Source organism: Microbispora sp. GKU 823, assembly GCF_002027145.1.
Lineage (GTDB): Bacteria > Actinomycetota > Actinomycetes > Streptosporangiales > Streptosporangiaceae > Microbispora > Microbispora siamensis.
Map to the genome: position 1 here is coordinate 1 of NZ_MWJN01000032.1, position 56444 is coordinate 56444.

The 56444-nt window shown below is 71.3% G+C and carries 51 protein-coding genes and 3 pseudogenes (1 of these 54 running past the window's edge); 28 read left to right on the forward strand and 26 right to left on the reverse strand.

What is annotated here, in order from left to right; translation table 11 throughout:
* The 4 genes from B1L11_RS18510 to B1L11_RS18525 form a co-directional block, all read left to right on the forward strand.
* Positions 1 to 427 (forward strand): CdaR family transcriptional regulator (locus tag B1L11_RS18510; RefSeq protein WP_179155209.1); only part of this gene is annotated, 427 nt, incomplete at its 5' end.
* A gap of 77 nt (positions 428 to 504) precedes the next feature.
* The gene (locus B1L11_RS18515) at positions 505 to 1842 is read left to right on the forward strand and encodes an MFS transporter (protein ID WP_079315651.1); all 1338 of its coding nucleotides are present in this window, start codon (positions 505 to 507) and stop codon (positions 1840 to 1842) included.
* A complete protein-coding gene (locus B1L11_RS18520; protein WP_179155210.1) occupies positions 1842 to 3176 on the forward strand; it encodes a 3-hydroxybutyrate oligomer hydrolase family protein in 1335 nt (444 codons plus the stop codon). Before B1L11_RS18515 ends, B1L11_RS18520 begins: the two co-directional genes overlap by 1 nt.
* Positions 3173 to 4192, forward strand: coding sequence for an alpha/beta fold hydrolase (locus B1L11_RS18525; RefSeq protein ID WP_079315652.1), 1020 nt, complete (start codon positions 3173 to 3175; stop codon positions 4190 to 4192). The genes B1L11_RS18520 and B1L11_RS18525 overlap by 4 nt, the downstream gene beginning before the upstream one ends.
* 12 nt (positions 4193 to 4204) lie before the next feature.
* On the opposite strand, the gene B1L11_RS18530 is transcribed toward B1L11_RS18525, so the two are convergent.
* Both B1L11_RS18530 and B1L11_RS18535 read right to left on the reverse strand, forming a co-directional pair.
* Positions 4205 to 6154, reverse strand: coding sequence for a glycosyltransferase family 2 protein (locus B1L11_RS18530; protein WP_079315653.1), 1950 nt, complete (start codon positions 6152 to 6154; stop codon positions 4205 to 4207).
* Positions 6155 to 6247: 93 nt separating this feature from the next.
* Positions 6248 to 6940, reverse strand: a complete 693-nt coding sequence (locus tag B1L11_RS18535; RefSeq protein WP_256862671.1) for a transglycosylase SLT domain-containing protein — start codon at positions 6938 to 6940, stop codon at positions 6248 to 6250.
* A gap of 270 nt (positions 6941 to 7210) precedes the next feature.
* Here B1L11_RS18535 and B1L11_RS18540 point away from each other — a divergent pair, with 270 nt between their 5' ends.
* The 3 genes from B1L11_RS18540 to B1L11_RS18550 are packed head-to-tail and all read left to right on the forward strand — an operon-like array spanning position 7211 to position 9878.
* Entirely contained in the window at positions 7211 to 7885 is a 675-nt protein-coding gene (locus B1L11_RS18540) for a response regulator transcription factor (protein WP_079315655.1), read from the forward strand.
* Positions 7882 to 9327 (forward strand): cell wall metabolism sensor histidine kinase WalK, encoded by a 1446-nt coding sequence (locus tag B1L11_RS18545; protein ID WP_079315656.1) that lies wholly within the window; start codon positions 7882 to 7884, stop codon positions 9325 to 9327. The genes B1L11_RS18540 and B1L11_RS18545 overlap by 4 nt, the downstream gene beginning before the upstream one ends.
* Positions 9324 to 9878 carry a hypothetical protein gene (locus B1L11_RS18550; protein ID WP_079315657.1) on the forward strand — a complete coding sequence of 185 codons (555 nt, stop codon included), beginning with the start codon at positions 9324 to 9326 and terminating at the stop codon, positions 9876 to 9878. Before B1L11_RS18545 ends, B1L11_RS18550 begins: the two co-directional genes overlap by 4 nt.
* A gap of 4 nt (positions 9879 to 9882) precedes the next feature.
* Here B1L11_RS18550 and B1L11_RS18555 read toward each other — a convergent pair whose 3' ends face one another.
* The 7 genes from B1L11_RS18555 to B1L11_RS18585 form a co-directional block, all read right to left on the reverse strand.
* The gene (locus B1L11_RS18555; RefSeq protein ID WP_079315658.1) at positions 9883 to 11193 is read right to left on the reverse strand and encodes a PhoH family protein; all 1311 of its coding nucleotides are present in this window, start codon (positions 11191 to 11193) and stop codon (positions 9883 to 9885) included.
* Between the two features lie 246 nt (positions 11194 to 11439).
* Positions 11440 to 12201, reverse strand: coding sequence for an isoprenyl transferase (locus B1L11_RS18560; RefSeq protein WP_079315659.1), 762 nt, complete (start codon positions 12199 to 12201; stop codon positions 11440 to 11442).
* 265 nt (positions 12202 to 12466) lie between these two features.
* On the reverse strand, positions 12467 to 12724 hold the full coding sequence (locus B1L11_RS46925) for a hypothetical protein (protein WP_218671184.1): 258 nt from the start codon (positions 12722 to 12724) through the stop codon (positions 12467 to 12469).
* Entirely contained in the window at positions 12717 to 13460 is a 744-nt protein-coding gene (locus tag B1L11_RS18570) for a DUF692 domain-containing protein (RefSeq protein ID WP_256862672.1), read from the reverse strand. The genes B1L11_RS46925 and B1L11_RS18570 overlap by 8 nt, the downstream gene beginning before the upstream one ends.
* The gene (locus B1L11_RS51165; protein WP_079315661.1) at positions 13433 to 14626 is read right to left on the reverse strand and encodes a TIGR04222 domain-containing membrane protein; all 1194 of its coding nucleotides are present in this window, start codon (positions 14624 to 14626) and stop codon (positions 13433 to 13435) included. Before B1L11_RS51165 ends, B1L11_RS18570 begins: the two co-directional genes overlap by 28 nt.
* Positions 14627 to 14764: 138 nt before the next feature.
* Positions 14765 to 16561 carry a phosphoenolpyruvate carboxykinase (GTP) gene (locus B1L11_RS18580; RefSeq protein WP_079315662.1) on the reverse strand — a complete coding sequence of 599 codons (1797 nt, stop codon included), beginning with the start codon at positions 16559 to 16561 and terminating at the stop codon, positions 14765 to 14767.
* A 280-nt stretch (positions 16562 to 16841) separates the two neighbouring features.
* A complete protein-coding gene (locus B1L11_RS18585; protein WP_079315663.1) occupies positions 16842 to 17360 on the reverse strand; it encodes a hypothetical protein in 519 nt (172 codons plus the stop codon).
* Between the two features lie 108 nt (positions 17361 to 17468).
* On the opposite strand from B1L11_RS18585, the gene B1L11_RS18590 reads away from it, so the two are divergent.
* Positions 17469 to 18101: a TetR family transcriptional regulator gene (locus tag B1L11_RS18590; RefSeq protein ID WP_079315664.1), complete on the forward strand. Its 633-nt coding sequence runs from the start codon at positions 17469 to 17471 to the stop codon at positions 18099 to 18101.
* On the opposite strand, the gene B1L11_RS18595 is transcribed toward B1L11_RS18590, so the two are convergent.
* Complete coding sequence (locus B1L11_RS18595; RefSeq protein ID WP_218671185.1) at positions 18098 to 19078, reverse strand: NADP-dependent oxidoreductase; 981 nt, start codon at positions 19076 to 19078, stop codon at positions 18098 to 18100. The genes B1L11_RS18590 and B1L11_RS18595 overlap by 4 nt on opposite strands.
* Before the next feature lie 88 nt (positions 19079 to 19166).
* On the opposite strand from B1L11_RS18595, the gene B1L11_RS18600 reads away from it, so the two are divergent.
* Positions 19167 to 19763, forward strand: coding sequence for a TetR/AcrR family transcriptional regulator (locus B1L11_RS18600; RefSeq protein ID WP_079315665.1), 597 nt, complete (start codon positions 19167 to 19169; stop codon positions 19761 to 19763).
* Here the strand turns inward: B1L11_RS18600 and B1L11_RS18605 are convergent.
* The 3 genes from B1L11_RS18605 to B1L11_RS18615 all read right to left on the reverse strand — a co-directional run bounded on the left by B1L11_RS18605 (position 19732) and on the right by B1L11_RS18615 (position 22155).
* Positions 19732 to 20988: a C40 family peptidase gene (locus B1L11_RS18605; protein WP_256862673.1), complete on the reverse strand. Its 1257-nt coding sequence runs from the start codon at positions 20986 to 20988 to the stop codon at positions 19732 to 19734. The genes B1L11_RS18600 and B1L11_RS18605 overlap by 32 nt on opposite strands.
* Positions 20989 to 21153: 165 nt before the next feature.
* Complete coding sequence (gene greA, locus B1L11_RS18610; RefSeq protein WP_079315666.1) at positions 21154 to 21654, reverse strand: transcription elongation factor GreA; 501 nt, start codon at positions 21652 to 21654, stop codon at positions 21154 to 21156.
* 75 nt (positions 21655 to 21729) lie between these two features.
* Entirely contained in the window at positions 21730 to 22155 is a 426-nt protein-coding gene (locus B1L11_RS18615) for a DUF4307 domain-containing protein (protein WP_079315711.1), read from the reverse strand.
* 151 nt (positions 22156 to 22306) lie between these two features.
* On the opposite strand from B1L11_RS18615, the gene mca reads away from it, so the two are divergent.
* Genes mca through B1L11_RS18625 form a run of 3 tightly spaced genes read left to right on the forward strand, consistent with a single transcriptional unit; the run spans position 22307 to position 23679 of the window.
* The gene (gene mca, locus B1L11_RS18620; RefSeq protein ID WP_079315667.1) at positions 22307 to 23188 is read left to right on the forward strand and encodes a mycothiol conjugate amidase Mca; all 882 of its coding nucleotides are present in this window, start codon (positions 22307 to 22309) and stop codon (positions 23186 to 23188) included.
* Positions 23189 to 23197: 9 nt separating this feature from the next.
* Positions 23198 to 23365 (forward strand): hypothetical protein, encoded by a 168-nt coding sequence (locus B1L11_RS46930; RefSeq protein WP_179155211.1) that lies wholly within the window; start codon positions 23198 to 23200, stop codon positions 23363 to 23365.
* Positions 23362 to 23679 (forward strand): GNAT family N-acetyltransferase, encoded by a 318-nt coding sequence (locus B1L11_RS18625; RefSeq protein ID WP_079315668.1) that lies wholly within the window; start codon positions 23362 to 23364, stop codon positions 23677 to 23679. The genes B1L11_RS46930 and B1L11_RS18625 overlap by 4 nt, the downstream gene beginning before the upstream one ends.
* Before the next feature lie 31 nt (positions 23680 to 23710).
* Here B1L11_RS18625 and B1L11_RS18630 read toward each other — a convergent pair whose 3' ends face one another.
* Complete coding sequence (locus B1L11_RS18630; protein ID WP_179155212.1) at positions 23711 to 24820, reverse strand: hypothetical protein; 1110 nt, start codon at positions 24818 to 24820, stop codon at positions 23711 to 23713.
* A 65-nt stretch (positions 24821 to 24885) separates the two neighbouring features.
* On the reverse strand, positions 24886 to 25905 hold the full coding sequence (locus tag B1L11_RS18635; protein WP_079315670.1) for a helix-turn-helix domain-containing protein: 1020 nt from the start codon (positions 25903 to 25905) through the stop codon (positions 24886 to 24888).
* A gap of 103 nt (positions 25906 to 26008) precedes the next feature.
* On the opposite strand from B1L11_RS18635, the gene B1L11_RS51170 reads away from it, so the two are divergent.
* The 3 genes and pseudogenes from B1L11_RS51170 (at position 26009) to B1L11_RS18645 (ending at position 29159) form a co-directional block, all read left to right on the forward strand.
* Positions 26009 to 26269: an NAD(P)H-binding protein gene (locus B1L11_RS51170; protein ID WP_256862674.1), complete on the forward strand. Its 261-nt coding sequence runs from the start codon at positions 26009 to 26011 to the stop codon at positions 26267 to 26269.
* Positions 26266 to 27036, forward strand: a complete 771-nt coding sequence (locus B1L11_RS18640; protein ID WP_256862675.1) for a saccharopine dehydrogenase — start codon at positions 26266 to 26268, stop codon at positions 27034 to 27036. Before B1L11_RS51170 ends, B1L11_RS18640 begins: the two co-directional genes overlap by 4 nt.
* 126 nt (positions 27037 to 27162) lie before the next feature.
* A pseudogene (locus B1L11_RS18645) lies at positions 27163 to 29159 on the forward strand (thioredoxin domain-containing protein).
* On the opposite strand, the gene B1L11_RS18650 reads toward B1L11_RS18645, so the two are convergent.
* Both B1L11_RS18650 and B1L11_RS18655 read right to left on the reverse strand, forming a co-directional pair.
* Entirely contained in the window at positions 29084 to 31864 is a 2781-nt protein-coding gene (locus tag B1L11_RS18650; RefSeq protein WP_256862676.1) for a transglycosylase domain-containing protein, read from the reverse strand. The pseudogene B1L11_RS18645 and the gene B1L11_RS18650 overlap by 76 nt on opposite strands.
* A gap of 161 nt (positions 31865 to 32025) precedes the next feature.
* The gene (locus tag B1L11_RS18655; RefSeq protein ID WP_079315671.1) at positions 32026 to 32493 is read right to left on the reverse strand and encodes an Lrp/AsnC family transcriptional regulator; all 468 of its coding nucleotides are present in this window, start codon (positions 32491 to 32493) and stop codon (positions 32026 to 32028) included.
* A 96-nt stretch (positions 32494 to 32589) separates the two neighbouring features.
* Here B1L11_RS18655 and hppD point away from each other — a divergent pair, with 96 nt between their 5' ends.
* From hppD to B1L11_RS18670, 3 genes are all read left to right on the forward strand, one after another.
* Entirely contained in the window at positions 32590 to 33693 is a 1104-nt protein-coding gene (gene hppD, locus B1L11_RS18660; RefSeq protein WP_079315672.1) for a 4-hydroxyphenylpyruvate dioxygenase, read from the forward strand.
* A 57-nt stretch (positions 33694 to 33750) separates the two neighbouring features.
* The gene (locus tag B1L11_RS18665; RefSeq protein ID WP_079315673.1) at positions 33751 to 34257 is read left to right on the forward strand and encodes an RDD family protein; all 507 of its coding nucleotides are present in this window, start codon (positions 33751 to 33753) and stop codon (positions 34255 to 34257) included.
* Between the two features lie 162 nt (positions 34258 to 34419).
* Positions 34420 to 35892 (forward strand): M1 family metallopeptidase, encoded by a 1473-nt coding sequence (locus B1L11_RS18670; protein WP_256862677.1) that lies wholly within the window; start codon positions 34420 to 34422, stop codon positions 35890 to 35892.
* 48 nt (positions 35893 to 35940) lie between these two features.
* Here the strand turns inward: B1L11_RS18670 and ilvA are convergent, their stop codons facing one another.
* The 3 genes from ilvA to B1L11_RS18685 are packed head-to-tail and all read right to left on the reverse strand — an operon-like array spanning position 35941 to position 39432.
* On the reverse strand, positions 35941 to 37155 hold the full coding sequence (gene ilvA, locus B1L11_RS18675) for a threonine ammonia-lyase (protein ID WP_143737364.1): 1215 nt from the start codon (positions 37153 to 37155) through the stop codon (positions 35941 to 35943).
* 37 nt (positions 37156 to 37192) lie between these two features.
* On the reverse strand, positions 37193 to 38209 hold the full coding sequence (locus B1L11_RS18680; protein WP_079315676.1) for an ROK family protein: 1017 nt from the start codon (positions 38207 to 38209) through the stop codon (positions 37193 to 37195).
* Positions 38206 to 39432: an FIST N-terminal domain-containing protein gene (locus tag B1L11_RS18685; protein ID WP_079315677.1), complete on the reverse strand. Its 1227-nt coding sequence runs from the start codon at positions 39430 to 39432 to the stop codon at positions 38206 to 38208. The genes B1L11_RS18680 and B1L11_RS18685 overlap by 4 nt, the downstream gene beginning before the upstream one ends.
* Positions 39433 to 39593: 161 nt before the next feature.
* Between B1L11_RS18685 and B1L11_RS18690 the strand changes: the two are divergent.
* From B1L11_RS18690 to B1L11_RS18705, 5 genes and pseudogenes are all read left to right on the forward strand, one after another.
* Positions 39594 to 41002, forward strand: a pseudogene (locus B1L11_RS18690) (sigma 54-interacting transcriptional regulator).
* A pseudogene (locus B1L11_RS18695) lies at positions 40999 to 42941 on the forward strand (VWA domain-containing protein). Before B1L11_RS18690 ends, B1L11_RS18695 begins: the two co-directional pseudogenes overlap by 4 nt.
* Positions 42942 to 43342: 401 nt before the next feature.
* On the forward strand, positions 43343 to 43774 hold the full coding sequence (locus B1L11_RS18700; protein WP_079315678.1) for a hypothetical protein: 432 nt from the start codon (positions 43343 to 43345) through the stop codon (positions 43772 to 43774).
* A 72-nt stretch (positions 43775 to 43846) separates the two neighbouring features.
* Positions 43847 to 44053, forward strand: coding sequence for a hypothetical protein (locus B1L11_RS51175; protein WP_256862678.1), 207 nt, complete (start codon positions 43847 to 43849; stop codon positions 44051 to 44053).
* The gene (locus B1L11_RS18705; protein ID WP_256862679.1) at positions 44020 to 45063 is read left to right on the forward strand and encodes an MFS transporter; all 1044 of its coding nucleotides are present in this window, start codon (positions 44020 to 44022) and stop codon (positions 45061 to 45063) included. Before B1L11_RS51175 ends, B1L11_RS18705 begins: the two co-directional genes overlap by 34 nt.
* Before the next feature lie 31 nt (positions 45064 to 45094).
* Here the strand turns inward: B1L11_RS18705 and B1L11_RS18710 are convergent, their stop codons facing one another.
* Together B1L11_RS18710 and B1L11_RS18715 are read right to left on the reverse strand one after the other, a co-directional pair.
* Complete coding sequence (locus B1L11_RS18710) at positions 45095 to 46234, reverse strand: cystathionine gamma-synthase (RefSeq protein ID WP_079315680.1); 1140 nt, start codon at positions 46232 to 46234, stop codon at positions 45095 to 45097.
* A 59-nt stretch (positions 46235 to 46293) separates the two neighbouring features.
* Positions 46294 to 47226, reverse strand: a complete 933-nt coding sequence (locus B1L11_RS18715; RefSeq protein WP_079315681.1) for an SDR family oxidoreductase — start codon at positions 47224 to 47226, stop codon at positions 46294 to 46296.
* Positions 47227 to 47347: 121 nt separating this feature from the next.
* On the opposite strand from B1L11_RS18715, the gene B1L11_RS18720 reads away from it, so the two are divergent.
* Entirely contained in the window at positions 47348 to 47938 is a 591-nt protein-coding gene (locus B1L11_RS18720; RefSeq protein WP_079315682.1) for a TetR/AcrR family transcriptional regulator, read from the forward strand.
* 76 nt (positions 47939 to 48014) lie between these two features.
* Here the strand turns inward: B1L11_RS18720 and B1L11_RS18725 are convergent, their stop codons facing one another.
* Positions 48015 to 49385, reverse strand: coding sequence for a cystathionine beta-synthase (locus tag B1L11_RS18725; RefSeq protein ID WP_079315712.1), 1371 nt, complete (start codon positions 49383 to 49385; stop codon positions 48015 to 48017).
* 227 nt (positions 49386 to 49612) lie between these two features.
* On the opposite strand from B1L11_RS18725, the gene B1L11_RS18730 reads away from it, so the two are divergent.
* The 3 genes from B1L11_RS18730 to B1L11_RS18740 all read left to right on the forward strand — a co-directional run bounded on the left by B1L11_RS18730 (position 49613) and on the right by B1L11_RS18740 (position 53251).
* Complete coding sequence (locus B1L11_RS18730) at positions 49613 to 50479, forward strand: SGNH/GDSL hydrolase family protein (protein ID WP_306291675.1); 867 nt, start codon at positions 49613 to 49615, stop codon at positions 50477 to 50479.
* Between the two features lie 47 nt (positions 50480 to 50526).
* Entirely contained in the window at positions 50527 to 51894 is a 1368-nt protein-coding gene (locus B1L11_RS18735) for a PQQ-binding-like beta-propeller repeat protein (RefSeq protein ID WP_079315683.1), read from the forward strand.
* A gap of 139 nt (positions 51895 to 52033) precedes the next feature.
* A complete protein-coding gene (locus B1L11_RS18740; protein WP_079315684.1) occupies positions 52034 to 53251 on the forward strand; it encodes an acetyl-CoA C-acetyltransferase in 1218 nt (405 codons plus the stop codon).
* A 50-nt stretch (positions 53252 to 53301) separates the two neighbouring features.
* On the opposite strand, the gene B1L11_RS18745 is transcribed toward B1L11_RS18740, so the two are convergent.
* The 3 genes from B1L11_RS18745 to B1L11_RS18755 all read right to left on the reverse strand — a co-directional run bounded on the left by B1L11_RS18745 (position 53302) and on the right by B1L11_RS18755 (position 55079).
* Positions 53302 to 53712, reverse strand: coding sequence for a PPOX class F420-dependent oxidoreductase (locus B1L11_RS18745; RefSeq protein WP_079315685.1), 411 nt, complete (start codon positions 53710 to 53712; stop codon positions 53302 to 53304).
* A 175-nt stretch (positions 53713 to 53887) separates the two neighbouring features.
* Positions 53888 to 54106, reverse strand: coding sequence for a DUF4287 domain-containing protein (locus B1L11_RS18750; protein WP_079315686.1), 219 nt, complete (start codon positions 54104 to 54106; stop codon positions 53888 to 53890).
* Positions 54107 to 54293: 187 nt separating this feature from the next.
* Complete coding sequence (locus tag B1L11_RS18755) at positions 54294 to 55079, reverse strand: Bax inhibitor-1/YccA family protein (RefSeq protein WP_079315687.1); 786 nt, start codon at positions 55077 to 55079, stop codon at positions 54294 to 54296.
* 404 nt (positions 55080 to 55483) lie between these two features.
* On the opposite strand from B1L11_RS18755, the gene B1L11_RS18760 reads away from it, so the two are divergent.
* Positions 55484 to 56444, forward strand: the 5' portion of a protein-coding gene (locus tag B1L11_RS18760) for an ATP-binding protein (protein WP_079315688.1). It continues 527 nt past the right edge of the window; 961 of the gene's 1488 nt are visible here — the first part of the coding sequence; the start codon lies at positions 55484 to 55486; its stop codon lies beyond the right edge, outside the window.

Sequence of the window (56444 nt, forward strand, 5' to 3'; positions counted from 1 at the left end):
GCCGGCCTCCGGGCCGGTGACGGCGGTGGCGTCCGCCTATCAGGAGGCCCGGCGCTGCGCCGGGGCGCTGGTGGCGCTGGGCCGTACGGGCGACGGCGCGAGCGCCGAGGAGCTGGGCTTCGTCGGCCTGCTGGTGGGCGAGCGGCGCGAGGTGTCCGGCTTCCTGTCCGGCGCGCTCGGGCCGGTGCTCGACTACGACGCGCGCCGGGGAACCGCCCTGGTCAAGACGCTGAACGCCTATTTCGGCACGGGCGGCTCGCTGTCGCGTACGGCCGAGGCCCTGCACATCCACGTCAACACGGTGACCCAGCGGCTCGACCGGGTGGGGCAGTTGCTCGGCGAGGACTGGCAGGAGCCCGAGCGCGCCCTGGAGATCCAGCTCGCCCTGCGGCTGCACCGGCTGCGCACCCACATGCCGGACGCCTGAGGTGTGTGGCGGGACCCCATAGGAGTGACCTCGGTCACTGCATACCGTGTGCGGAACCCCCCATCGGAGGAGTTCCCATGGCAAACACCCCACCTGCCCGGATCGGAAAGGTCGTCGGGGCCAGCCTGATCGGCACCACCATCGAGTGGTACGACTTCTTCCTGTACGGCTCGGCCGCCGCACTGGTCTTCAACAAGCTGTTCTTCCCCACCGAGGACGAGCTGACCGGCACCCTGCTGGCGTTCCTCACCTACGCCGTCGGCTTCGTCGCCCGGCCCCTCGGCGGCCTGGTCTTCGGTCACTACGGCGACCGGCTCGGCCGCAAGCGACTGCTCGTCATCAGCCTGCTCCTGATGGGCGGGTCGACGTTCCTGATCGGCTGCCTGCCGACGTACGCCGCCCTCGGCGCCGGCGCGCCCCTGCTGCTGACCGCGCTCCGCCTGGTGCAGGGCTTCGCCCTCGGCGGCGAGTGGGGCGGCGCGGTGCTGCTGGTCTCCGAGCACGGCGACCCCCGCAACCGCGGTTTCTGGGCGTCCTGGCCGCAGGCCGGCGCTCCCGGCGGCAACCTGATCGCCACCGGTGTGCTGGCGCTGCTGGCCGCGGTGCAGCCCGACGACGCCTTCCTCGCCTGGGGCTGGCGGGTCGCGTTCCTGCTGTCCGGCGTGCTCGTGCTGATCGGCCTGTGGATCAGGCTGACGGTCGCCGAGTCGCCGGTGTTCCAGGAGGCGCTGGAGCGGCAGGAGCCCGCGCCCAAGGCCCCCATCCTCGGCGTGCTGCGCCACCACTGGCGGGACGTGCTGGTGGCGATGGGCGCCCGGATGGCCGAGAACGTCTCCTACTACGTGATCACCGCGTTCGTCCTCGTGTACGGCACCACGGCGGCGGGCCTGCCCAAGGGCACCGTGCTCAACGCGGTGCTGATCGGCTCGGCGTTCCACTTCGTCACGATCCCGCTGTGGGGCGCGCTGTCGGACCGGATCGGCCGCAGGCCGGTCTATCTTCTCGGCGCCGTCGGCGTCGGCCTGTGGGCCTTCGCGTTCTTCCCGCTGATCGACACCAAGAACTTCGCCCTGGTCACCGTGGCCGTGACGGTCGGCCTGCTGCTGCACGGCGCGATGTACGGCCCGCAGGCGGCGTTCTTCTCCGAGCTGTTCGCCACCCGGATGCGTTACTCGGGCGTCTCGATCGGCTACCAGCTCGCCTCGATCGCGGCCGGCGGCGTGGCCCCGCTGATCGCGGTCGCCCTGCTCGACGCGTACGGATCGAGCGTGCCGGTCTCCGTCTACGTCGTGGCGGCGGCGATCCTCACGATCATCGCGGTGATCGCCTCAAGGGAGACCCGCGACCGCGACCTGTCCGCCATCGAACCGACCTCGGGCGCCGCCAAGACCGCCGCGATCGTGAAGGAGGCCTGATGCGCCCCGGTTCCGTCATGCTGGCCGCACTGGCGCTGGCCCTCCCCCTGGCCGCCGCCATCCCGTCCGAGGCCGCGGCCTGCCCGAACGTGATCGTGCCGGGCGCGCAGAAGCAGGTGATCGCCTGCCTCGACGATCTCACCACGAAGGGCACGCTGGCCTCCGGCCACACCGACCAGTCGGACTGGTCGGGCCTCAACTCCCCCGGCGCCGTCAACCCCAGCGGCGTGCCCGGCGTGCAGATCGACGGCTACTTCCCCGACACCTCCACCGGCAACACCAACCACGGTTGGAACCACGACGCGCAGTTCGTGATCCGGCTGCCGGAGCGGTGGAACGGCGGCCTGGTCGTCGCCGGGTCGCCCGGCAACCGGGAGACCTACGCCAACGACTTCACGATCTCCGACTGGGCGCTGGCCAAGGGCTACGCGTACGCCGCGACCGACAAGGGCAACACCGGCGTCCAGTTCTACCGCGACGGCGTACGGCCCGGCGACGCGGTGGCCGAGTGGAACCGCCGGGTGAGCGAGCTCGCGGTCGCCGCCAAGGCCGTCGTCCGGCAGCGGTACGGCAGGCCGGCCCGCACGACGATCGCGGCCGGCCAGTCCAACGGCGGCTACCTGGTCCGCTGGCAGATCGAGAACCGTCCCGACCTGTTCGACGGCGGCGTCGACTGGGAGGGCACACTCTTCACGGCCGACGGGCCCAACCTGCTGACGTTCCTGCCGCCCGCGCTGCGCGCGTACGCGAAGGGCGACACGGCCGGGGTCGCGGCGGCGGGCTTCGCGCCCGAGTCCGACTTCCTGTGGCCGTTCCACTACCAGTACTACTGGGACTTCACCCAGCGTGTCTTCCGTGAGGAGTTCGACCCCACCTACGACGGCGACGCCGAGGCGGGCACGCCGTTCTGCGCCTCCGGCACGCCCGGCTGCGACACCGACTACGACTACGCCTCGAGGCCCGCGGCGGTGAAGCAGGCGGTCGCGCGGGTGAGCGTCACCGGAAAGATCAAGCGGCCGCTCATCGTCGTCCACGGCACCCTGGACGCGCTGCTGCCGATCCGCGAGGATTCGGACGTCTACGCCAAGATGATCGCCGACCGGCACCGCGACCGGCTGCTGCGCTACTACCGCATCGAGGACGGCACCCACGTCGACAGCCTCTATCCGGCCTTCCCCGACCGGCTGCGGCCCCTGCTGCCGTGCTTCCGCAGCGCGTTCACCGCGCTGGAGGCGTGGATCGGCACGGGCACGCCGCCGCCCCCGAGCGCGACCCTGCCTCGCCCGGCCACGGGCGACCTCGAGAACACCTGCACACTGGGAGCAACACCATGACCCTGCCCATATCCGCCGAGCGTGTCAGCACTCCCCGGCTGACCCTCAACGTCCTGTCGGTGCCCGGCTCGTCGGGCGACCCGGTGTTGTTCGTGCACGGCAACGTCTCCTCCAGCGCGTTCTGGCACTCGACGATGACCGCGATCGCGGCCGAGGGGTTCCGTCCGTACGCGCTCGACCTGCGCGGCTTCGGCGACTCCGACCCCGAGCCGGTGGACGCGAGCCGGGGCGTGCGCGACTACTCCGACGACGTCCTGGCGCTGCTCGACCGGATCGGGCCGGCGCACCTCGTGGGCTGGAGCCTCGGCGGCGGGGTCGTCATGCAGGCCATGCGCGACCGGCCCACGGCGGTGCTGAGCGCGACGCTGGTCAACCCCGTCTCGCCGTACGGCTTCGGTGGCACCACGGGCCCGGACGGCGTGCTGACCAGCCCCGACGGCGTGGGCTCCGGCGGCGGTGCGGCCAACCCCGAGTTCGTGGCGGCGCTCCAGGCGGGCGACCGGTCGGCCGACTCCCCCGTCTCGCCCCGGAACGTGCTGCGCGCCACGTACGTCGCCGCGGGGACGGACCTGGGCGAGGAGGAGGACGCGTTCGTGGAGTCGATGCTGTCCACCCGGATCGGCGACGACCACTACCCGGGCGACTCCCTGCCCTCGGACGCCTGGCCGGGCGTGGCCCCCGGCAAGCGGGGCGTGCTCAACACGATCGCGCCGACGAACTTCCGCATCGACGACCTGCACGAGATCGACCCGAAGCCGCCCATCCTGTGGATCAGGGGCGACCAGGACGTGATCGTCTCGGACACCTCGCTGTTCGACCTCGCGCACCTGGGGGCGATCGGCGCCGTGCCCGGCTGGGACGGCACGCCCGCGCAGCCCATGGTCACCCAGACGCGGGCCGCGCTGGACCGCTACGGCGCCTACCGGGAGGTGGTCGTCGAGGGCGCGGGCCACGGTCCGCACCTCGACAGGCCGGCGGAGTTCCGCACGGCCCTGCTCGCGCACCTGCGCGGATAGTCGGCGGAACAGTTATCGGCGGTCACGCAGGACGCGGACGGCGAGGCGCCGCAGCAGTGAGGGGGCCTGCGGCGAAGCCCCGGCGGGCAGGACGGACACCTGCCCGCCACGGCGCACCGTCAGCCCGAACAGCAGGTCCACGTCCTTCTGGTCGACCCGCAGCGCGGGCCGCCAGGACCCCGGGCCGAGGCAGTCGTCCCCGCCGATCCGGCTCACCGGCACCCGCGCGACGAGCTGCCCGGCCACCCGGCCGGGTATCCCCGGCTCGACCAGCGCGGGCACGATCATGCTGCGCCCGCGCCCGTCCTGCTCGCGCAGCACCAGCTCGGCCGGCGGCCCGCCGCTCGGCGGCACGTACGGCACGGGGACGACGACGAAGACGTGCCCGTCCTGCCGGGCCACGGTGGCCCGGGACGAGACCAGCGCGATCGACTCGGGGAACGACTTCGGCTCCACGCAGACGCCCAGCTCGCCGCGCTCCGACCAGCAGGGCACGACGAGCCGCCTGGGCTCGCCGGCGAGCGCGCCCGCGCAGCTCATCGGCAGGGCGGGGCGGGCCACACGGGTGCGGCCCGCCTGGACGCCCCGCATACGCACGTGGACCTCCCACAGCCCGGCGGGCAGCGGCCGCCCGAGGGCCGCCTCCCCGGCGTCGAGGCGAGCCTGGCCGGTCACCCACACGCGCACCTGGTCGCCGCGCGTCTGGTCCCCGAGGCCCGCACGGCCCACCGAGCAGGTGACCGGCAGGGAGTGGACCACCCCGGTCTCCATGTGGCGGACGCAGACCTCGACGCGGGCCCTGCGCACCGCGTCGGTCACGTCGGCGCCCTCGTCGTCGAGCAGGCCGTCGAGCAGGCCCTCGACTCCGGGGGGCGGGGTCCACAGCAGCCGGTCGCCCCGCTGCCGCAGCCACAGCGGAGCGCCCCCGGCCCGCAGGATCTCCACGCTCAGGTCGAGCAGCAGCACGCCCTGGTCCCAGCGCAAATCCCGCAGCTCCGCGCTGAGCCTGGCGCCCCTGGACGCCTCGGCGAGCGCGACCAGCGCGTCGAGGCGGTCCTGGCGCAGCAGCGCCGTACGGGCGCGCAGGTGCGCGGGCAGGTGGACGTCGAGCGCGGCGGGAAAGCGGTCGAGGGTGAAGCGGCGCAGGAAGGAGAACAGGACCATCCGCTCGTCGGGCTCCGCGGCGAGGAACCGCGCGCCCGCCAGACGGCGCAGCCCGAGCGTCCGATACCAGTGGGCCTGGATGCGCTCCCGCTGCGCGCCCGGCTCGGTGTAGGCGTCCACCACATCGAAGATCGCGTTGAGGCCGTCGAAGAGCGCCTCGGCGTCCGGCCCCTCCTCCTGGTGCGGGCCCAGGTGGCAGCAGATCTCATCGGCCAGCACGGCGATCACCTTCGCGGCGAGGTACGCCCTGGTCACGAAGGTCTGCTCCGACAGCGGCCGGTCGGCGAAGCGGAGCTGGCAGGTCTCCAGGAAGTCGCGGCTGAACAGCTTGTGCGCCGTCGGCAGCGCGAGGAGGTGGTCGCGCAGCACGTCGGCCCGGTCCCGGTCGCGGGCGAAGGCGGCCGGCGGCGGCCCCTGGTCGGCGAGCCTGCCGATCAGCACGTCGGCGTCGGTCTCCACGGCCCTGTCGTACATCCGCTCCAGGGCGTGCGGCTCGAGCCTGTCGTACTGGCCGAGCAGGTAGACGTACTCGCCGCGGGCAACCGACAGGCCGACGTTGCGCCCGCGCGCGGGCGAGCCGCTGTGGTCGAGGTGCAGGACCCGCACGTTGTCGCGCTGCTCGGCGATCGCGTCGAGCCGCCTGCGGGTCCCGTCCGTCGACCCGTCGTCCGCGAAGACGACCTCGTACTCGTCCGGCGGCAGCGACTGCTCCAGCACCGAGCGCACACACGCGCCGAAGGCGTCGTTCGACAGCCCGGGGTTGGACACGGGCATAACCACGCTGACCTTCACACCCATGAGGCCAAGGGTGCAGTGCGACCCCCGCCGTACGCGCGGGCTTGCCGAAAGGTCGAGAAACCCTGACCAGAGTTTCGCGGACCAGTGCCGCGACTAGTACCAACCGGTGGACTGGGAGTGCCCCCAGGCGCCGCAGGGCGTCTTGTAGCGGCCGGCGATGTAGCCGAGACCCCACTTGATCTGGGTGGCGGGGTTGGTCTGCCAGTCGGAGCCCGCGCTGGCCATCTTGCTGCCGGGAAGCGCCTGGGGGATTCCGTAGGCGCCGCTGTAGCGGTTCATGGCCCGCTCATTCCAGTGGCTCTCCTTGTCCCACAGCTTCTCCAGGCAGCCCCACTCGCCGCCCCAGCCGCGCGCCTCGGCCATCTGCTTGCCGAGGGCCTTGTTGCTGCCGGGGTCCGGGGTGGAGCCGGGCGGGAAGTCGGCCGGGGTGAAGCCGCCGCCGCCGGGGGCCTTCTGGACGATCTCGACCGGGTCGAGCCCCTTCTTCCGGTCCTCGCGGGTGCTTTGCAGCCTGTCCTTGCGCAGCGCCTGGACCGCCTGCTCCTTGAGGATGTCGGACTCGGGGTCGGGCGCGTTCGGATCGAGAGCGAGGAAGCTGTCCGGGCCCAGCACCTGCTTGGGAGCGTTGTTGTGCTCCATCGAGGTACGGATCACGAAGGTCGCCCCGCCGGCCACCACGACCACGCTGACGCCGAGGATCACGATCCGCTTGGCGGTCAGCCAGCCGGAGCCGGAGCGTTCGTCTCCTCCCCGCCGGGAGCGGGGGGCGCGGGGGCGATCCTTCAACTGCTGACCAGAGCTCACGGCTTATGAGCTTGCCCTGTGGTGGGGGGTGCTCCGCAACCGAATCGTGGTACCTGTTTGGTGACGTCTTGACCCGACCGCCGATCACATGGACTTTCCCCAATAATGTGATTTTGCTCACACTTTGCGCCACAGGGAGAGGCATGGGTGCCCGGCACCAGCCTGCTCCCGCTTCTTGACAACGGCGTCCGGACCAGGTCACAAGGTCGTGACAAATAGGGGAATTGGTGGGGTCCGCACCATAATGACCGGGTGGCAGGCATCCTCCTGGTCGAAGACGACCCCTCGGTCCGTGCCGGACTCGAGCTCGCGCTCACCCGGCAGGGCCACTCGGTGACCGCGTACGCCACCGGCGAGGAGGCCCTCGACCACGTACGCTCCCGGCGCCCCGAGATCGCGATCCTGGACGTCATGCTGCCCGGCATCGACGGGGTCGAGGTGTGCCGCCGCATCCGCAGGCTCGACCCGCTGCCGATCATCCTGCTCACGGCCAGGGGCGACGACCTCGACGTGGTGGTGGGGCTGGAGGCCGGTGCGGACGACTACGTCGTCAAGCCGGTCGAGCCGCGGGTGCTCGACGCCCGCATCCGCGCCATCCTGCGCCGCCTGGAGTCGGCCTCGCCCGACCGGCTCACCTTCGGCGACCTCGTGATCGACCGCGGAGCCCTCAAGGTGAGCCTCGCGGGCAAGGAGATCCACCTCACCCCGACCGAGCTGCGCCTGCTGCTCGAACTGGTCCGCCATCCCGGCCAGGTGCTCAACCGCCGCTACCTCCTGCGCGCCGTCTGGGACCACACCCATGTGGCGGACTCACGGCTGGTCGACGCGTGCGTGCAGCGCATCCGGGCCAAGATCGAGCCGGTGCCCGCCGATCCCGTCTACATCCACACCGTGCGCGGCTTCGGGTACCGCTTCAGCCCGCCATGACCTGGGTGCCCACCGGGTTGCGGGCCCGGCTGGTGATCACCTTCCTGCTGGTGGCGGTCACCGCGTCCGCCATGGTGGCGGGCCTGGGATACCAGATCGTCCGCCGGGGGCTCCTGGAGCGCGCGGAGCGGGGCGCGGTCGCCGACGTCCGCGAGACGCTGTCCAGGATCACGCTGCCGATCGGCGCGAGCGACGTGGTCTGGCCGAGCGACACCACCGTCACCGAGGAGGACCTCGGCGGGGTGGTGCAGGCGCTCGAGGCCCCGGAGCGGACCGTCATCGTCACCTACGGCGACCACCGGCGCTCCAACACCGGGGCCGGCTTCACCATGAGCGACGTGCCCGACCAGCTCCGCTGGCAGGCGGCCCGGCGGCTGGTCTACCAGAGGGTGGTGCTCAGGGACCACCCGTGGCTGATCGTCGCCACGCAGATCCAGCGGGCCACCCGCGACGGCGTGCTGCGCCCCACGGGCCTGACGGCCTACGTCTTCGTGCCGCTGGCGGAGGAGGCGGCCGTGCTGTCCCGCCTCAAGGCCGCCCTCGCGCAGGCCGGAGGCATCACGCTCGCCCTGGCGCTGACCCTGGCCCTGCTGTCGGCCCGGCGGGTGCTGCTGCCCGTACGGCGGCTGGGCGCGGCCGCCCGCGCGCTCGGCGCCGGTGAGCTGCACGTCCGCCTCCCCGTACGAGGCAGGGACGAGCTGGCGGAGCTGACCGCGACGTTCAACGAGACGGCGGCGGCGCTGGAGGACACGGTCTCCGAGCTGCGGACGCTGGAGTCGATGTCGCGGCGGTTCGTCGCGGACGTCTCCCACGAGCTGCGCACACCGCTGACCGCGATGACCGCGGTGACGGACATGCTGTCGGAGGACGCCGACGACCTGCCGGACGACGCGGGGGAGGCCGTGCGGATCGTCGTCCGCGAGATCGACAGGCTCCGGGTGCTGGTCGAGCACCTCATCGAGATCAGCAGGTTCGACGCGGGCGCCGCCACGCTCCGCCGGGAGACCGTCGACGTGGGCGACGCGCTGGCCGACTGCCTGGAGGTGCGGGGCTGGGCGGACCGGGTCAAGCTCACCGTGCCCGTCGGGCTCACGTTCTCCCTGGACGCCCGGAGGTTCGACGTGATCGTGGCCAACCTCGTCGGCAACGCGCTCAACCACGGCGCGCCTCCCGTCGTGGTGAGCGCGCGGGTGGCGGTCGGCGGCGACAAGCACGGAGCGCTCGAGGTGACCGTGCGCGATCATGGGAGCGGCATCCCCGAGCAGGTCCTCCCCCACGTCTTCGACCGCTTCTACAAGGCGGGCACCGACCGGGCCAGGAGCGTGGGCAGCGGCCTCGGCCTGGCCATCGCCAAGGCCAACGCCGAACTGCACGGCGGCTCGATCACAGCCGAGCGCTGCGAACCCGGCACCCTCTTCCGCGTCTGGATCCCGAAACCATGAGGAGACGAATCGGACGCGCGGTCGCGGCCCTGTTCGCGGGGCTGCTCATGGTGTCGGCGGCCTGCGGGGTCGTGCCGACCGGGGTGGTCGACGCCGGCCCCGCGCCGGTCATCAGCGGCACCCCCACCCTCGTCACGATCTACCTGCTGCGGGACGGACGGCTGTGGCCCACGCGGGTCGCGGCGCGCTCGCCGCACGTCAACGACGTGCTGGACGCGCTGTTCGCGGCCAGCGGGCGGCCGTCGAACCGGCTGTCCACCGCGCTGACCGGGCTCACGCTGGCCCAGGTGCAGCTCGTCAGGTACACCCCGGACGCGGGCAGCCGCAACGACCCCGACAACACCCTCAGCCTGCGGGTACGGCTGTTCGTGAGCGGCTGGAAGATCACCAGGACCGCCATGGCCCAGATCACCTGTACGGCGCGGCTGCGCCCGGAGATCTGGGCCGTGGAGATCGCTCACGCGACTCCCGACAGGAACGGCCCCCTGAAGGTCCACACCTGCCGGGAGTTCTGGGATCTGGCCCCCAAGGACGGCCATCTCCCTCCGTGACGGATCAGAGCGTGATGTTCTCCAGCATCTCGGTCACCAGGGCGGCGATCGGCGACCGCTCGGACCTGGTCAGCGTGATGTGGGCGAACAGCGGGTGGCCCTTGAGCTTCTCCACCACGGCGACGACGCCGTCGTGCCGGCCCACCCGCAGGTTGTCGCGCTGGGCGATGTCGTGGGTGAGCACGACCCGCGAGTTGGCCCCGATGCGGGACAGCACGGTCAGCAGCACGCCGCGCTCCAGCGACTGCGCCTCGTCCACGATCACGAAGGCGTCGTGGAGGGAACGGCCGCGGATGTGGGTCAGCGGCAGGACCTCCAGCATGCCCCGGTCGATGACCTCCTCGATGACCTCGGGGGACGTCACCGCGCCCAGCGTGTCGTAGACCGCCTGGGCCCACGGGCCCATCTTGTCGTTCTCCGAACCGGGCAGGTAGCCGAGCTCCTGGCCGCCCACGGCGTACAGGGGGCGGAAGACGATGATCTTGCGGTGCTGGCGGCGCTCGAGCACCGCCTCCAGGCCCGCGCACAGCGCCAGCGCGGACTTGCCGGTGCCGGCGCGGCCGCCCATCGAGACGATGCCGACGTCGGGGTCCATCAGCAGGTCGAGCGCGATCCGCTGCTCCGCCGACCGGCCGTGCAGCCCGAAGACCTCACGGTCGCCTCTCACCAGACGTACCGACTTGTCCGGCAGGACGCGGCCGAGCGCGGAGCCGCGGCTCGACAGCAGCCGCAGGCCGGTGTGGCACGGCAGGTCGCGCGCCTCGTCGATGTCGGCCGTGCCGGACTCGAAGAGGGCGTCCATCTCCTCCGTGGTGACCTGGAGCTCCGCCATGCCGGTCCAGCCGGACTCGACCACCATGCCGGCGCGGTACTCCTCCGCGGCCAGGCCGATGGACGCCGCCTTGACCCGCATCGGCAGGTCCTTCGACACCAGCACCACGTCCTTGCCCTCCGCCGCGAGGTTCTGCGCGACGGTGAGGATGCGGGTGTCGTTGTCACCCAGGCGGAAGCCCGCCGGGAGGCAGGACGGATCACTATGGTTCAGCTCGACCCGGATGTTCCCGTCGCCGATCGGCATGGGCTCATCCAGCCGTCCGTACCGCACTCTGAGGTCATCGAGGAAGCGCAGAGCCTCCCGGGCGAAGTAGCCGAGCTCGGGGTGGTGGCGCTTGGCCTCCAGTTCCGTGATGACGACGATCGGGACGACGACCTCGTGCTCGGCGAAGCGGCTCATCGCCGCCGGGTCGGCGAGCAGGACGGACGTGTCCAGAACGTAGGTGCGGGATGTGGACGGGTTGCTCGAGGACACTGCCACGCGTTCTCCCCCGGGCGCCTGAGGTGGGCGCCCTGCCTTGACTGGTGGTGAACGGACCGGGCCCGTGACCTGCGAGGGCAGACCGGGGCTCCGGCCCTCCTCGCATGGTGGTCGCGCAAGGACGGGCCCTCTCCCGAGGTGATGGCCGCCGATCCCCTCGACGGCCGCTCAGCTACTACGTTACGTAACGAATCTCCCCAGCCCAATAGGTTTACGCAGGCTAAAAGATGCTGGTCACGTACCGTCTCAGGAGCCGTACCGACGGTGCCGTGCGGCGTACGAGCGGAGCGCCCGCAGGAAGTCGACTCTGCGGAAGTCGGGCCAGTAGGCCTCGCAGAAGTAGAACTCGGAGTGGGCGCTCTGCCAGAGCAGGAATCCGGAGAGTCGCTGCTCTCCCGAGGTCCGGATGACGAGATCCGGGTCGGGCAGGCCGCGCGTGTAGAGATGCTCCGCGATGTGCTCGACGTCGAGGACCTCGACGAGGTCCTCGATACTCGCGCCCTTGCTGGCGTGCTCCTGGAGGAGGGAGCGCACCGCATCAGCGATCTCACGCCTTCCTCCATACCCAACGGCAACGTTCACAATCAGGCCTGGACGATGCGATGTGGTTTCTTTTGCGTGTTTGAGGACACGAGCCGTGTGATCGGGCAGAAGGTCGAGCGAGCCCATGGGGTTGAGGTGCCATCCCTGGTCCACGAGATCCTGCACGAGGTTCTCGATCACCTGGAGCAACGGCTCGAGCTCGGCCTTGTCCCTGGCGAGGTTGTCGGTGGAGAGCAGCCACAGCGTCACGTACTCGACCCCGGCCTCGCGGCACCACACCAGCAGCTCGGAGATCTTGTCCGCGCCCTTCTGATGGCCCCGGCTGACGTCCCGCAGGCCCATGGCCCGCGCCCATCTGCGGTTGCCGTCCACGATGACGCCGACATGGCGGGGGATCTGGTCGGAGGACAGCTTGCGTTCGAGCCTGCGCTCGTACAGCTTGTACACGAGATCGCGCATGCTCATGCCACCTCCTCGCCTGGCGGCTCGGAGTCGCATTCGCGAAACGCGCTGTGTTTATTGGTTCGCTCGCTGCGCTCGCTCACTCGACCCTCTTCCTCGCGACGGTGGGGCTCGATCACCAATTATCGCGGGCGAACGGCATGCCCTGCCCTCCTCAGGCTTTCCTGGACAGGGCCGGGGTAACCCGCCTCGCGTGGTCAGAGTCGCCCGCGTGCCCGCAGCCAGGCGGCGAAGTCCCGTGCGTCCGCCCTCGACCCGCCCTCGGGCTTCACGTGTCCGCGGCATACTCCGCGAACAGCCGGCGAACTCGGCGCCGAGGGCCTCGGCGAGGTCGGGGGCGGCGCGGGCGGACCGAGCCGCGCCGCTTGGCCAGCAGCCCACGGGCCTGGACGGCCACGCGGCCGGGGTCGAAGCCGTCCGGCACGCGTCCGCCCGCCACCAGGGCCGCCAGCAGCTCCGCCTGAGCGGCCGCCAGCGCGGCCCGCGCCTCCGCCGCGGACACCGGGGACACAGGCGGCTCAGGCACGGGACATCGCCTCTCGGATGCGCCCCAGCTCGCCCGCCAGCGCGCTGTCGCCGGGATAGGCGTCGTCCCACTCCAGCAGCACGCCGGGCGGCGTCACCCGGGCGCACAGCTCGGTCAGCAGGTCGAGCACCTCGGCGGGAGGCGACGAGGTGTGCGTGTCGTGCCACAGGCCGTCGTGCGCGTGCCCGCCCGCCACATGGACGTACGCGACGGCTTCCAGCGGCAGCGCGTCGAGTGCCCGCCTCGCGTCCAGGCCGAGGTTGACCTGGTTCGTGTAGAGGTTGGCCACGTCGACCAGCAGCTTCACGCCCGTCCGCTCGACCAGCTCGCCGAGGAACTGCGCCTCGGTCAGTTCGTCGTCCGGCCAGCCGAACAGGGCCGCCACGTTCTCGAGCGCGAGCGGCACCGGGAGCGCGTCCTGCGCCTCCCGCACGTTCTCCACGATCACCGACAGCGCCTCTCTGGTGCGCGGGACCGGCAGCAGGTGGCCGGCCTCCACGGCACCGGCCCGCACGAAGGCCACGTGCTCGCTGACGAGAGGGGCGCCCAGCGCCTCGGCGCACGCCGCGAGGCGCGCCAGCCGGACCGGATCGGGACGGTGCGCGCCGCCGACGCCCAGGCCCACGCCGTGGGGCACGACGGGCACCCCGGCGGCGCGCAGCACGGACAGGGACTCGGGCGGCCGGGCCGGATCGACGTTCTCCGCGATCACTTCGACGAACCCGACACCGGGCAACCGCTCCACCGTGAGGTCGATTTCCGGCCGCCAGCCGATCCCGACACCGAGACCGGCCCCCTGCCCGCCACCCGAAGCGGCGCCCTGAGCGGCACCCGCGGCGTGCCTCTTGTGCTCCCGGCCACGCCTGCCGGACGGCAGCCACCTCCCGAACCGGCCCTCAGCCACCGCCGCACCCGCCGCCGCAGCCACCGCCGCAACCGCTGCTTCCGCAGCCGCTCGAGTCGGAGCCGCACCCGCTCGAACCGCAGCCCGTTCCCCCGCCGTCGCCGCCGCCGCTGTCGCCCGTGACGGAGGGGCCTCCGCCCGAGGACCCGTCGCCGCTGTCGAAGGAGCGGCGGGCGATGGCGTCCTCCGCCGCGATCTGGCCCGCGAGGTGCGGATCGCCGAGCTCGCCCAGGCCGTACAGGGCGATCGCCGTGACCGCGGCGAGATTCGCCGCGCCCCCCTGCGCCGAGCGCGCCGGCGGTTCCGTGCGCGAGCACGCCCCTCGGCTGCCTCTCGCGCGCCTGCCGCAGCGCCTCCTCACCCGCATGGCTCAGCTGATCCCGCAGGGACGCGGCGTACGTGACGGATGCGATCAGGGCGCATCCGCCGGAGATCGCGGCGATCGCGAACGCGGCCCAGCTCGCGGCGTCGGAGGCGAGGGTCCCGGTGAAGACGATCAGCACGAGCGTGACGGCCGCGGCGGCGAGGGCGAGCACCGCGAGGGCGCGCAGGCGCGCGTTGAGGCGGCGCGCGCCCTCCAGGAAGCCGTCGGGAAGCAGGTGGCCCTGCGCGATCAGGCGTCGCCTCAGCTCCGCCACCGCGGAGCCGTCACCCGCGCGGCGCCTGATCTCGGCCGCGCTCGCCCCGCCGGGCCGCGTGACCAGGTCGAGCACGGCCTGCTCGACGGGGTCGGCGGAGGTCGTGGGAGCATCCGCAATGGCGGTGACCCTGCCGCCGCGGGCGACGCGCACCTGCTCGCGGACCGCAAGCGAGGCGAGCGCCGTGTTGACCGCACGGGCCGGCCCTCCCGCCAGGAAGGCCAGCTCGTAGGCGTCCAGGTCGAGCCCGGACGCTCCGAACACCGATTTGGCTCTTCGCCGCTCCCTGGGGACGGCGAGAGCGGTCGTGACGACGAGTGCCGCGATTATCGCCGCGGCGACGACGAGCACCAGCTCCACGTACGCCCTCCTCTGGGGGAGAAGGAGGGGCCCCGAACCGGGCCGGACGGCCCGCGCCCCGTCTATCCCGTAGACGAAGCCTTCACGGGGAAAGTTCCGTCCGAGGGAGCGGGTGCGCGGGCCGTCCGTAAGCGAGGCTCAGCCGAGCCGCTGGACCAGTGCCCTGTACTCGTCCCACAGCTCCTTCGGCATGTGGTCGCCGAAGGTCTCGAAGTGGGGCGGGATCAGCGCGGCCTCCTCGCGCCACACCTCGGGGTCGACGCTGAGCAGGAGCTCCATGTCCTCGGGCGCGATGTCGAGGCCCTCGGTGTCGATCGAGGCCGGCAGGTTGCCGATCGGCGTGGGCACGGCGTCGGCCACGCCGTTCAGCCGGTCGACGATCCACTTGAGCACCCGGCTGTTCTCGCCGAAGCCCGGCCACACGAAGCGGCCGTTCGCGTCCTTGCGGAACCAGTTCACGTAGTAGATCTTGGGCAGCTTCTCCGGGTCGGTCATCTTGCCGACCTTGAGCCAGTGCGCGAAGTAGTCGCCCATGTTGTAGCCGCAGAACGGCAGCATGGCGAACGGGTCGCGGCGCAGCTCGCCGACCTTGCCCTCGGCCGCCGCGGTCTTCTCCGAGGCCACGTTGGCGCCCAGGAACACGCCGTGCTGCCAGCTCAGCGACTCGGTCACCAGCGGCACCGCGGTCGCCCTGCGGCCGCCGAACAGGATGGCCGAGATCGGCACCCCGGCGGGGTCCTGCCACTCGCGGGCGATCGTCGGGCACTGCTCGGCCGGGGTGGTGAACCGGGCGTTCGGGTGCGCGGCGGGCTCGCCGGACTCCGGCGTCCAGTCGCGGCCCTTCCAGTCCGTGAGGTGCGCGGGCGGCTCGTCGGTGAGGCCCTCCCACCAGACGTCCCCGTCGTCGGTCAGCGCGACGTTCGTGAAGATGCTGTTGCCCCACAGCGTCTCGATCGCGTTGGCGTTCGTGGACTGGCCGGTCCCCGGCGCGACCCCGAAGAAGCCGGCCTCCGGGTTGATCGCGTACAGCCGGCCGTCAGGGCCGAAGCGCATCCAGGCGATGTCGTCGCCGATCGTCTCGACCTTCCAGCCCGGGATCGTGGGCTGGAGCATGGCGAGGTTCGTCTTGCCGCACGCCGACGGGAAGGCCGCGGCGACGTACCGCGCCTCGCCCTGCGGAGGCGTGAGCTTCAGGATCAGCATGTGCTCGGCCAGCCAGCCCTCGTCGCGGGCCATCGCGCTGGCGATCCGCAGCGCGTAGCACTTCTTGCCCAGCAGCGCGTTGCCGCCGTAGCCCGAGCCGTACGACCAGATCTCGCGGGTCTCCGGGAAGTGGCTGATGTACTTGGTCTGGCTGCACGGCCACGGCACGTCGGCCTGGCCGGGCTCCAGCGGCGCGCCCACCGAGTGGACCGCCTTGACGAAGTCGCCGCGTTCCTCGATGAGGCGCAGCGCCGCCTCGCCCATCCTGGTCATGATCCGCATCGACACCACGACGTACGGCGAGTCGGTGATCTCGACGCCGAGCTGCGAGATGTTCCCGCCCAGGGGGCCCATGCAGAACGGCACGACGTACATCGTCCGGCCCCGCATGCAGCCCTTGAACAGCGTGGCGAACGTCCGGCGCATCTCGTCCGGCGCGATCCAGTTGTTGGTGGGCCCGGCGTCCTCCTCACGCTCGGAGCAGATGAACGTGCGGTCCTCCACGCGCGCGACGTCGCTCGGGTCCGAGGCCGCGTAGAAGCTGTTGGGACGCTTGACCAGCCGCGTGAAGGTGCCCTGCTCGACCAGAAGGTTGGTCAGGCGCGTCCATTCGGCCTCGGAGCCGTCGCACCATTCGATCCGGTCCGGCTGGGTCAGCTCCGCGATCTGGCTCACCCAGGCGGCCAGATCGCTGTGAGTGGTAGGCGTCGGTACCTCTACTGAAATGGACACGGGGGCGGCTCCTTAATCTCTCAGGGCCAGAGCATCATCAGCGACGAATGGCTTCCGAATCCAATTGGAGTAGACCACCCTGTTTCCACTCCGTTAAATCGTCGCCATTATCGACTTCACGGCCTCGGACAGCATCGGCCCAGGCAGCGGCCGTGATGCTGTGGGACCTTACCCACCCTGGCCCTGTTGAAAAAACGTCCTTCTCCCCCTTACCCGTCTGACCGGCCTTACACATTGGTATAGGCCAATTCGAATGGTCCAGACCTCTCCGGGAATTGGTTCAGTCCAATCCGCCGGGGCCTTCCGCCCTGATCCGGTCCACGTGCTGAAGGGCATCGCGCAGGTCAGCGAGCCAACTGTCGGTGTGTTTGCCGACGAGCCGGACGCACCAGGCCAGCGCGTCGCTGCGGCTGCGCGCGACACCCGCGGCGACCAGGGTGTCGAGGACCTGCCGTTCCGGCTGGCGTAGCCGGGTCATGACGGGGACGGAAAGAGTGGTGAACATCACTGTCTCGTCACCGACGACGACGCCCCAGGAGACCTTGCGGCGGAAGCGGTGCTCGGCCTCCCTGGCGATGTCGATCCTGCGCTCGCGCGTCTCCTCGCGGAACCGCTCGACGTACCCCTCCATCGCCGCCGCGCGCTCCAGGTCGGGGAGCCCTTCGGCCACCGACAGCGGGGGAAGCGTGCCCAGCACGGTGATCTCCTCGCGGTCCACCACGACCTTGGGGGACTCGGCGAACCAGTTCTCCGGCAGCCGGCCGGCGAACCAGGCACTCAACTGTTCTTCCGAATTCATGTAATCAACATTACATCGCAACTCGGCAATGGCCCAGTGCGTTCGGCTCGGTGCGTCCTCCTAGCGGGGAGTATGGGCAGGGGTGGGGAAGAACGGCAGAATCGGGACATGAGCTCACCACAGCGCGCCGACCGGACCCCGCACCCCTCGGATCGCGTTGTCACGAGCCTGCGCGAGCGCAAGAAGGCCAAGACCCGCAGGACCATCCAGGAGGAGGCCCTGCGGCTGTTCGCCGAGCAAGGGTACGAGGCCACGACGATCGAGCAGATCGCGGAGGCGGCGGAGGTCTCCCCCAGCACGTTCTTCCGCTACTTCCCCACGAAGGAGGACGTGGTCGCCCGGGGCGACTACGACCAGGTCATCTTGGAGATGATCAAGGCTCAGCCGCCGGACCTGCCCCCGCTGACCGCGCTGCGCACCGCCTTCCGTACGGCCTTCGCGTCGATGCGGGCCGAGGAGCTGGACAAGGTGCTCGCCCGGGCCAAGTTGTCCGCCTCCGTGCCCGCCCTGCGCGCGCGAACCTTGGACGGACTGTTCGACACGATCGACATGCTCGCGGGCGCGGTGGCGGAGCGGGCGGGCCGCGACCCCCGCGACCTCGCCGTACGGGCCCTCGTCGGCGCGGTCATGGGGGTCCTGCTCCCGGCCATGTTCACCTGGGTCGAGCGGGGCGGCGCCACCCCGCTGCCCGACCTGGTCGACGAGGCTCTCGGCTGTCTCGAGGCCGGACTGCCCGTCTAGTCCGCCTGGTCCGGCACGACCCGAAGGACGATCTTGCCCTGGATGTGGCCGCGTTCGGCCCGTTCGTGGGCCCTCGCGGCCTCGGCGAGCGGGAAGACGGAGTCCAGGCCGACGCGCAGCCGGCCCTCCTCCAGCAGGCGCCCCAGCTCCGCCATCTGCTTTCCGTCCGAGTGGACCTGGCCCGACCGGAACGTGATGCCCAGCTCGGCCGCCCGCTCCCGGTGGTACTCGCCGTGGAAGACCGGGCTGATCACGCCGCCGGGCCGCAGGACCGGCAGAAATCTATGCGCGTCCGGCCCGCCCACGGTGTCGATGAGGACGTCCACGTCCCGCACCTCGTCCTCCGCACGGGTGGTCGTGTAGTCGACGAACTCGTCCACCCCGAGCTCACGCAGGAACGTCTCGTGCCGCCCCGAGGCGACCCCGATGACGTACGCGCCCTGCAACTTGGCGAGTTGCACCGCGAAGTGGCCGACCCCGCCGGCGGCGCCGTTGACCAGCACTCTGCGGCCCTCGCCGAGCTTGATGTGATCGAAGACGTACTGGTAGGCGGTGAGCCCGGCCATCGGCACGGCGGCCGCCTCCACGTGGCCGAGGTTCACCGGCTTGCGGGCCAGGTGGAACGCGGGCGAGGTGGTGTACTCGGCGTATCCCCTTCCCCCGCGCTCCAGAGAGGGGAAGCGCACGAGGCCGAACACCTCGTCGCCCTCCTGCCACTCGGTGATGCCGTGGCCGACGGCGGCGACCACGCCGGAGATGTCCGAGCCCGGCGTGTACGGCAGGGGAATCGTGGGCCGCAGTTCCTCCGGGATGTTGGCGAAGCCCCTGCGGGCGTACCAGTCGGGCGGGTTCATCCCCGCCGCGTGGACCTGGACGAGCACCTCTCCGATTCCCGGCTCGGGGCGGGCAACCTCCTCCATCGCCAGAACTCCGGGCTCCCCGGTCCGGTGCATGCGGACGGCCTTCATCGTGGGCATCGATCCTCCTGGGCGACTACGATTCGGAGCGATGCTCCGGATAATAAGCGGAGCACCGCTCCACATGTCAAGGTGCGAGGATCGACGCATGACGGGCCGACAGCAGCGCGCGGACGCGCAGCGCAACTACGAGCGCATCCTGGAGGTCGCCAGGACCGTGGTGGAGGAGCAGGGGACCCAGGCGTCGCTGCGCGATGTCGCCCGGCGCGCCGAGGTCGGCATGGGCACGCTCTACCGCCACTTCCCCACGCGAGAGGCCCTGCTGGAGGCATTGCTCCGGCAGCGGTTCGACAACCTGGCGGCCCGCGCGGAGGAGTTGGAGGGCGCGGGCGACTCCCACGAGGCGCTACGGCAGTGGCTGCGGGAGTTTCTCCGCGGCGCGAGCGCCTACCGCGGCCTGACCGCTTCGATGATGACGACGATCAGCGACGAGGACTCTCCTCTGCACGCGTCGTGCTCCGCCATGCGGGAGGCCGCAGGACGCCTGGTCAAACGAGCCCAGGACGACGGCCACATCAGGCCCGACGTCGACGGGATGGACGTGTTCGCGCTGACCAGCGCCGTCGGCTGGATCGCCGAGCAGGGCCCGGTCGTCGCCGAGCGGCGCGAGCACCTGTTCTCGCTCGTGCTGGACGGCCTGGCCGCCGGTGCGGTCAGCGGACGCGGGCGGAGAGCTGCGGACTGACCCGGACGACCCCGGCGAGGTTCTTGGTGTAGACGTTCGCGATCTTCACGACGTCGCCGGTGTGCGGGGCGTGCAGCATCTTCCCGTTGCCCCAGTAGATGGCGACGTGCGAGATGTAGCCGGGGTTGGTCGGGTCGTTGCGCCAGAACAGCAGGTCGCCCGGCTGCGCCTGCGACAGCGGCACCTGCGGCCCGGTGACCCACTGCTGGTACGTCACCCGCGGCATGCGCACGCCCGCCTGCGCGTACGCCCACTGCACGAGCCCCGAGCAGTCGAAGCTGTCGGGCCCCTCGGCGCCCCAGACGTACGGCCGGCCGAGCTTGCTGACGGCCGCCGTGAGCGCGACCCTGAGCTGCTCCGCGGACATGAACGCGGTCTGCGGCCACACCGTGCGTCCCTTGGGCGTCACCACCACCGGGTTGATCGTGGCGACCTGACTGCCCTTGGGCAGGATCTTCAGCAGCCTGAGACGGAGCTTGCGGGAGTCGACCTTCGGCGCGCTCACGACAAGGGCGTTGCCGTCCGGGATGCCGAGCGCCGCCGCCGTCCCCTTCGAGACGATCGCCGCGATCGAGCCCATGCCCACCGTGGCGTACGCGCCGATGCGCAGGCGCCTGACGCCGCTGTGGACCTGCGAGCCGAGCTGCACGCCGCCGTCGTTGCCGAGTTCGAAGGAGACCGCCATGTCCCCGGCCGCGATGTTGCGCCACAACTCGTCCGAGGAGGCCGTCACCTTCGGCGTGTACGAACGGAAGGTGGACGGGTCGACGCCCATCGTCGGCACCCGCTTGCCGTCCACGACCACGTCGGCCGCGCCGGTCACCTCGGCGGCGGTCACGCCCTTCTGCTTGCGCACCTTCTCCACCACCTCGGGGGGAAGGGGCCGGTTGGCCACCACGAACAGGTGCGGGCGGATCAGCCGCTGCAGCGGGGCCACCGGCTGCCGCGTCACCGTCTGGGCGACCGGGGCCTGGCGCCCCGGCGTCGGGGACGACACGTCGCGGGCCTGCCGGGCCGCCGCCACGTAGCCGTTGCCCGTACGCCGGTCGGACAGGGCCGTGACCACGCCCGAGTTCGCGGACTCCGACCCGAGCTCCCCGAGCACGAGCACGTCGGCCGTCAGCACGGTGACGAGCGCCACGGCGATGAGGGGAATCGTCCTGCGCAGGCGCCCCGGGCGGGGCAGACGCGGGCGATAGGCGAGATCCTGACGAGCCTCGGACACGGCCCTCGCGAACTTCCTGCCTAAACGGGTGGACGGACGCGCTCGGCGTTCGAGCACGATCTCACCCCTCCCGCGGCGAATGGTCCGGTCCACGACGAGACTGCCGCACGCCGGGAATACCGCAAACGAATCCGGAATTCCCGGCCGGGGCGAAAAGGGTGGAACCTAGTTGCCGATGTACGGCACGGCTTCGAGGATCTCGACGGTGTTCTGCCTGCCGTTGGGCAGCGTGTACGTCGCCTTTTCCCCGATCTTCTTGCCGTTGATCGCGGACCCGAGGGGAGAGTTCGGCGAGTAGACGTCGATCGGCGCGCCGCTCTCCTCGCGGGAGGCGAGCAGGAAGGTGACCTCCTCGTCGTCGCCGTCGAAGCGGACCGTCACGGTCATGCCGGGACCCACGACGCCCTCGGCGCGGGGAGCCTCACCGACCCTGGCGTTGTCCAGGATCTGCCGGAGGTGGAAGATGCGGGCCTCCATCTTGCCCTGCTCGTCCTTGGCGGCGTGGTAGCCACCGTTCTCCCTGAGGTCACCCTCTTCCCGGGCGGCTTCGATCTTCTTGGCGATGTCCGTGCGACCCGGGCCCGAAAGGTACTCGTACTCCTCCTTGAGGCGGTCGTACGCCTCTTGCGTCAGCCAGGTGACGTTGTCGTTCTGGGAGACGGCCACGGGCTCTCCTTGTTTCCGTAAGTGACTCGAAAGGCTGTCAAGTTAACGCCTTCGAACGCTTCCCCAAAGATTCCACTATACGAGATCGCAGTAGTCGACATGTACTGCCGTGGCCTGGGAACTCGTCCTCAGCCGCTCGGTGAACTCGAGGTCCGACCTGCCCTTGGGAATGTCGACCTCGCGGCTGCCGACCTCCAGGTGCTGGGTGTCGAGTGCCTGGATCCGGCACATCGCCGCCCGATCGGCCGGCTTGTGCACCGTGAAGGTGATGACGGCCGAGTCCGTGGCGCTCGCGTCGAAGGTGATCACGTCGGCGCTCACCGAGGGGTTCCCGTTCGCACGGAGCATGACGTAGCCCCAGCCACCCGCCATGACCGCCACGATCAGCGCGATCACGATGTACGGCACCAGCCTGGCGGGCCGCGCCGGGCGGGGCGCGAACTCGTCCGGCGTGCCGAGCACCGGGCGCGTCCCCTGGCCGCCGGCCTCATCGGTGGGCATCGCGGAATCTCCCTGAGGATTGTCGGTGTTGTGCGAGACGATCGTCCGCACAAGTCGACCGTGTCCGCGACGCGGGCCATACCGGGTCCGGAACACACGGTCTCTTAGAAGCTAACCTCTTTTCGTAGCCATAGGACACCTGAGGAGAGACGTGAGTGCACCGTTGAGGCTGATGGCCGTGCACGCGCACCCAGACGACGAGTCGAGCAAGGGCGCCGCCACGATGGCCCGCTACGTCGCGGAGGGCGTGGAGGTGCTCGTCGTCACGTGTACGGGTGGTGAACGCGGCTCGATCCTCAACCCCAAGATGGACCGGCCCGACATCCTGGAGAACATGGGCGAGGTGCGCCGCCAGGAGATGGAGAAGGCGCGCGAGATCCTCGGCGTCCAGCAGCGGTTCCTCGGCTTCGTCGACTCCGGACTGCCGGAGGACGAGAACGAGCCGCTGCCCGAGGGGTGCTTCGCGCTGCAGCCGCTCGAGGTCGCGTCGGCGCCGCTCGTCGCCGCCGTCCGGGAGTTCCGGCCGCACGTGATCCTCACGTACGACGACAACGGCGGCTACCCGCACCCGGACCACATCATGACCAACCGGGTGTCGGTGGAGGCGTTCGAGGCGGCGGGCGACCCCGACCGCTACCCCGGCACGGGCGAGCCGTGGCAGCCGCTGAAGCTCTACTACCACATGGGCTTCACCCGGGAGCGGTTCGAGGCGCTGCACAACGCCATGACCGAGCGCGGCATGGGCTCGCCGTACGCCGACTGGATCGCGCGGTGGGAGGACCGGCCGCAGAAGTGGGACGTGACCACCAAGGTCCCGTGCGCGGAGTACTTCGAGGTCCGCGATCTCGCCCTGCTCGCGCACGCCACCCAGGTGGACCCGGACGGGTTCTGGTTCGTCTGCCCGCGTGAGCTGCAGGAGGAGATCTGGCCGACCGAGGACTACCACCTCGCGCGGTCGCTCGTGGACACCACATTGCCGGAGGACGACCTGTTCGCGGGGATCGCCGCGGAGGTCACCCCTGCCTGCTCGTAAGCTGAAGGCGTGGATGCAACCAGCTACGGGCCGGGTCTCCTGGGCTTTCTCGTCGTCGCCGCGATCGGTTTGGCCCTGTTCTTCCTTCTGAAGAACATGAACAAGCAGATGAGGAAGATCCAGGTGCCGCACGACGAGCGCGAGGACGAACGGCGCGGGAACGGGCCCGAGGCGTGAGCGCGGACGCCCGGGTCGTCGACAACCCCGCCGCGTCGCGTTACGAGATCGTCGTCGACGGGGTGGTCGCCGGGTTCGCGCAGTACCGGCTGCGGGGCGGCTCGATGGTCTTCCCGCATACCGAGGTGCGTGACGAGTTCGAGGGCCGCGGCCTCGGCAGCAGGCTGGTGGGCGGGGCCCTCGACGGAGCACGGGCGGCCGGCCTTCGGGTCGTGCCGCTGTGCTCGTTCGTCGCCTGGTACATCCAGCGGCATCCGGAATACCGCGATCTGGTGGACGACGACTACCGGGGCCTGGTCGACACGCCCGGGTGATCCCCTCGGTTCGGGGGCTCAATCGGGCGGCTCAGTCGGGCAGTGCGGGGCCTGAGGACCAGGCGCGTTCCAGCGCCTTCGGCAGGCCCCACCAGCCCAGCGGGGTCAGCACCTCGGCCCGGTCCACGATGCCGAGGTGCGCCCACAGCGGTGTCACCGCCGTGAACAGCATCTCCGTCGCCTCCAGGTCCTCCGGCTCGTCCGGGTCCATGTCGACGTCCTCGGAGTCCGCGATGAACCGGGCGATCCGCTCGGGCGAGGCGAGCACCCCCGGGCCGTACCGGACCAGGGCGATCACCGACGCGAGCCAGTCGGCGTGGTGGATGGCGCACAACGAGGCCAGTATCGAGTCCTCGTGGCTGAGCTCGCCCTCCATGTCGAAGAACCGGGCGGCGTCCTCCTCGTCCGGCAGGTCGGAGATCGGCGCGGCGATCCCGGCGGCGACGGTGAGCCACAAATCCTCGTCCCGTTCGGGCAGATCGCCGTCCTCCAGCCCGGCGCAGGCGCGTAGCACGTTGCCCGGGTAGCCGGGCCGGGTCAGCGTCACGCGCAGCCGCCGGGCGGCCGAGCGGAGATCCTCCTCGGGGAAGGGCGGCTCCGGCAGGTCGTCGAGCACCCGCCGCAGCTCGCTCAGCGCGAACGCCTCCTCCTCGTCCCAGGCGGCGTACAGCTCCTGGTCCTGCTCGTCGTTGACCACGACGTTGGGCACCCGGCCGTCCGGCAGCGGGGTGCCGAGCCAGCGCTCCTGGAGCTCCTCGTAGGCGTGCCGGGCGTCGGGATCCCCGGCGGCCAGCGCGTCCGCGTCGATCTCCCCGGCCGCCAGCCGCTCCTCCAGGAACTCGACCAGCCGCTCGTACATCTCGGTGGCCACCGGGCCGCGCTCGCTCTCCTCGGGCCACAGGAAGTAGCTGCGGGTGAGCATGATCGGCTCGGTCCCGCTGGACTCCAGCCAGCGCTGCACGTCGCCCACCGTCGCCACGCCGGACTCGATGCTCATCAGCACGGCCTTGGCCGACTCCCAGAACCTGGGCGACAGCGGGTTGCCCGCCGCGAGCAACTGCCGCCGCAGGTCGGGAAGGGCGACCAGGGCCTGTCCGGACGGCACGGCCAGCAGCACCCGTGCGACGTCGCGCCGCGTCATGGCGGCCGCCGGGCGTCCCGAATGCCTGATAGCGAAGTCCAGATCCAAGCCCACGTCCTGTGAGCCTACGCCGGGACGGGCCGGAAAACATCCCCACGGTCCCCCATGCGTTCCTCCGGACGTGACAGCCCGTCCTGGCCGGGGCGGGTCCGGGAGCGGAAGGTGCGGCGGTAGGTGTCCGGTGGCACACCGACCGTGCGGTTGAAGTGCCGCCGCAGCGTCGTGGCGGTGCCCATGCCGGTGGCCGCCGCTATGGCGTCGATGCTGTCGTCGGTGGTCTCCAGCAACTCCTGGGCGTGGCGGATCCGCTGCGTCAGCAGCCACTGCAGCGGGGTCGTGCCGGTCACCGACCTGAAGTGGCGGCCCAGATTGCGCGAGCTCATCCGCGCCTGGCGGGCCAGGTCCTCCACGGTCAGCGGATGGTCAAGCCGTTCCATCACCCAGGGGAACAGTTCGGCGAGCGGGTGGTTGTCCGGGGCGGGCACCGGTGTGGTGACGAACTGGGCCTGGCCGCCGTCCCGGTGCGGCGGCACGACCAGGCGGCGGGCGACCGTGTTGGCCATCGAGGAGCCGTGGTCGAGGCGGACGAGGTGCAGGCACAGGTCCATGGCCGCGGCCTTGCCCGCGGAGGTGAGCACGCTGCCGTTGTCCACGTACAGGACGTCCGGGTCGACTTCCACCTGGGGGAAGCGGGTGGCCAGGTCCCGGGTGTGCGCCCAGTGCGTGGTCGCGCGCTTCCCGTCCAGCAGGCCGGCGGCGGCCAGCACGAAGGCGCCCGTGCAGAGGGAGGCCACGCGTGCGCCTGCCTCGTGGGCCGCGCGCACCGCGTCGACCAGGTCGGCGGGTGGATCGACATCGACGTCGGCCCAGCCCGGGACGATCACCGTGTCGGCGCGCCGGAGCCGGTCGAGGCCGTGGTCGGGCTCCAGCAGGAACCGGCCGGCCCGCACCGCGCCGGGCCCGCAGACGACGAAGCTGTACCAGGGATCGGCCGCGCCGGTCGGGTGGGTCCCGAAGACCTCGTACGCCAGCGACAGCTCGAAGTGCAGCATTCCGTCGGTGACGGCCAGCGCCACAGTGCTCATGTCCGGAATTGTACGGGTAATGGCGTTCCGGACACTCGTGCCGTACACCCTCTCCTCGTCAGGATGTCCACGACAGCAAGACGTTCGAGGAGAAGGAGAACCGATGGGATCGGGCCTCACGGTGGCGGTGTTCGGCGCGTACGGGCACACCGGGCGCTTTGTGGTGGCACAGCTGCGGGATCGCGGGTTCGTTCCGGTTCTGTCCGGGCGCGACGCCGACAGGCTGAAGACGCTGGCGTACGAGTCCGGGCTGGAGGCCCGCCCGGCGTCGGTCGACGACCCGGCCTCGCTCGACCGCGCGCTGGCCGGCGCGGCGGCCGTGGTCAACTGTGCCGGGCCCTTCGCCGCGACGCCGCCCCCGTGATCGAGGCGGCGCTGCGCACCGGGATCCCGTACGTGGACGTGGCGGCCGAGATCGAGGCCAACGTGGACACGTTCGCGCACTTCGCGGACCGCGCCCGGGCAGCGGGAGCGGTGATCGTCCCTGCGATGGCCTTCTACGGCGGTTTCGGCGACCTGCTGGCCACCGCCGCGATGGGCGACTGGACGGCGGCCGACGAGGCGCACGTCGCGTACGGGCTGAGCGGTTGGCACCCGACCGCCGGGACACGTGCCTCCGGCGTGGTCTCCGGGCAGCGGCGGGGTGGCCGGCGCGTCCGTTACGCGAACGGCCGGCTGGAGTACCGCGATGACAAGGCGCCGACCCTGGAGTGGCCGTTCCCCGAGCCGATGGGGCCGCGGGCCGTCATCGGGGAGTTCACGATGGCTGACGTCGTCACCATTCCCAGCCACCTGTCCATCCCCGACGTGCGCACCTACATGACGGTCGAGGCGGCAAGGGACCTGTCGGACCCGGACACGCCGACGCCGGCCCCGGTGGACGAGCGTGGGCGGTCCGCGCAGACCTTCCTCGTCGACGTCGTCGTGCGCTCCGGCGGCGACGAGAGGCGCGCCGTGGCGAGCGGCCAGGACATCTACGCCATCACCGCGCCGCTCGCGGTGGAGGCGGTCGACCGCATACTCACCGGGCGGACCAGGACCACCGGCGTCGCCTCCGCCGGTGAGATCTTCGACGCTCTCGACTTCCTCCGCGCGCTGTCCCCCCACATCTCCCTGGAACTGCGTCCATAGCGGCCGGTCCGCGTCGATCACCCGCCGATCATCAGTGGTCGGCTCATCGCGCTCGGCTCGAATCATGTGATCATCACGGTGTTCGGGCCCCGTCCGGGAGAACAGACGGTGTGAGAGGCTGGGCTTATGAATCGGCTGGGTGGCGAGACCTCTCCCTACCTCCTGCAACATGCGGACAACCCGGTGGACTGGTTCCCCTGGGGCGAGGAGGCGTTCGCGGAGGCGCGCGGGCGTGACGTCCCCCTGCTGATCAGCGTGGGCTATTCGGCGTGTCACTGGTGTCATGTGATGGCACACGAGTCGTTCGAGGACGAGGCCACCGCGCGGCTGATGAACGAGTTGTTCGTCAACGTCAAGGTGGACCGCGAGGAGCGGCCCGACGTGGACGCCGTCTACATGGGCGCGGTCCAGGCGATGACCGGGCAGGGCGGCTGGCCGATGACGGTCTTCGCCACCCCCGACGGACACCCGTTCTACGCCGGCACCTACTTCCCCCGGTCGCACTTCCAGCGGCTGCTGCACGCCGTCTCGCAGGCCTGGCGGCAGGACCGGGAGGGCGTCCTGGCCCAGGGAGAGAAGGTGGTGGAGGCGCTCACCGAGCGCACAGGGCGCCCTCGGGCCCGCTGCCCACCGCCGAGACCCTCGATCTCGCCGTACGGAACCTCGCGGAGATCTTCGACGAGCGGCGGGGCGGGTTCGGCGGGGCGCCGAAGTTCCCGCCGTCCATGGTCCTGGAGTTCCTGCTGCGGCACGGCACTCGGGATGCCGTGGCCATGGCGGAGACGACCATGGAGGCGATGGCCAGGGGCGGCATGTACGACCAGCTCGGCGGGGGCTTCGCCCGCTACTCGGTGGACGCGGACTGGGTCGTGCCGCACTTCGAGAAGATGCTCTACGACAACGCGCTGCTGCTGCGGGTCTACGCCCACTGGTGGCGCTCGACCGGCTCGGTCCTGGCCAGGCGGGTGGTCCTGGAGACCGCCGAATGGCTGCTGCGGGAGATGCGCACCCCCGAGGGCGCGTTCGCCTCGGCCCTCGACGCCGACAGCGAGGGACCGGACGGCACCCACGGCGAGGGGTTGTTCTACGTCTGGACCCCCGAACAGCTCCGCGAGGTCCTCGGGGAGGACGACGGAGCCTGGGCGGCCTCGGTGTTCGAGGTGACCGGCACGTTCGAGCACGGCACGTCGGTGCTCCAGCTTCTCGCCGACCCCGACGACCCGGCCCGGTTCGACCGGGTGCGTACGGCCCTGCGCGCCGCACGGGAGCGACGGCCACGACCCGGCCGGGACGACAAGATCGTGGCCTCCTGGAACGGGCTCGCGATCGCCGCCCTGGCCGAGGCGGGCGCGCTCTTCGACCGTCCGGACCTGATCGAGGCCGCACGCGAGGCGGCCGTGCTGCTCGACGAACTGCACACGGTGAGCCGCGACCCGGCCCGGCTGCTGCGGACCTCCCGTGACGGCCGGGCGGGGGCCAACGCCGGCATGCTGGAGGACTACGCCGGCACGGCCGAGGGCTTCCTCGCCCTCTACGGCGTCACCGGCGAGAGCCGGTGGTTCCAGCGGGCCGGAGACCTGCTGGAGACCGTGCTGACGAGGTTCCCCGACGGGTCGGGGGGGTTCTACGACGCCCCCGACGACGGCGAGCGGCTGTTCCAGCGGCCCCAGGACCCGACCGACAACGCGACGCCCTCGGGCCAGTTCGCGGCGGCGGGGGCGCTGCTGTCGTACGCCGCGCTCACCGGTTCGGCCCGGCACCGGGAGGCGGCCGAGGCGGCGCTGGGCACGGTCTCCGCGCTGGCGGAGCGGTACGCCCGGTTCGCCGGATGGGGTCTCGCGGTTGCGGAGGCGGCGCTGCACGGCCCCGCCGAGGTGGCGATCGTCGGCCCGGCCGACGACGCCCGCACCCGCGCGCTGCACAGGGCGGCCCTCATGTCCGGCACGCCGGGACTGGTCGTCGCGCTGGGCACGGGACAACTCGGCGCCGCGCCGGTGGACGTGCCGCTACTCGAAGGGCGAGGCATGGTCGACGGGTCGCCTGCGGCTTATGTGTGCCGGCGGTTCACCTGCCGGGCGCCGGTCACCACCCCCGCGGAGCTGCGCGCCGAACTCGCCCAATAGAACGCACCCAAGAGAAGCGGCAGATCAGGCGTGGCGGCCGACCAGATCGACGGCCGCCCGGACGAAGGCGCGGACGGGGCAAGCCCTTCACCTTCCTCAACCCCCGGGAGAGCGTGTCCGGCGCCCTCACTCCGGCCGTGCCGGACCGCCTTTGTGACGTCAAGCGCCGCCACGACCCCCACAGCGTCTTCGCGCGTCAGTCGCCCGCCGCTGGGATGCCGGGCCGGACCGTCAGCGGGCGGGAACCTGGGCGACCGGGAGCTGCGGCCCGGGGATCTGCGTGACCGGGCCGGCCTCACCGTTCTGACCAGTCTGGCCGGCCTGCCCGTTCTGAGCAGCCTGACCGGTCTGGCCCGTCTGGCCGGTTCGCCGCGTGCCCGGGTCGGTCTGGCCGGACCGTCTGGTGCCCGCGTCGGATCTGGTGGTTCCCGTCCCGGTGGCGGCGCGGGTGGCGGGGTCCGCGGCACCCGTGTCGCGGGCACGCCCCGTGCCGGTCGGGCCGGTCGGGCCGGTCGTGTCGCCGATGCCGTTCGCGCCGCCTCTCGGGCCGGCCTCGCCGTCCTGGCCGCTCGCGCCCTGCTGCTCCTCGTCCGCACCTGCGGGCCCGCCGGGCACGCCGGGCATGTCGGGGCCGGGCACGGTCGTCCCGTCACCCGGCCCGTACGCATGGGCGACCCGGCCGGTCCCGACGGATAGGCCGTGGGGGCCCCGCTCTGCTGAGGCATCGCCATGCCGTAGGTGTCCCAGTAGTAGGGGTTCCACGTGACCGGGTCGGGGAACTCCCGGACCGGCTTGCCCTCCATGGCGGTGCTCATGAAGGTCTTCCAGATCTCGGCGGGCAGCGTGCCCCCGTACAACTCTCCGTAGCCGGGGACGGTCACCGGCTTGTTGTCATCGCGGAACATGTCGACCGCGACGGCCAGCTGGGGGACGTAGCCGGAGAACCAGACGGCCGCCGACTCGTCGGTGGTGCCGGTCTTGCCCGCCACCGGGCGGTCCCACAGCCGCGCGGCGGTGCCGGTGCCGCTGCGCACCACCTGCTCCAGCGCGTACGTCGTGTCGGCGGCGGTGTTCTCGCTGAAGGCCCGGGTGCCGGCCGGGGCGAACTTCCGGGTGAGTCCGGTGCTGTCGGTGACCGCCCGGATCACGTGCGGCTCATGGTGGATGCCTCCCGCGGCGAAGGTGGCGAACCCGGAGGCCTGCTGCACGGCGCTCACCGAGGCCACGCCGAGAGGCAACGTGGCGGCGCTCTGGTGTGGGGTGAGTTGCGCCGCGGGGATCCCGGCGGCCCGCGCCGCCGCGACGACCTTGTCGAGGCCGATCCGCTGCCCGAGGTCCACGAAGGCGGTGTTGACCGAGAACTGCGTCGCCTGGAGCAGGGTGATCGCCTGCCCGTACGACTTGCCGCCCGAGTTGGGGATGTCGGCGGAGCCGATACGGATGGGGGAGTTGCCGTAGACCAGCGTGTCGAGCCCGTATCCGGCTTCGAGCGCGGCGGCCAGCGTGTAGGGCTTGAAGGTCGAGCCGGCCTGGACCTTGGCGGAGAAGGCGTTGTCGTACTGGTTGGTCTCGTAACGGCCGCCGTAGAAGGCGACGACCTCGCCGGTCTCGGGATCGACGGCCGCCAGGCCGGTGCGGACCTTCTTGGGGGTGTCGTCCGGCAGGACCGACTTGACCGCCTGCTGGGCCTGCGCCATCAGCTTCTTGTCGAACGTCGTGGTGACCTTCAGGCCGCCGTGGTTGATGTCCTCGTCGGTGTAGCCGAGCCGGTTCAGCTCGGCGCGCACCTGCGCCAGCATGTAGCCGTTCTGACCGCCGAGGGACAGCGGCGCCCGCTGCTTGGCCAGTGTGGGGAACACCTGGGCGTCGGCCTCTTCACGGCTGATCGCGCCGGTCTCGCGCATGCCCCGGATCACCGACAACCATCTGGCCCTCACCGCGTCGAGCGCGTCCCCGGTCGGGTTGGCGAACCGGGTGGGCTGCTGGATCACGGCGGCGAGGTAGGCGCCCTCGGCCGCCGTCAGGTTCTGCACGTCCTTGTCGAAGTAGGCCCGCGCGGCGGCCTGGATGCCGTACGCCCCGCGGCCGAAGTAGATGGTGTTCAGGTAGCGCTCCAGCACCCAGTCTTTCGGCTTGGAACGATCCACCTTCAGCGCGATCATGATCTCCTTGAGCTTGCGCCCGATGGAGCGTTCCTGACCGAGGCCGCTGTAGTAGTTGCGGACCATCTGCTGGGTGATCGTCGAGCCGCCCTGGAGCTGGCGCCCGGTGACCGTCGACCACACGGCGCGGGCCGTACCGGACAGGGAGACGCCCTGGTCCTGGTAGAACGTCCGGTTCTCCGCCGCGATGACCGCGCTTCTGACGACCTGGGGGACCTGTGTGAGCGGCACGTTCTTGCGGTTGACGCCCTCGGTGGCGAGGACCGTCCTGCCGTCCCGGTAGTAGATCACCGAGCCCTGGGCCGTCGCCAGTTCCTGGGTGCTGTCCGGGATGGGGGTCAGCGCCCACACCACGGCGAGGAACACGACGAGCCCGACGATTCCGGCGCCCAGGCTCGCGAGGAGGACACGCGGCAGCCGTCTTCGCCGGCGAGGCTTCGGCGCGCCGCCGTCCCCGCCGCCTCCTCCCCCGTTCGGGCCGCCGAGTGGCGCCCGCGGATCCGCGGCGCCCTCCCCGAGCGGGCCCTCTTCGGCGCTGTCCACGCTGTGACCCCCGATAAGTCCGATACCCCCGCTACGCCCATTTGTGCCCTCTGAGCTGGGCGGATGGAACCACGGTAAACGATGGCCATCGATGGTCCGGCACTTCCCGCGACGTCTGTGGAAAAGCCTGTCCCTCGCAAGGGCACTGTGGAAAACCGGTGTCAGCCCCCGGCGGCACGGACGAGCGGGAGGGTCCGGTACGGCACCGGCGTGTCGAGCGCGATCACCGATTCGGTCCGTACGACGCCCTGCACGTCCACGATCAGGTCGATGACGCGCTGGAGGTCGGCGTTGCTGCGGGCGACCACGCGGCAGAGCATGTCTCCCCCGCCGGTGATCGTGTGGACCTCCAGGACCTCGGGGATGAGCGCGAGTTGGTCGGCCACCGGCACGTGCCCCGCGACCTGCCTGATGTGCAACGTCACGAACGCCGTCACGTCGAAGCCGAGCGCGGCCGGATCGATGTCCGGGCCGTAGCCGGTGATGACCCCCTTCGCGGCCATGCGATCGAGCCGGGCCTGCACCGTTCCCCGGGCGACGTTCAGCCTTCGGGAGCACTCGAGCACGCCGATCCTGGGCTCGGCGGCCAGCAGGGCGACGAGCCGGGCGTCGAGGTGGTCAATCGTCATAACGGTTTCCCCTTGTACGAGGCGAAGATTGAGCACATTGTCCACCGAATCAACTCACTGTTGCGCAAATTGGCCACGCCAATCGACAGTTGAGGCATGAACGATGTCTTTCCGGTTCACGGCATGGACGCGGTGGTCTTCGCGGTCGGCAACGCGAAGCAGGCCGCCCACTACTACTCGACCGCCTTCGGGATGCGCCTGGTGGCCTACCGGGGGCCGGAGACGGGCAGCCGCGAGGAGGTCGCGTACGTCCTCGTGTCGGGCTCGGCCCGGTTCGAGCTGCGCGGAGCCGTACGCGCGGGCACGCCGCTCGCGCGTCACGTGGCCGAGCACGGCGACGGCGTCATCGACCTCGCGCTGGACGTGCCGGATGTGGAAGCGGCCTACCGTCACGCGCTGGCGCAGGGGGCCCGGGGGCTGGAGGAGCCCCACGTGGTCGAGGACGACCACGGCAAGGTCGTGGTCGCGGCCATCGCGACCTACGGCGAGACCCGGCACACGCTGGTCGACAGGTCCAACTACACCGGCCCCTACCTGCCGGGATACGTCGCGGCCGAGCCCGTCGTCGCGCCGCCCGCGGTGAAGAACGGCCGGCTCTTCCAGGCGATCGACCACTGCGTCGGCAACGTCGAGCGCATGGAGGAGTGGGTGGAGTTCTATGAGAAGGTCATGGGCTTCACCAAGATGGCGGAGTTCATCGGCGACGACATCGCCACCGAATACTCGGCGCTCATGTCCAAGGTCGTCGCGGACGGCACCCGCAAGGTCAAGTTCCCGCTGAACGAGCCCGCGGAGGGCAAGAAGAAGTCCCAGATCGAGGAGTTCCTGGAGTTCTACGGCGGCCCCGGCGTGCAGCACATCGCGCTGGCCACCAACGACATCGTCACGACGGTCGACGCCATGCGCGCGGCGGGGATCGAGTTCCTCGACACGCCCGACTCCTACTACGACGACCCGGAGCTGCGCTCCCGCATCGGCGAGGTCCGCGTGCCGGTCGAGGAGCTGAAGAAGCGCCGCATCCTCGTGGACCGCGACGAGGACGGCTATCTTCTGCAGATCTTCACCAAGCCGGTGGTGGACCGCCCGACCGTCTTCTTCGAGCTCATCGAGCGTCACGGGTCCCTCGGCTTCGGCAAGGGCAACTTCAAGGCGCTCTTCGAGGCCATCGAGCGCGAGCAGGAGCGCCGCGGCACCCTCTGACCCACCCTTTGCGCGTGCCCGGCTTTGACCGAAGGGCGGCGGGGTGACCATTCAGCCATGGGAACACCGCCGCCTCCGGGAAACCCGTACGAGGAACCGAGGATTCCCTGGACGCCCCCGCCCTTCGGGCAGACGGCGCCGCGGCTCGCCGGCCGCTGGCGCCGCCTGTTCGCCGGGATCGCGGACGCCGCGCTCGTCGGACTCGTCACCTCACCGCTCACCTGGGACAACTGGAGGGTCGTGTACGACAGCACGGCGGGGGCGGTGGCGCGGGTCCCGGTCGGCAACGGACTTCTCATGGGAGTGATCGGGTTCCTCTACTACTGGCTGCTCCAGTCGTTCTGGAACGGCCAGACCGTGGGCAAGAGGCTGTTCGGCATGCGCGTCGTGCGGGAGACCGGGGAGCCGGCCGGCCCCGGGCCGATCGCGGTGCGGCAGGCGGTGGAGATCGTGCTGGGCTGGCTGTGCTGCCTCGGGCTGGTGAACCTCGCGTGGATCCTGTTCGACCGCAGGAAGCAGGCCCTGCACGACAAGGCGGCCCGTACGCTCGTCGTGGACGCCTGACCCGCGCGCCCGGCGGGCGACGGACACCTGGCCCGCACGGCCCGCGGACCCGCGGCGACCCCCGCGAGCAGGGAAAACGTCCGGAGTCACTACCCGGACCACGCCACGGCCTCGCGTAGAGTTGCCAGACATATGTCCACGCACCGTCTTCCTCCGTTCTCAGTGACGACCACGACGCCGACCGGCGTGCGGGCCGTCAGGTCGGTCTCCGCCCTGATCTGCGCCGTGGCCATGGGGGCCGCCACCGCCTGCGCGCCGTCCGAGGGCGCGGTCGTGCCGTCCCACGTGGCGGCCGCTCCGGCATCGCCGGGTGCGGGCGCGTCGAGGGGCACCACCGGCGCCCCGGGGATCGGCGACCCCGACTTCCCCAGTGACGGCAACGGCGGCTACGACGTCCAGCACTACGACCTGCGCCTGTCGTACGACCCGTCGTCCAGGAAGCTCGCGGGCAGCGCCACGATCGAGGCGAAGGCCGCACAGGACCTGACGTCGTTCGACCTGGACCTGCACGGGCTCACGGTGAGCCGGGTGACGGTGGACGGCGGAGCGGCCTCGTTCAGCCGCAGCCAGGACGAGCTCGTGATCCAGCCGGGCCGGCGGATCTCGAACGGCGACCGGTTCGCGGTGACGGTCGACTACTCGGGCGTGCCCGAACCGATGCGCGACTCCGCCAACCTCGGCGAGTACGGCTTCATCTCCACGGCGGACGGGGCGTTCGTCACGTGTGAGCCGAACGGCGCGAAGACCTGGTTCCCGTCGAACGACCACCCGTCGGACAAGGCGACCTACGACTTCCAGATCTCCGTCCCCGAGGGGCTGACCGCGATCGCCAACGGCGAGATGGCGGGGACGCCGCAGACCAAGGGGGGCAAGACGACCTTCGTCTGGCGGGAGAAGCACCCGATGGCGAGCTACCTCGCCACGATGACGACCGGGAAGTTCCAGGTCCGCACCGGCACGAGCGACAAGGGACTGCCGATCTACGTCGCCGTCGCCGACTCCTTCCGCGGCTCGCTCGACCAGCTCCTCACGCAGACGGGGAAGATCACCGACTACTGGTCGACCGTCTTCGGGCCGTACCCCTTCTCCTCGACCGGCGGCGTGATCGACGACTACGCGGCCGGGTACGCGCTGGAGAACCAGACCAAGCCCATCTACGGCGGCTTCTCCCCCGAGCCCACGATCATCGCGCACGAGCTCGCGCACCAGTGGTTCGGCGACAGCCTGAGCATCGGGCGCTGGCGGGACCTGTGGCTGAACGAGGGCTTCGCGACGTACGCCGAATGGCTGTGGGCGGAGCACACCGGCCAGTACACGGCCGATTCGGCTTTCAAGCGCTACTACGCGAACGCGGGGGATGCGATGTGGGCCTACCCTCCGGGCGCGGCCCGCGCCGACGACCTGTTCAGCTCCGCCGTCTACACCCGCGGCGCGATGACGCTGCACGCCCTGCGCCGGGAGATCGGCGACGACAAGTTCTTCCCGCTGATCAGGGCGTGGACCGACGCCCACAGGTACGGCAACGTCACGACGCAGGAGTTCATCGCGCTGGCCGAGCGCGTGTCGGGCAAGAACCTCACGGGGCTGTTCGACGACTGGCTGTTCCAGCCGAAGCGTCCCGCCCCGATCACCTGACCGTCCACACCGGGGGACCCCACAAGGCCCGGTCAGCCCAGGAGAGGCTCAGGAGAACAGCAGCTTGTAGCCATCCCGCCGCAGCGCGCTCAGCACCTCGTCGCAGTGCGCGGGGCCGCGGGTCTCCAGTTGCAGCAGGACCTCGGCCTCCTCCAGGTGCAGCCGGGAGCCGAACCGCTCGTGCACCACGTCGAGCACGTTGGCCCCGAGGTCCGCCAGCCGGGCCAGCAGCGCGGCCAGCGCCCCGGGACGGTCGGTCAGCCGGATGCGGAAGGCGAGGTAGCGGCCCGCCGCCGCCAGGCCGTGCCGCAGCACCCTGGCCAGCAGCAGCGGGTCGATGTTGCCGCCGGACAGCACGACGACCACCGGCGGCTCGAACGCGTGCGGCTGGTCGAGCAGCGCGGCGACCCCCGCCACTCCGGCCGGCTCCACCAGCAGCTTCGAGCGTTCGAGGCACAGCAGCAGGGCCCGCGACAGCGACTCCTCCGAGACCGTCACGACGCTGTCCACCAGGTAGTGGATCAGCTCGAACGGCAGCTCGCCCGGCCGCCCGACCGCGATGCCGTCCGCCATCGTGGACGTGGGCTCGACCATGACCGGGCGGCCCGCGGCCAGCGAGTCGGGGTAGGCCGCGGCGCGCTCGGCCTGCACCCCCACCACCTTGATCCCCGGGCGCTGGGACTTCACGGCGAGCGCGACCCCCGCCGCGAGACCGCCGCCGCCGATGGGCAGCACGATCGTGGCCGTGCCGGGAAGCTGCTCCAGGATCTCCAGGCCGACCGTGCCCTGCCCCGCGACCACGTCGGGGTGGTCGAACGGGTGGATGAACACCGCGCCGGTCCGGTCCGCGTGCTCCCTGGCCGCCAGCAGGGCCTCGTCGACGGTGTGCCCCGCGAAGACCACGTCCGCGCCGTACGCCCGGGTGGCCTCCACCTTCGGCAGCGGCGCGCCCTCGGGCATGTAGACGGTCGACTTGGCCCCGACCAACGACGAGCCCAGCGCCACGCCCTGCGCGTGGTTGCCCGCGCTGGCCGCCACCACGCCCCTGGCCCGCTCCTCCTCGCTCAGGCGCGCGATCCGCACGTACGCCCCGCGGACCTTGAACGACCCGGCCCGCTGGAGGTTCTCGCATTTGAGGTGCACCGAGCCGCCGACGATCTCGGAAAGCACCCGTGAGTGCAGGACGGGCGTCAGCGCCGCCACTTCCGACAGCAACTCGCGCGCGGCGACGACGTCGTCGTACGTCACCTGTGGGACAGCCATGTGCCAATCATCACAGGTTCCGGGGAGCGACACGCCCTCAGAGGCCGGGCGACCAGTAATCGCCTCCGGCGATCACGAGGGCGGCGGCGCCGACGAGACCGGCGTCCTGGCCGAGCGCGGCGGGCACGACCCGCACCCGCCCGGCGAACCCCATCCGGGTGTGCTCGCGCAAGGCCTCCTCCAGGGGGCGGAACAGCAGGTCGCCCGCCTGGCTGAGCCCGCCGCCCACGGTCACGAGGTCGAGGTCGCACAGGTTGACGGCCGAGGCGATCGCGATGCCCAGGGCGCGCCCGGCCCGCGCCATCGCGGCCAGCGCGATCGGGTCGCCCGCGGCGGCGTCCGCGGCCAGCCTGCGCGCGGTGGCCGTCCCCTCCTCCCGGTAGAGCTCCCCGGGAGCATCCCGGTGGGGGTCCCCGGGAGCGTCCCGGTAGAGGTCACCTTCGGTGACGGCATCGCCCGGAGACCAGCCCTGCGCGAGCGCCCAGGCCGCGAGGCCGGGGCCGCGGGCGATCGCCTCCAGGCAGCCGTTGCCGCCGCACCCGCACGGCGGGCCCTCGGGGTCGACCACCACGTGGCCGATGTGACCCGCGTTGCCCGTCCCGCCGTCGATGAGCCTGCCGCCGAGGATCAGCCCGCCGCCGACCCCGGTCGACACGACCATCCCCAGCATGGCCGCGCTCCCCCGCCCGGCGCCGCGCCAGTGCTCGGCGACGGCCAGGCAGATCGCGTCGTTGTGGATGCGGACCGGGACGCCGGGAAAGCGCGCGGCCAGCCTCGCGCGCAGGGGAAAGCCGCGCCAGCCGCCCATGTTGAGCGGCGACACCTCCCCCTCCGGCCAGGTCATCGGGCCGCCGCAGCCGATACCCACCCCGGCGAGGGCGGCGGGCACGTCCAGCCGGTCGAGCAGGGCGGTCAGCGTCCCCCAGAGCGTCTCGGCGTCGGCGCCCTGCGGGGTGGCGACCCGTTCTGCGGCCACCACCTGCCCGTCCGGCTCCACCAGGCCCGCCGCGAACTTCGTGCCGCCGATGTCGACGGCCAACGTGAGATCGCTCACGCGCCCGCTCCGGTGCCGGTGGACAGGCCCGTGCCACTGGAGAATCCCGTGCCGCTGGAGAAGACGAGCAGCGACGCGGTGAAGCCGTGGACGTGGTTGTGCCCGCCGACCGGCCCGACCTCGCCCGCGGCGAAGAACCCCGCCACCCCGATGGGCCCCAGCGTCTCGCGTACGGCGAGCGCGTCGTGGTCGGCCGAGCCGAACATGCCCGAGCCCCGGCCGTTGCAGGAGAACAGCAGGGCCCCCTCGACCCGGCCGGAGTGCTGGTGCAGGTGGGCGTCGAGCAGTTCGTAGAGGTCCTCGTCGGCGGCGTCGGCATCCCTGACCTGGAACCGCACCGTCCTGCCGATCTCGATCACGTCGCCGACGGCCACCGCCTCGCGTTCGGGATCGATGCCGATGACCCCCCGGATCAGGAAGTCGCCGCGCTCGTGGCGCTCGGCGTACTCGTCCATCGCGATGCCGATCTGTAAGCCGGCGGCCACCAGGTCGCGGTCCTCCTCGTCGAGGGCGCTGACGATGTCCTCCAGGCGGGCAAGAGCAGGCTGGCCCGCGAGTTCCAGCAGCACGTTGTCCTCGGCCCGCGTGACGACCATGGACGGCCCGATCGGCCGGCAGCCCTGGCTGACGACCGTGCCGATGTTCACCGCACCACCGATGATCACTCCGATCGCGCCGGAGTCGTGGACCTCTCCGTTGGCGAACAGCCGTACGGAGCCACGGCCCTGGAGCCCGTTGGCCAGGCCGCCGACGATCGGCAGGCTGCCCAGCACCTCGTGCGAGTGCTCGATGAACGCGTCGGTGGGGAAGCTGTAGGGGTCGGCGAGCAGGATCGCCGCCCGGTCGTCGGGGACGCGCTCGGGCAGCCCCACGACCACGAACCTGTCCTCCGTGCGGAGCGTCTCCAGGGCGAAGGTGTCGATCCTGGCGCCGCCGAGGGAGGCCGCCCACGCGCTCACGGCCGGGGTCAGCTCCACACCCTGGCCGTGCCCGATGACGCCGGTCGCGCTGCAGCCGATCACGTCGGCTCCGGACGCGACGGACATCGCCCGCCGGCCCGCACTGGCCACGTCGTCGGGATCGTCCCCACAGATGAAGAAGCACACCAGGTCTGGCGGACCCGACAGGCCGGCCAACGCCTGGCGTACGGCCGTCTCGGCCGCTTCCACCAGGTTCGCGCCCACGGCGAGACCGTCGGCGAAGCGGCTCGTCAATACCGCCATGTCTCGCCCTCTCTTCCTCCGCGACTGTGTCCTTGGGCCGATTCTCCCCACTGAACGGAGGTCAACGCACGGGCCGCCCGGCCAATTGGGCCGGGCGCCCGGCAACCGTGTCTCCCAAACCGGGCTGCAGGATCGTCTGATGGGGACGTAGGCTCGACTCCGTGCACAAATCGCCCACGCCTGCCCCCAGCACTCTGCGTGAACTGCGCGAGAGTGGACACCGATACCGAACGGTCAAGGCCGAGATCAGGGAGAACCTCCTGGCCCGGCTGCGGGCGGCGAGCCCCGGTTCCCCGGCATCGTCGGCTTCGACGACACCGTCCTCCCCCATCTGGAGAGGGCGCTGATCGCCGGGCACGACCTCGTGCTCCTCGGCGAGCGCGGCCAGGGCAAGACCCGCCTGATCCGCACCATCACCGGCCTGCTCGACGAGTGGTCGCCCGTGGTCAAGGGCTGTGAGATCAACGACCACCCGTACGCGCCGGTCTGCGTCCGGTGCCGGCGGCTGGCCGCCGCGCACGGCGACGACCTGCCGGTCGCGTGGAAGCACCGCGAGGACCGGTACGGCGAGAAGCTGGCCACCCCGGACACCTCGGTCGGCGACCTGATCGGCGACGTCGACCCCATCAAGATCGCCGAAGGCCGCACGCTCGGCGACCCGGAGACCGTCCACTACGGCCTGGTCCCCCGGACAAACCGCGGCGTCTTCTCCGTCAACGAGCTGCCCGACCTGGCCGAGCGCATCCAGGTGGCGCTGCTCAACGTGCTGGAGGAGCGCGACATCCAGGTCCGCGGCTACAACCTGCGCCTCCCCCTCGACATCCTGCTGATCGCCAGCGCCAACCCCGAGGACTACACCAACCGCGGCCGGATCATCACCCCGCTGAAGGACCGCTTCGGCGCGGAGATCCGCACGCACTACCCGCGTACGGTCGAGGACGAGCTGGTCCTGATCCGCCAGGAGGCCGACCTCGGCGCCCTCGGCGCGGACCTGCCCGACCACCTGGTGGAGGTGATCGCCCGGTTCACCCGCCTGGTCCGCGAGTCCACCGCCGTCGACTCCCGCTCGGGCGTGTCGGCCCGCTTCTCGATCGCCGCCGCCGAGACCGCCGCCGCCTCCGCCGTACGGCGGGCCGCGCTGACCGGGGAGGAACGGCCCGTCACCCGGGTGTGCGACCTGCCCGGCGTGGTCCACACGCTGCGCGGCAAGGTCGAGTTCGAGGTCAGCGAGGAGGGGCGGGAGATCGAGGTGCTCGCCCACCTGCTGCGCCGCGCGACGGCCGAGACCTTCCGCTCCTCACTCGGCGGCGCGGACCTCGCGCCGCTTCTCGACAGGTTCGGCGAGGGCGCGCAGGTCGAGTCGGGCGAGCTGGTGCCGGCCCACGAACTGCTGCGCAGGATCGGCCGCGTCGAGGGCCTGTCGAAGATCATGGCGCGGCTCGGCATGGGCGAGGGCGACGAGTCGCCCGGCCACGCCGCCGCGGCACTGGAGTTCACGCTGGAAGGGCTGTACCTGATGCGCAGGCTGTCCAAGGACGAGACCGACGGCGGCACGGTGTACCGCACGTGAGCTACTTCTACCGGGAGTACCACGACGGGCCGGATCCGCTGGCTCCGCCCTACGACGTACGTTCGGCGCTGGACGAGATGGGCGACGCCATCCTGTCCGGCTCGACACCGCTCGACGCGCTGCGCGACCTGCTGAGGCGGGGGCTCCCCGGCGCTCCGGACCGCCGCGGTCTCGACGACCTGCTCCGCCAGGTGCGGCGGCGCCGCCGCGAGCTGCGGGAGAACACCCGGCTCGACGGCACGCTGGAACGCGCGCGTGCCCTGCTCGACAAGGCGATCGGCCAGGAGCGGGCGGAGTTGTTCCCCGACCCCTCGGACGACGCTCGCTTCCGCGAGTCGGCGCTCGACGCGCTGCCCTCGGACACGGCGCGGGCGGTCCAGGAGCTGGCCGACTACGACTGGCGGTCGGCCGCGGCCCGGCAGACGTTCGAGGAGCTGCGCGACCTGCTGCGCCGGGAGGTCCTCGACAGCCAGTTCCGCGGCATGCGCGACGCGCTGGCCAACCCCGACCCGGCCGCCATGGAGCGGGTCCGCCAGATGATGTCGGACCTCAACGACATGCTGGACCGGGACGCCCGGGGTGAGCACACCCAGGATGACTTCGACCAGTTCATGCAGAAATACGGGGACATGTTCCCCGAGAATCCGCGGAACCTCGACGAGCTGGTGGACCAGCTCGCCCGCCGCGCCGCCGCCGCGCAGCGACTGCTCGCCTCGCTCACCCCGGAGCAGCGCGAGGAGCTGGCCGGGCTGATCAACCACACGCTGGAGCAGGCGGGCCTGGCCGAGCAGATGCGCCGGCTCGGCGACGCCCTCTACGCCCGCCGACCCGACCTCGCCTGGGGCGCCCCGGAACGGGTGTCCGGCGAGCAGCCGATGGGCATGGGCGACGCCGTGACGGCCCTGCAGGAGATGGCCGACCTCGGCGACCTGGAGACCGCGCTGCGGCAGGACTACCCCGGCGCCCGGCTCGACGACATCGACGAGGCCGCCATCAGGCGGGCGCTCGGCCGCTCGGCCGTGGACGACCTGGAGGCGCTGCGGCAGGTCGAGCGTGAGCTGGAGGCCCAGGGCTATCTGCGGCGCAACCGCGGCAAGCTGGAGCTCACCCCGAAGGCCGTACGCCGGCTCGGGGAGACCGCCCTGCGCCGGGTCTTCGCCTCGCTCGACTCGGCCGCCGCGGCGACCACGACCAGCGCGACGCGGGCACGGCCGGGGAGCCGACCGGATCGACCCGCCCGTGGCGCTTCGGGGACGAGCAGCCCATCGACGTCGTGCGTACGGTCGTCAACGGCGTACGGCGGGGCGGCGGCGCGCCGGTGGCCCTGTCGGTGGACGACTTCGAGGTCGTGGAGACCGAGCGGCGCTCGGCGGCGGCCGTGTGCCTGCTGGTCGACCTGTCCTACTCGATGGCCCTGCGCGGCACCTGGGCGGCGGCCAAGCAGACCGCGCTCGCCCTCCAGGCGCTGGTGGCCTCGAAGTTCCCGCAGGACGCGGTGCAGATCATCGGGTTCTCGAACTACGCGCGGGTGCTGCGGCCCGACGAACTCGCCGGGCTCGAATGGGACATGGTCCAGGGCACCAACCTGCACCACGCCCTGCTGATCGCGGGCCGTCACCTCGACCGGCACCCGGACTTCGAGCCGGTGGTCCTGGTCGTGACCGACGGCGAGCCGACGGCGCACCTGATGCGCAACGGCGTGCCGCGCTTCGAGTGGCCGCCGTCGCAGGAGACGCTGACGCTGACGCTCGCCGAGGTCGACAAGATGACCCGGCGGCGCGCGACGATCAACGTCTTCATGCTGGCCGCCGACGACCGGCTGCGCGAGTTCGTGGACGAGGTCGCCCGGCGCAACGGCGGCCGGGTCTTCTCCGCCAGCGCCGACCGCCTCGGCGAGTACGTCGTCAGCGACTTCCTGCGCGCCCGCCGCACCCGCTGAGCAGTCGGCACAGACCCCCGCCGAGCGGTTCGCCGCCCGCCATGCGGGCATTGCTATGCAGACGGGCGCGATTCGGGGGCGCGTTCCGAGGCGACGGGTGGAGACCGGACGAGTTCCGGGAGATCGATAATCGATTGCCGACCGGGTTGCAATCGGCGGACGATAGACAGGCATCCCCTGTTCGCGCTGGTCGTTCCACATGCCGGTGGAAGGAGCGCTCCCATGTTCGCAGCGGTCGGCCTCATCGTTCTCATGATCCTCACCGGAGTGCTGTACGAGATGGCGGTCCACAACCGCCCCCGTCGCCGGAAGTAGTTCCTCGACGCCCCGGCGTCCGACGCGCCCGCGGCGCGCGGGTCCGGCGACTGCGGGGCCTGTCGGCCAGGCGATAGCCTCTGCCCATGTCGCCTCTCGACCATTTCCTGCTGTGGCTGCACATAGGGTTCGCGATCTTCGCACTCGGTCCGCTCACGGCGGTCACGAGCGTCACACCGCGCTACATCCGGGCCAGGGATGTCGCGGTGCTGCGGTATCTGCACCGCGCGACCCGGCTGTTCGGCCTGCTCACGATCGGGGTCTTCCTGTTCGGCGTGCTGCTGGGCCGCAGCGCGCTCGGCGCGCCCTACCTGTCGGTGTCGATGACGCTGTTCGTCGTGGCGGCCGTCCTGCTGGTGATCGTCGAGCGTGACCAGCGTACGGCCATCGCGGCGCTGTCCAGCGAGTCGACCGAGGACGACGCCAAGGTGCAGACCGGGCGGATCGCCGCGCTCGGCGGCATCAGCGCCCTGATCTGGCTCGTCATCCTGTTCCTGATGGTCTTCTTCAACCCCTGAGAAGGAGATTCCCGCTTTTCCTCGAATGTCCGGTAGAACGTCTTTGACCGGAAACGGGGGAAAGAGGAGCGGGTGCACCTTACGACGCAACGCCGGGCGGCGTGGGCGCTGGCCGCCCTCGCCGTCGGGGCCTTCACCTACGTCACCGCCGAGGTCCTCCCCATCGGGCTGCTCACGGTCATGGCGGCCGACCTGGACCGGTCGCGTCCGAGACGGGCCTGCTGGTCACGGGGTACGCCGCGGTCGTGGTGCTGGCGTCGCTGCCGCTCACCCGGCTGACCCAGCGGGTGCCGCGGCGCAGGTTGCTCACCGTCACGCTCGGCGTGTTCGTCGCGGGGATGCTGTTGACCGCCGTGGCGCCGAACTACCCGGTGCTGCTGGGCGGGCGGCTGCTGGTCGCGGCCACCCAGGCGCTGTTCTGGTCGGTCGCGACCCCGGCCGCGGCGGCGATGTTCCCCCCGGAGATCCGGGGTCGCGCGATCGCCCGGATGTCGATCGGCAGCTCCCTCGGGCCCGTCCTCGGCGTCCCTGTGGGCACCTGGCTCGGCCAGCAGGTCGGCTGGCGGACCGCGTTCGCCCTGGCCGCCGCCGTCGGCCTCGTCACGTGCGTCACCGTGGCGACGCTGATGCCCGGCCGCCGGCAGGCAGGCGACGGCTCCGACGGCCACGAGCCCGGCCGGGGCGCCACCCCGCACGCCCGGCGCTACGCGCTGCTCATCGTCTCCACCGTGATCGGTGTGGGCGGCTACCTCACCGCGTACACCTACATCACGCCGTTCCTGCTGGACTTCGGCGGTTTCGCCCCGGCCGCGCTCAGCCCGCTGCTCCTCGCGTCCGGGATCTCCGGGGTCGCCGGGACGATCGTGGTCGGCCGGCTGCTCGACAGCCGGCCCAGGGCGGCGCTGGTCGGGCCGCTGGCCCTCATCACGTGCGCGCTGCTCGCCCTCTACTTCTTCGGCGCCCTGCACCCGGTGGCGGTGGTGGCCCTCTGCGTGACGGGCATGTCCTTCAGCGCGCTGGCTGCGGCCATCGCGAGCCGCGCGCTGCAGGTGGCCCCGGGCAGCACCGACATCGCCTCGGCCGGCAGCGGCTCGGCCTTCAACATCGGCATCGCGGGCGGGTCGCTGCTCGGCGGCGCGCTCATCGATCACTCGGGCGTCCGCAGCGTGACCGTTGCGGGCGCCGTCCTGACCGTCGCGGCGCTCGCCGCCCTGCTGTGCGAACGGTGGGTCGCTCCCGCCCGCGCCTCCGCGCCGGAGCGTACGGCCCCGGCGCGGAGCGCCCACTAGAGAGCAGCGCGGAGTGGGCGTTGAACAGTCCTCAGCCGAGTGCCTCGGAGAGGTCGGCGAGCAGGTCGTCGACGGTCTCGATGCCGACCGACAGACGGACCAGGTCGGCGGGGACCTCCAGCGGCGACCCGGCGGCCGACGCGTGGGTCATCCGGCCGGGGTGCTCGATCAGCGACTCGACGCCGCCGAGCGACTCCCCGAGCGTGAACAGCTTGGCGCGGTCGCAGATCTCGACGGCCGCCTCCTCGCCGCCCTCGACCCGGAACGACACCATGCCGCCGAAACGCCGCATCTGCTTGGCCGCGACCTCGTGACCGGGGTGCTCGGGCAGGCCCGGATAGAGGACCTGGACGACCTTCGGGTGCGACAGCAGCAGGTCGACCACGCGCTCGGCGTTGTCGCAGTGCCGGTCCATGCGCACGCCCAGCGTCTTGAGGCCGCGCAGCGTGAGCCAGGAGTCGAACGGCCCGGCCACCGCGCCCATGGCGTTCTGGTGGTAGGCCAGCCGCTCCCCGAGGTCTGCCGAGCGCGTCACCAGCGCCCCGCCGACCACGTCGGAGTGGCCGCCGACGTACTTGGTCGTCGAGTGGACCACCACGTCGGCCCCCAGGCTGAGCGGCTGCTGCAGGTATGGCGAGGCGAAGGTGTTGTCGACCACGAGCACCGCGCCCCCGTCGTGCGCGACGTCCGCCAGCGCGGCAATGTCCGCCACGTTCAGCAGGGGGTTCGTGGGCGTCTCCACCCAGATCGCCTTCGTGGACGGCCGTACGGCGGCGCGCACCGCGTCCAGGTCGCCGAGCGGCACCGGGTCGAAGGAGACCCCCCACGGCTCCAGCACCCGGGAGAACAATCGGTAGGTCCCGCCGTACGCGTCGTCGGGGATCACCACGTGGTCGCCGGGCTTGCAGACGGTCCGCAGCAGCGTGTCCTCGGCGGCCAGGCCCGACGCGAAGGCCAGCCCGCGCACGCCCCCCTCGACGGCGGCCAGCGCCTCCTCGAGTGCGGTCCTGGTCGGGTTGGCCGACCGGCTGTACTCGTATCCCGCCCGCAGGCCGCCCACGCCGTCCTGCTTGTAGGTGGACACGGCGTATATGGGAGGAACGACGGCGCCCGTGTGCGGGTCCGGCTCCTGGCCCGCGTGGATGGCCAGCGTCTCGAAACCATGGTTCATGGGGTCGAGCGTAGCCGCCCGGCCCCCCTGGTCCCGGCGGGCGGCGCGTCGGCAGGTGATCAGGCGAAGTAGTGGCCCTCCTTCAGGTCGGCGATCAGACCTGGGCGGGTGGGCTGCCAGCCGAGCAGGTCGCGGGTGATCTGGGCCGACGCGGGGCCGTCGACTCCCCAGAAGCCGCCGAGCCAGCCGACGTAGTCCTGGGCCTGCTCGGGGGTGACGGAGACGGCGGGGATGCCGAGGTGTGCGGCGAAGACCTCGGCGACCTCGCGGATCGGTACGCCTTCGTCGCCGACGGCGTGCAGGACCGATCCGGGCGGTGCGGATTCGAGTGCGAGGCGGAACAGGCGGGCGGCGTCGTCGCGGTGGACGGACGGCCAGCGGTTGGCGCCGTCGCCGACGTAGGCGGCGGCGCCCTTCGCGCGTGCGAAGCCGATCGCGGTGGACATGAAGCCGTTGTCGCCGTCGCCGTGCGTGGCCGGTGGCAGTCGCACGACCGAAGAGCGGACGCCGTGGTCGGCGAGGGCGAGCGTCTGGTGGGCGTTGGCCATCCGCCCGCCTCCGCCGCTGATCGGGCCCTTGCGGTCCCCGGTGTCGGCCAGTCCGTCGCGTTCGGTGGCGATGGCTCCGGGCGGGAGCCCGAGCACGCCGAGGATGCCGGAGGCGATGACGAAGGGCTTGCCGGTGCCGGTAAGGGCCTCGCCGAAGGCCTCGATCGCCGCGCGGTCGGCGGCGGTGGCTGTGGCGTAGTCGCCGACGAAGGCGATGTCGTGTTTGAAGGCGAGGTGGATGACGCCGTCGGACGAGGCGGCGGCGTCGCGCAGGGTGTCGAGGTCGTCGATCGAGCCTGGGCGGACCTCGGCTCCGGCGGCTCGCAGAGCTCGGGCTGCGGTGTCGGAGCGGGCGAGGGCGGTGACGGTGTGGCCGGCGGCGGTCAGTTCGGGGACGAGGCCGCGGCCGATCCAGCCCGACGCTCCGGTGACGAAAACGTGCATGGGAGAACCTCCGGGATGCGGGCGTGCGCCGTGTGTTCGCGGCGGACGCCCTTGAAGTCTGCCCCTATTCTTTGTACGGTCGTACTATAAATGTCAAGCCGCTGACTTCCTGGAGGCAGTGATGGCGGGGCGGCCTGTGGACCACCGACGGCGGGCCGAGCTGCTGGACGCGGTGGTCGACTACACGGTCGAACACGGCTTCTCCGAGCTGTCGTGGCGGCCCGTCGCCGCCGCGCTCGGGGTTTCCACCACGACGCTGGTGCATCACTTCGGCACCAAGGAGCAGATGCTGGAGACCATCCTCGGACGCTTGCGGGAACGGATATTCGCGGCCACAAGCGAGGCGGCCGGCGACCAGCCCGACCTGGCGACGGCGGCGCGCGCGGTCTGGACGCGGACCTCCGACCCACGGCGGTGGGCGGAGTTCAGGCTCTTCTTCGCGGTCTATGGACGCGCTCTCCAGTCGCCGCAGCAGTTCGCGGACTTCCTGGAGCACGTCGTGGCCGACTGGATGGGCGCCCTGTGCGACGCGCAAGGACAGGACGTCGACCCGGCGACGGCGGCGCGCACGGCCACACTCGTGATCGCGACGATCCGCGGGCTGCTGCTCGATCTGCTCGCCACCAGCGACCGGGTCCGGGTGCAGGACGCGGCCGAGAGTTTCCTCGCCACCCTGGACGACAGGGCGAGGCGGCCCCCACGGCCACACTGAGCAGGGCCGGGTACGCCACCCGGCACCGGCGTCGACGGCTCCGACGCAGGCGAACGCGCGACAGCGTGATCCGAACTCAGTGGTTGGCGAGGAAGGCCAGCAGGTCCTGGCGGGTGACCATGCCCACCGGCTTGCCGTCGTCGAGGACCACGGCTGCGTCGGCCTTCTCCAGCGCCTCGACCGCCCGGGCCACCGGCTCACCTGATCCGATCATGGGCAGCGGCGCGGACATGTGGCCGCCGATCTCGTCCTCGGACCGCACCCGGCCGCGGTAGAGGCCCTCCAGCAGGTCGCGCTCCACGATCGAGCCGATGACCTCGGCCGCCATGACCGGCGGCTCCTCCTTCATGACCGGAAGCTGCGAGACGTTGTACTCCCGCATGATCGAGATCGCGGTGCCGACGGACTCGTGCGGGTGGACGTGGACGAACTCGGGCAGCCCCGGCGTCTTGCGCCCCAGCACGTCGCCGACCAGGCCCTCCTCGCTCGCCGTGGTGAGGAAGCCGTAGTCGGCCATCCACTCGTCGTTGAAGATCTTCGACAGGTAGCCACGGCCGCCGTCCGGCAGCAGCACGACCACGACGTCGTCAGGCCCGGCCGCCTGGGCGACCCGTACGGCCGCCACCACGGCCATGCCGCACGAACCGCCGACGAGCAGCGCCTCCTCGCGGGCGAGCCTGCGGGTCATGCCGAACGAGTCCTTGTCGGAGACCGCGATGATCTCGTCGCAGATCGTGGTGTCGTACGTCGCGGGCCAGATGTCCTCGCCCACGCCCTCCACGAGGTAGGGACGGCCGGTGCCGCCGGAGTAGACGGAACCGACGGGGTCGGCGCCGATGACCTTAACCCGGCCGCCGGAGACCTCCTTGAGGTACTTGCCGGTCCCGCTGATCGTCCCGCCGGTGCCGATGCCGGCGACGAAGTGCGTGATCCTGCCCTCGGTCTGCTCCCAGATCTCCGGCCCGGTGGAGTGGTAGTGGCTCGCCGGGTTCTCGGGGTTGGAGTACTGGTCGGGCTTCCAGGCGTTCGGGATCTCGCGGGCCAGCCGGTCCGACACCGAGTAGTACGAGTCGGGGTGGTCGGGCGAGACGGCGGTCGGGCAGACGACGACCTCCGCGCCGTACGCCCGGAGCACGTTGATCTTGTCCTGGGCGACCTTGTCCGGGCAGACGAACAGGCAGCGGTAGCCCTTCTCCTGCGCCACGATGGCCAGGCCCACGCCGGTGTTGCCGGAGGTCGGCTCGACGATCGTGCCGCCGGGCTTGAGCTCGCCGCTCCGCTCGGCCGCCTCGATCATCCGCACCGCGATGCGGTCCTTCACCGAGCCGCCGGGGTTGAAGTACTCCACCTTGGCCAGGATCTGGGCGGACGCGCCCGCCGTGACCTTGCGCAGCCGGACGAGCGGGGTGTTGCCCATCAGCTCCACCAGCGAGTCGTGAACGCGCACCGCGATGACCACCTTGTTTGCCGAAGCTTGTCAGCCTGCCGTCAGCCGGGGTTCCGATAGGGGTGGCCGGAACTCGGCTAGTTTCTTCTTCAAACCGTACCGTGAGCGTGAGGAGGGCGGGTGATCTGGACGTCCGGCGCGGTGCGCGCCGCGCGGCGTATCGCCACCGCCGCCGCCCTGGGCGGAGGCGGGCTCACGGCCCTGGGAGCGGTCACGTACGCCTGCTGATGGCCGAGGCCATGGTGGCCCGCCGCATCGTGGGGCAGCCGCACGGCCTCGACGGCCCGCAGGCCGACGGCGTGTACGGCGCCTACCCCGGTGAGCCGATCCGGATGGCCGTCCTCGGCGACTCGACCTCCGTCGGCCTCGGCATGACCCGCCCCGAGGACACCCCGGCCGTCCGCATCGCGTACGGGCTCGCGGCGGTGGCGGAGCGCCCGGTGCGCCTCACCGTGGTCGGCCAGTCGGGCGCGGCGTCGGTGGACCTCGGCGTCCAGGTGGACCGCGCGCTGGAGGCCCGGCCGGAGATCGCGGTCGTCTTCGTGGGGGCCAACGACGTGACCACGGCCACCCTGCCGGCCCGGGCCGTACGGCACCTGCAGAAGGCGGTGCGCCGGCTGCGCGAGGCCGGTGCGGAGGTGGTCGTGGGGACCTGCCCCGACCTGGGCACCGTGCGTCCGATCGCGCAGCCGCTCCGATGGGTCACCCGGCGCTGGTCGCGGCAGCTCGCCGCCGCCCAGACGGTCGCCGTCGTCGAGGCGGGCGGCCGCACCGTGGCGTTCGCCGACCTGCTCGGACCCGAATTCGACGCGAATCCGGCCGAGATGTTCGGACCAGATCGTTTCCATCCATCTGCCCGAGGTTACCTACAAGCCGCGTACGCAGTGCTACCGTCTGTATGCGCCGCGTTGGGGTTGTGGCCCGAGCCGGAACCCGTGCGCGTCGAAGGATCGCAATACCTCTTGGCCGCAATGGCCGTGGAGGAACCCGGCACCGAGGTCACCGCGACCCGTGTCGCCGGCCGGGCGTTCGGCCCCCACGGACGGTGGGCGGCGCTGCTCCGCCGGAGACCCGGGCCGCTTCCGAACGCCTAGAGCCGGTTACCTCTTGCGGCCGGGCCATCACCCCCTGTAGGAGCGAAATGATCCGGCCCCAGCTGAACCACGTGAAACCCGCTCTGGCGCTCGCCGCGACCGCCCTGCTGACCGGGGGCGCCCTCACCGGCTGCTCCGGCGGCGACGAGGCCGCCAAGGACTACCCGGCCTGGCAGAACACGCAGGTGAACGCGGTCAGCCGGGCCACCACGGGAGGCGGCGTCGCGGCCACCACCTCCATGCGGCCCGACGGCTCCCTGGAGACCGTCGCCCTCGACCTCGCCACCGGCCGCCGGCTCTGGGCGCACCCCGCGACGATGGTGGGCCGGCTCCCCGGGATGGGGGTGCAGGCTCCGGCGACCGTGGAGACCGGCGGCGGGCAGGCCGTGGTGGTCGCGCTCGACCCCGCCGCGGCCGGTCACAAGGGCGCCGCGCTGGTCGCCAGGGACGCCCGCACCGGGCAGCAGAAGTGGACCAGGCCCGTGCGATCCACCTTCGGGCCGCAGCGCTGCGGGCCGTACGTCTGCGTCTCCGAGGACACCGCGCTCTCGTCCGCCCGCGTCGTGGTCCTCGACCCCCGCGACGGCGCCGTGAAGTGGCGCCTGGCCGGCATCGCGGAGGTCGAGTGGTCCGACTCGTCCAAGGTCGTCCTGCTCAGGCTCGCCTCCCACCCGGTGCTGGAGGCTCGCGCGATCAAGGACGGCAAGACCGTCTGGCAACTGCCGATCGAGCAGGCCCTCGGCCCCGACGTCGACCTGAGCGGGGGCTGGGCCTTCGGCGCTACGGGCGACAAGATCATCGGATACGTCGCCCCGTACACCAACCCCGAGACCAAGGAGACGTCGACCTTCGGCCTGTTCTCCGCGCGTCTCGCTGACGGCGCCGTCGACTGGATGCGGCCGTCCGTCGTCCGCGTCTACCCCAGTGGCAACCCCGCGTACGCGCCGGTCGTCCGGCCGGTGGACGAGCAGGGCCAGTACGGCGGGTTCGCCCGGCTCGACGCCGAGACCGGACGGGTCCTGGGGCAGATCACGCCCACTCAGGTTCCCGGGTCGGGCTGGTGGCTGGCCTTCCCGCCCGAGATGAACAAGCTCGGCTTCCTCAAGCGCGACGCGCCCGGCTCGGTCTTCGACCTCAGCACCGGCGAGCCGACCCCGGTGAGCGGCGCGACCGGCTGGTCGTTCTGCGTGACCGACCCCAAGCCGCTGCCGCTGCGCGGCATGATCCCCGGGTTCTACTCGATCGCGGCGCTGTGCGAGTTCGACCTGGCCACGGGCAAGCGCAAGGACTCCTCCTCCGCGCCGCCCTCCTGGTTCACCGGCAGCCAGAACGGCTGGCGCCTGTGGCGCGACGAGAAGGGCGGCCTCCACGCCGTCAACGACGGCACCGCCACCACCCCCGGCATGTACGGCTGATTGGTTGACTTGTGCAGTAGTACAAAATTCTGGTGAGTGGGGCCCGGGGCGTGGCGGGCGGCGTACCGAGGGGTAACCTCCGGGGAGGAGGCCCCCCGAACCCTGGGTGGAGGGGCACGAGATCAGGCAGGAGAGTCACATGCCCGAGGCAGTCATCGTGGCGACCGCGCGGTCGCCGATCGGCCGCGCCTTCAAGGGGTCACTCAAGGACATCCGCCCGGACGACCTGACCGTGCAGATGGTCCGCGCCGCGCTGGCGAAGGTGCCGCAGCTCGACCCGAACGACGTTGACGACCTCATGCTGGGCTGTGGTCTCCCCGGCGGCGAGCAGGGCCACAACCTGGGACGCGTGGTCGCGGTGATGCTCGGGCTCGACAACGTGCCGGGCACCACCGTGACCCGCTACTGCTCCTCCTCCCTGCAGACGACCCGGATGGCGTTCCACGCCATCAAGGCCGGCGAGGGCGACGTGTTCATCTCGGCGGGTGTCGAGACCGTCTCCCGCTTCGCCAACGGCAGCTCCGACATGCCCCAGGCGCAGAACCCGCTGTTCGACGAGGCGAAGGCGCGGACGGAGGAGACCGCGAAGGGCGGCGCGCCGGTGTGGCACGACCCGCGCGAGGACGGCGCGCTGCCGGACGTCTACATCGCCATGGGCCAGACGGCCGAGAACGTCGCGGCCCTGAAGGGCGTCTCGCGGCGCGAGCAGGACGAGTTCGGCGTGCGCTCGCAGAACCTCGCCGAGAAGGCCATCGCCAACGGCTTCTGGGAGAGCGACATCACCCCGGTGACGCTCCCCGACGGCAGCGTGGTGAGCAAGGACGACGGCCCCAGGGCCGGCACGACGTACGAGGCGGTCTCGCAGCTCAAGCCGGTCTTCCGGCCGGACGGCACGGTGACTGCGGGCAACTGCTGCCCGCTGAACGACGGCGCCGCCGCGGTGGTCGTCATGAGCGACACCAAGGCCGCCGAGCTGGGCATCACGCCGCTCGCCCGGATCGTGTCGACCGGCGTCACCGGCCTGTCCCCCGAGATCATGGGGCTGGGCCCGATCGAGGCGTCGCGGCAAGCTCTCGCCCGCGCGGGCATGTCGATCGGTGACGTCGACCTGGTCGAGATCAACGAGGCGTTCGCGGCCCAGGTCATCCCCTCCTACCAGGAGCTGGGCATCGACATCGAGCGGCTCAACGTGAACGGTGGCGCGATCGCGGTGGGCCACCCGTTCGGCATGACCGGCGCCCGCATCACCTCCACGCTGGTCAACAGCCTCCGGTTCCACGACAAGTCGATCGGGCTGGAGACGATGTGCGTCGGCGGCGGCCAGGGCATGGCGATGGTGCTGGAGCGGCTGTCCTGAGCGAAGGGATTCACGCCGGTCCCGGCCGTGCCGGGACGGCAGGGGCCGGCTCAGCCGTGGAAGTCGGGGCCCGCGCGCGTGGGCTCGACCCTGATGATCACTCGCTTGTCCCGGATCATCGCGGCGCGGTAGTCGTCCCAGTCCGGGTGCTCGCCGCTGATGTCGCGGTAGTACTGCACCAGGTGCTCCATCGCGTCCGGCAGCGAGACGACGTGGGCGACGCCCTCGATCTGCATCCACTCGCCGTAGAAGGCGTCGGTCATCACGGTGAGCACGACCTGGGGGTTCTCCCGCAGATTGCGGGTCTTGACGGCCGTCTCGCGACTGCTGATCACGATGTAGCCGTCCTTGTCGCAGCCGACGGTCACCGGGGAGGTCTGCGGCCGCCCGTCCGGATAGCGGGTCAGCATGACCGCTCGGTGGTTGTTCCTGACGAACTCACGCGCCTTGTCGAGATCCATAGAACAATGATGCGCCCGCACCGGACCGGTGCGGGCGCGTCGGTTCTGCCTCAGGACGCCACTCAGGACTGTGGCAGCGTGCTGCTCGTGAGTCGCTGCTCGTGCGTGCTGTGTTGTGCCTGCTGAGTTGTGCCTGCTGTTGCGCGGGACGTCACTGCCCCTCCCGCGCTCCGGTCTAGAAGCGACGCCGCCGTTCGTGCTCGAGGACGATCGCGGCGGCGTAGCCGTGGCTCAGCCCGTGCTCGTCGGCGAGCCAGTTGGCCCGCTCTTCACAGCGTAGGAACGACGGGCCGTTGTCGATGGCTTCGAACCACTCTGGGAGGTCGCGCCCGGTTATGGACGGGACACGGGCGATCAGCTTGTTCTGGGTCTCCGGTGAGTGGTTCAACGACATGGGCACCTCCACGGAAAAGGCTGCTTTGTGTCACAGTGCATCACCGGTCCGCGCTTGACAAGCCCTCAGCGGCATTGATTTGTTACAAGATGTTGATCGAAAGTTGCGTCGCCGATCACCGGATCCTGCTATAGCGCGACAAAGGGGCGCCGCTCCCGGAGGAACGACACCCCTTCGACTCGTACTGCTAGTCGTTGTTCGTGAAGTAGCTGATGAAGCGGAGGATCTCCAGGTAGAGCCAGACGAGGCTCAGGGTCAGGCCGAACGCCATCAGCCACGAGTAGCGCTCCGGCACACCGGCCCGCACCCCGGCCTCGATCTCGCTGAAGTCGAGCAGCAGGAAGAAGCAGCCGAGCAGGATCATGCCGACGCTGAAGATCCAGCCGATGGGGCTGTCGGTGCGCAGGCCCAGGCCGCCGCTGACGAAGATGCCCGCGATCCAGTTGATCAGCATCAGGCCGACCGCCCCGAACGCGGCGGCGATCACGAACTTGGCGAACTTCGGCGTCGGCCGGAAGATCTTCAGCGCGTACACGGCCAGCGTGCCGCCGAAGGCCACCATCGTGCCGAGCACGGCCTGCAGGACGATGCCGTTGTAGACCGTTTCGTACATGTGGCTCAGCACACCGATGGCGACGCCGTAACACACGGAGTAGCCGAGGATCAGCGCGGGGTTCGTGCTCTGCTTGAACGACACGATGAGCCCGAGGATCAGGCCCACGATCATCGCCGGCGCCGCCAGCCCCCAGCCGACGTTGAAGTACCAGGCCAGGGCAGCCGACACGACGAGCGTGCCGAGGGTCATGAAGCCGCGCACCACGACGTCGTCCATCGTCATGGCGCGCGCCGCCGGGGGCGCGTACGAGGGTGCGGCGTACATCTGGTTCAGCTGCTGCACGCTGGGAGCCGGACCGGCCCACGCCTGCTGACCAGCCGCCCCGCGCCGACTGAATATGGGGTTCTTGCTCTCCATTCGCTTCCTCCAGGACGCGACTCACCGATCAGCCGCTGCGCGGCCTAGTGGGGATGGTGCCCGAGGAGTGGTGCCCCTACAAGGGGGAGCGCCACTCCACCACAGTGGCAACGATCAGGATTCCCGGCGAGTTCCCGCCGTTGCCCCACGGACGACAACCAGCCGAAGTCGATCGCAGAACAAACTAGAACACTTCATTTACTTGAGTTCTTCAAGTCTAGTGCTAGCGTGGTGCGGAGCCGAGAAGTAGCGGCCTGACCAGGCAGAACGCCTCAGCGACCACTCCGCCTGCCGTTGCGAGCCTCATTCCGAACCACACAGGCACGGCAGCCCGTCCGGACGGTCACTTCGACGCCAGAGAGCCGCCGGTGCCGCCGGGGAATGTCATCGCGAGGAGGACGGCGATGAACGTCAGCGGCCCACCATTACTGCGAAGGTTCCGGCCTGATTCCATCCGGGGACGCATCACCGTCCTCGTCACGGCGCTCGCCACCCTGCTCCTGATCCCCACCGGGATCCTGGGCAGCATCCTGGCCCGGCAGGCGTTCTCCACCGCGGTCTGGCTCGACGCCCGGCAGGAGGCCGCGCTCACGGCCGCCACGTGGCGTACGGGCCACTTCCGCAACGTCATCACCCCGCAGGTCGCCGGGATCGACCTGGTCCAGGTGGTGGCTCCCAATCGGCGGGTGCTCGCCGCGTCGCCCGCGGCCCGGGGAAGGCCTCCACTGACCTCCTTCTGGCCGTCCCAGGAGGATCCGATGCAGGACCTGCAGGCCTGCACGCACGACGGGATCGGCTGCCTGCGCCTGTCGGCGCTGCGGGTGATGCCGGGGCCCAACTCCCCCGTCGTGTACGCGGGACGCCCCATCGACGGCTTCACGCCCGTCGCGGTGATCGATCTGCTCTTCACCGCGGAGGTCGCCGTGCTCGTGCTGCTCACCGCCTGGGCCGCCTGGAAGGTGACCGGGCGCACCCTGCGCCCCGTCGAGGCCATCCGCAGCGACCTGGCCGCCGTCAACGTGAACGACCTGGACACCCGGGTGCCCGTACCGGGCGGGGACGACGAGATCGCGCGGCTCGCCCGCACCGTGAACAGCACGCTCGCCCGCATCGAGCAGGCGAAGCTCACCACCGAGCGGGCGCTGCGGCGGCAGCGCGAGTTCGCCGCGGACGCCTCCCACGAACTGCGCACTCCGCTCGCCGGCCTGCGCACGCAACTGGAGGAGGCGCAGCTTCACCCCGACCAGACCGACCTGCGGTCGCTGCTCAGGGACGCGCTGCTCGACGTGGAGCGGCTGGAAGCGATCATTGACGACCTGCTGCTGCTGGCGAAGGTGGGGGCGACGGCCCCGGGCCGCAAGCCCG

Excerpts from the sequence above, each read along its gene's own strand:
- B1L11_RS18595 (WP_218671185.1), bottom strand. The coding sequence starts at position 19,078 with ATGCCCACGATGAAGGCCGTCCGCATGCACCGGACCGGGGAGCCCGGA.
- B1L11_RS18630 (WP_179155212.1), bottom strand. The coding sequence starts at position 24,820 with ATGACGCGGCGCGACGTCGCACGGGTGCTGCTGGCCGTGCCGTCCGGA.
- B1L11_RS18655 (WP_079315671.1), bottom strand. The coding sequence starts at position 32,493 with ATGACGATTGACCACCTCGACGCCCGGCTCGTCGCCCTGCTGGCCGCC.
- B1L11_RS51170 (WP_256862674.1), top strand. The coding sequence starts at position 26,009 with ATGGGATCGGGCCTCACGGTGGCGGTGTTCGGCGCGTACGGGCACACC.
- B1L11_RS18745 (WP_079315685.1), bottom strand. The coding sequence starts at position 53,712 with ATGGATCTCGACAAGGCGCGTGAGTTCGTCAGGAACAACCACCGAGCG.
- B1L11_RS18515 (WP_079315651.1), top strand. The coding sequence starts at position 505 with ATGGCAAACACCCCACCTGCCCGGATCGGAAAGGTCGTCGGGGCCAGC.
- B1L11_RS18550 (WP_079315657.1), top strand. The coding sequence starts at position 9,324 with ATGAGGAGACGAATCGGACGCGCGGTCGCGGCCCTGTTCGCGGGGCTG.
- B1L11_RS18615 (WP_079315711.1), bottom strand. The coding sequence starts at position 22,155 with ATGCCCACCGATGAGGCCGGCGGCCAGGGGACGCGCCCGGTGCTCGGC.
- B1L11_RS18635 (WP_079315670.1), bottom strand. The coding sequence starts at position 25,905 with ATGAGCACTGTGGCGCTGGCCGTCACCGACGGAATGCTGCACTTCGAG.
- B1L11_RS18740 (WP_079315684.1), top strand. The coding sequence starts at position 52,034 with ATGCCCGAGGCAGTCATCGTGGCGACCGCGCGGTCGCCGATCGGCCGC.
- B1L11_RS18735 (WP_079315683.1), top strand. The coding sequence starts at position 50,527 with ATGATCCGGCCCCAGCTGAACCACGTGAAACCCGCTCTGGCGCTCGCC.
- B1L11_RS18590 (WP_079315664.1), top strand. The coding sequence starts at position 17,469 with ATGAGCTCACCACAGCGCGCCGACCGGACCCCGCACCCCTCGGATCGC.
- B1L11_RS18710 (WP_079315680.1), bottom strand. The coding sequence starts at position 46,234 with ATGAACCATGGTTTCGAGACGCTGGCCATCCACGCGGGCCAGGAGCCG.
- B1L11_RS18585 (WP_079315663.1), bottom strand. The coding sequence starts at position 17,360 with ATGAATTCGGAAGAACAGTTGAGTGCCTGGTTCGCCGGCCGGCTGCCG.
- B1L11_RS18755 (WP_079315687.1), bottom strand. The coding sequence starts at position 55,079 with ATGGAGAGCAAGAACCCCATATTCAGTCGGCGCGGGGCGGCTGGTCAG.
- B1L11_RS18545 (WP_079315656.1), top strand. The coding sequence starts at position 7,882 with ATGACCTGGGTGCCCACCGGGTTGCGGGCCCGGCTGGTGATCACCTTC.
- B1L11_RS18530 (WP_079315653.1), bottom strand. The coding sequence starts at position 6,154 with ATGGGTGTGAAGGTCAGCGTGGTTATGCCCGTGTCCAACCCCGGGCTG.
- B1L11_RS18715 (WP_079315681.1), bottom strand. The coding sequence starts at position 47,226 with ATGCACGTTTTCGTCACCGGAGCGTCGGGCTGGATCGGCCGCGGCCTC.
- B1L11_RS18700 (WP_079315678.1), top strand. The coding sequence starts at position 43,343 with ATGTCGCCTCTCGACCATTTCCTGCTGTGGCTGCACATAGGGTTCGCG.
- B1L11_RS18730 (WP_306291675.1), top strand. The coding sequence starts at position 49,613 with ATGGCCGAGGCCATGGTGGCCCGCCGCATCGTGGGGCAGCCGCACGGC.
- B1L11_RS18600 (WP_079315665.1), top strand. The coding sequence starts at position 19,167 with ATGACGGGCCGACAGCAGCGCGCGGACGCGCAGCGCAACTACGAGCGC.
- hppD (WP_079315672.1), top strand. The coding sequence starts at position 32,590 with ATGAACGATGTCTTTCCGGTTCACGGCATGGACGCGGTGGTCTTCGCG.
- B1L11_RS18520 (WP_179155210.1), top strand. The coding sequence starts at position 1,842 with ATGCGCCCCGGTTCCGTCATGCTGGCCGCACTGGCGCTGGCCCTCCCC.
- B1L11_RS18525 (WP_079315652.1), top strand. The coding sequence starts at position 3,173 with ATGACCCTGCCCATATCCGCCGAGCGTGTCAGCACTCCCCGGCTGACC.
- B1L11_RS18720 (WP_079315682.1), top strand. The coding sequence starts at position 47,348 with ATGGCGGGGCGGCCTGTGGACCACCGACGGCGGGCCGAGCTGCTGGAC.
- B1L11_RS18685 (WP_079315677.1), bottom strand. The coding sequence starts at position 39,432 with ATGGCGGTATTGACGAGCCGCTTCGCCGACGGTCTCGCCGTGGGCGCG.
- B1L11_RS18665 (WP_079315673.1), top strand. The coding sequence starts at position 33,751 with ATGGGAACACCGCCGCCTCCGGGAAACCCGTACGAGGAACCGAGGATT.
- B1L11_RS18560 (WP_079315659.1), bottom strand. The coding sequence starts at position 12,201 with ATGAGCATGCGCGATCTCGTGTACAAGCTGTACGAGCGCAGGCTCGAA.
- B1L11_RS18750 (WP_079315686.1), bottom strand. The coding sequence starts at position 54,106 with ATGTCGTTGAACCACTCACCGGAGACCCAGAACAAGCTGATCGCCCGT.
- ilvA (WP_143737364.1), bottom strand. The coding sequence starts at position 37,155 with ATGGCTGTCCCACAGGTGACGTACGACGACGTCGTCGCCGCGCGCGAG.